Here is a 42,598-nt window from a genome sequence, read left to right as displayed (position 1 = left end):
CCCCCCATCCCCCCGTCTGCTTCAACGCCAAGAAACATTTGGCATAAGGGAGTTGTTCACCAAAAACTCTGAGGAAACATTGCACCCGCTGGTCTTTGTGGGGTGCTAGAGACTGAAGTACTTCCTCAATTACCGCAAAGATTAGTTGAGCGTCAACTATTACATCTGATGCGTGTTGCGTTAAAATCATTAGCTCGTCTTTATTGACGGCACACTTAACATCGAAGACTTCAGCCGTTGAGACTTCTACAAGTAATTGTTCCTGCAAAGTTTTGGCTAAAAGCTGCAAATCTTCCTGCTGGACTGCTACTTTCATAGAGCTTTCCCGCTGAACTTCTATATTGTTTTGATTATCTTTAAGGGGATGAAACGAACTTTCTCGGTTTGTTGAATGCAAATGCACAGTTTAACCAATCACAGCCTGAAAATCTGAACGACCAACTTTCTAACACAAATTCTGACTTTTCACCAAAAATTAAAAAAGCAGTTATTGTTCGCGTCGCTACATTTTCATAATGCTAGATGCAAAAATAAATAATCTATCTTCAGATATAAATTACAAAGAAAAAATGGGAATAATAAGGTTTTTGAGTATTTTCACTGCATTATCTCGCGACAATCAAATTCACAGGAGCTACTGCTCGGCAAAATTCTGGTTGCAGAGCAGTTGTGAGCAAATTATCCAAAGGTTAAGGAAACGATGCTATGTCAGAGGGTTTTGACAGAAATGCTAGTTATCTTCTATGCTGGGAAACTTACTGAGGAGATTAATTACCTGTTGTGGCTCTGACACAAACAGGTTGACTATCAAAATTAATGTGCCTCATTTGCTGAATTCGATAAAATTGATCCGTGAAAAAATAAGTTTTTATAGCTGCCAAAAGCTTAATTCTGCAATAAAGGTGATGCAAAATATTAAGACAGCACTAACTAAAGGTTTGGAAAGTGTCAATACAAGGTGTATCAATGGATTTATTAGAGTACCAAGTTAAAGAATGGTTTGGGAAGATAGGCATTCCTGTGTTGCCCTCCCAACGAATTGACCATCCTACAGATTTGAAACGTTTAAAAATTCGCTTTCCAATTGTACTGAAATCTCAAGTACATGGAGCGGAACGGGCAAAAGCTGGGGGAGTCAGGTTTGCGGAGACGACAATCGATGCGATCGCAGCTGCTCAAAATATCTTTAGTTTACCAATATGGGGCGAATTGCCGGAAGTTGTGCTGGCAGAATCCCAATACGACGCCAACCAGGAATTTTATCTAGCGGTAGTTTTAGACACTGCTGTTTGCCGACCGGTACTTTTAGGTTGCAAAGAAGCAGACATTGATTGGGAATCGGCTGGGGAAAAAATGCACTATGTCGTCGTAGAACAGGAATTCTCACCATTTTATGCCCGAAGATTGGCTTTGAAGATGGGTTTGCAGGGGACGCTGATGCAGTCGGTAAGCAGCGTTGTCCAGAAGATGTACCAGTTATTTGTGCAAAAAGACCTGGATTTAGTCGAAATCAATCCCTTGGCAGTCAGTGCTACTGGTCAAGTTATGGCTCTTAATGGTAAAGTCAGAGTCAACGAACGGGCGATCAAGCGTCATCCCGATCTTGCCGAGATGGCGGCAAAAATTATCAGCCGTCATACCAGTACTGAAATAAACGGTATTTTGGGCGACTGGGATGGTGTAGAAATGCATGGAAAAATCGGTATTTTAGGTAATGGTACTGGCTCCGTAATGGCAACTTTGGATTTAGTCGCTAATGCTGGTGGCAAACCAGGTGTTTGTTTGAATCTACGTCATGCTTTCCTCACAGATACTACACCAACTACATTCCGCGATCGCCTAGCGACAGGTCTGAAAATCCTGGAGGCTGACAAAAGCATTCAAGTAATACTAATTAACTTTATGGGTAGCATTCCTCAAACTGAGGAAGTGGTTGAAGTAATAGCCAGAGTTGTGCAGCAAGACAACAACGAACTTAAATCACAGATTGTACATTCTAATGGTAGTAAAAGTCAGCGAGAACTGAATTTTTCACCCTTAGTTGTCCGTCTTGCTGGTTCTGAATTTAATGCTGCTAGAAAATATTTAGCAACATTAAAAACCCACAGCGACGCGCTCCTGGTGGTAGAAAATTTAGATGAGGCAGTGGCGGCAGCAGTTCGTCTTGCTAAACCAACGGCTAATAAGAAGTAGTGAGTGTCACTTCGTTCCAATTCAAAAATCAAAAATTATTAATTTTTACCGCCGGGCATAAATTTTTGAATTTGATGCTGAAACCAAGTACAGCTTTGCTTTCTGGGACTAAATTATATAGTGCATTCAAACTGAATATTCCTAGCTAGAGGCGGGTTTTCCGACTTTTGGAAAACTCAGCCTCAAGACTAGTTTTTGTAATTTCAGTAAAAATTGAATGAATACGACACTGTAAATGTGTCGTTTTTATGCCCAGTGGGACAAGGCACTGGGTTGTCAAACTTACGGTAATTTTTTATGAACCTAACACCAGACAGCAAAGTATTAATTCAAGGCTTTTGTGAATTTATATCAGGCACTGATGTTGCTCAAATGAAAGCTTATGGCACGAATTTGGTAGCTGGTGTCAATCCTGGATGTGGTGGACAGGAACTGCATGGACTGCCAGTATTTGACTTAGTAGAAGAGGTAATAGAACAATTTGGGGCAATTGACACGACAATTATCTGTGTAGATCCTTACGACGTGCTAGATGCGGCATTAGAAGCGATCGCATCTCATATTGGCCAGATCATTATTATCACTGCTGGCGTGCCGCCTTTAGATATGGTGCAATTACTCCGCAAAGCCGAAGCGTGTGAAACTTTGGTAGTCGGGCCAAATAGTCCGGGGATCATTGTGCCGGGGAAAATTCTCTTAGGTACTCAACCTAGCGAGTTTTATACCCCTGGACCAGTAGGGATCGTGAGTCGTAGCAGCACCCTCACCTACGAAATCGCCTACGAATTAACAAAAGCAGGTTTGGGGCAGTCGATTAGTGTCAGTATTGGTAGTGATGCGATCGTCGGTTCCTCCTTTCTGCAATGGCTGCAAATTCTCGATGAGGATGAAACGACACAAGCGATCGTTTTAGTCGGTCAACCTGGTGGTGGTAGTGAAGAAGCAGCAGCCCGGTACATTGCGGAGGCAATTGATAAACCAGTAATTGCCTACATTGCAGGCAGACAAGCACCACCAGGAAAAAGTTGGCGTCAAACAGGGACTTTAGCAACGGTTATCGGACGCGATCCTAACTTTGGCACAGCCCAAAGTAAATTAGCTGCTTTCAAAGAAGCGGAAGTTTCAGTAGCTGAACGTCCTTCTCAGATTCCAGAATTATTGAGGAAGGAAATTAACTAATGGGACTTAGACAAAAAACACCCAGAAAAAAGCCTTAAATCTATATACAGAGGGACTTTGACATCGTTTTGCTTGGTTTATTGATATATCTGGGTTTGGGCCATTTTTGAGCATTTGGCGTATTTCCCTTACCCTGCATGGGTTTGAGGCTTGTTTCTCCCTCAAAAATGTTTAAGTCCCGTTAAGACAAATACGATTGCAGATATATGTTTGGGCATAACAGTTTCTTAGGCGTAAAAAAATTGACTCTTGTCTAGAGACAATCATCCAACAACAATTCTTTTACCACCTGGAGCCATAGCTTAGAAAGTGATTTAAAGCACAATGCAACAACTATTCATGGCAAAGAATTCAAAAAGGTAAAATTATAAAGAACCGTCAGAACGTAATCATGTCAGCTATCCAAACAACTGTGGTTCTTGCCATGACGGCCGATGGAAAGATTAGCGCCGTAGATCCGAAAGCGCCTCGTGATTCAGATGCAGCTGATCAAGCACACGTAGAGTATCAAGTCTCTCTTGCTGATCTAGTCCTGGTAGGAGCAGGGACGATTCGGGCCGAGGGAGTAACCTTTACAATTCGCAATCCCGAACTGTTGGCAGCACGTAAGGTTCGGGGTCAGCCTCCCCAGCCCATTACCTGCGTTGTCTCAGGTTCCCTTGACCTATCCCTTGACTTGCCTTTTTTAAGCCAGGACATTGAGCGATGGATATTTACGACACGGACTGGTTTGGAGCGCAATTCTGATGCAACAAGCTTGCAAAAACTGGCTGAATTAATTGATTTGGGAGATACAGACCTGGACTGGGATCGAGCCTACACTTTGATGGCAGAGCGGGGTATTCAGAAGGTCGTTGCTTTGGGAGGTGGCTCTTTAACAGCTTCTCTAGTGCAGGCAGGGCGAATTGACGATTGGTGGTTGACAATTTGGCCTGTCATTTATGGAGGAAAGCACGCCCCTAGCCCAGTGGAGGGAGAGGGTTTTGTTCCCAATGCTGCTCCTCATCTCCAACTCGTCGAAACTCGTCAGGTTGGAAGTGAGTTGTTTTTACACTACTGCACACTCAACTGAGAATGCGCTGCCAGAATTAAGCGCTATTATCATAGATACTAAAAAGCGCCCTCCCAATCTGGGAGAGCGCTTTTCTATTTAGCTAAACTTCAGAATTAACCGTTGATAGCAGGAGCGGTTAAAGCTACAGGAGCAAAATCACCAGCAGCCAAATCTAGGGGGAAGTTGTGAGCGTTACGCTCGTGCATTACTTCCATACCCAGGTTAGCCCGGTTGATTACATCTGCCCAAGTTGCAATCACACGACCTTCAGAATCAATGATTGATTGGTTGAAGTTGAAACCGTTCAAGTTGAACGCCATCGTGCTTACACCCAAGGAGGTAAACCAGATGCCGATCACAGGCCACGCTGCTAAGAAGAAGTGCAGTGACCGGCTGTTATTGAAGGAAGCGTATTGGAAGATTAACCGACCGAAGTAGCCGTGGGCTGCAACGATGTTGTAGGTTTCTTCTTCTTGACCGAATTTGTAACCGTAGTTAAGGGACTCGGTTTCGGTGGTTTCACGAACTAAGGAAGAAGTTACCAATGAACCGTGCATTGCAGAGAACAAACTTCCGCCGAATACACCTGCTACACCTAATTGGTGGAAGGGGTGCATTAAGATGTTGTGTTCTGCTTGGAACACGATCATGAAGTTGAATGTTCCAGAGATACCCAAGGGCATACCATCAGAGAAGGAACCTTGTCCGATGGGGTATACCAAGAATACTGCGGATGCTGCTGCTACTGGTGCAGAATATGCGATCGCAATCCAAGGACGCATTCCTAAGCGGTAGGATAGTTCCCATTCACGACCCATGTAGCAGAATATGCCAATCAAGAAGTGGAAGATTACCAATTGGTAAGGGCCGCCGTTGTACAACCACTCATCTAAAGAGGCTGCTTCCCAAATTGGGTAGAAGTGCAAGCCGATAGCGTTGGATGAAGGTACTACTGCACCAGAGATGATGTTGTTTCCGTAAATTAAGGAACCTGCAACTGGTTCACGGATACCATCGATGTCTACTGGAGGGGCGGCGATGAAGGCGATTACGAAGCACGCAGTGGCGGCTAGCAGTGTGGGGATCATGACTACGCCGAACCAACCGATGTAGATACGGTTATTGGTGCTGGTGATCCACTCGCAGAATCGATCCCATACGTTGGCGCTTTCGCGACGTTGTAAGGTTGTTGTCATTGTTTTATAAATGCGATTATTTGTGAATGAATTTAGGTAGGTTTGACTACCTGTTACACATCTTAAATAATTTATTGCGTTTTGTAAAGTACTTTCAGAAAAAATTTCTCTTGGGATTTACGCACCCGCAACAGAAAATCCCCAATCTACTGAAAAAGGGGACTTTGGGTAAATTCTGTCCTAGAAATTTTGTAAAAACCTCTTAACTAAACTAAACACTTTCTATATATAGGACTAGCCCTTTCAAGGTCACTGATAAAATCTCTGCTTTCCTCTCTGCGTTCTCCGTGCCTCTGCGGTTTAAAAGTTATTTATTGAACCACAGAGGCGCAGAGAACACAGAGAAAAGAGGAATTATTATCCAAAAATTTTACCCACCTTGAAAGGGCTTGTCCTAATATATTCTTCTTCAATTCGCTACTGGCTGTTTGGATATTGACTCTACACCCACTTCTTGTAAAGGTGGACGCACAGATAAATAAATCAATGGGCCGAATAGCGGTATCAACGCTATTAACCAGAACAACTGCGGATTTTTCCAACCGCGACGCGCCATATCATCCCCTAGTAATGCGGGAAATAATAGGCAAAGTAGGCAAAAATCTAAACTCATCACATTAATAAAGCGGTTAGTTTGCCACTGTTGCACAAAACTGCCCCAATCTCCTCCTGTTAAACCATAGGCAACTAAAATAACTGTGGCTAGAGTCAAGACAACCCCAGTCACACGAGAATCTAGCAGCTTGAGCAAGGTATTCTTTTTACCGACAAACTTATTATTTGGTTCCCTAAGGGCTAAGTAGGGTAACAAGGCAAATATGCCGACTGCGAAAGAGGCGATCGCAAATAGCCAAGCAGGTATTTTTTGCCCTCTACCATCAATCAACACTACTGCACTGTAGATAAGAGGCCAGATGCCCATGAGGTTGAAAAGTGCTATGACTAACGGGTTAATGCCTTGCCACTGGCCAGTAGAAAGGTTTTTAATTAACTCAAATGTACCAGGTTGCTCAGGAGGAGCGAGGAAAAAAGCATAGGTAATGAATCCCAGCCACAGCAAGCCAAAGGCAATTTTTCTAACCATAGAAGAGTTAAATACTATTAATTATTGATTTTCCCACTCTAAATTAGGCTTATCTGCCTCCGATGGTATTATTCTATTGTTTAAACCTATAGCGGCTTGTCCCTAGACATCACCATAATCCGATTAGTCCCTATTAAGGATTGAAATAACTGAAAGCTTCTGAGAGGTAATCAGCAGCAGATGCGACGACTGCGATCGCACTTTCATAATCTAGACGTGTTGGCCCCAAAACTCCCACGCTTCCTACTGGTATTGAACCTCGGCGATAAGTGGAAGAAATCAAGGTGCAGGTGCGTATCGGTTCTAATGGATTTTCTGCGCCAATGCGAACCGTTACCTTTGGTTTACCCACATCCTCCGGCTCTGGTTCCTCAAATATTAATCGCCATAGTTGGTCTTGTTCTTCTTCCAGCAGGTGGATAATCGTTTGTACTTGCTGTAACTGGGAAAATTCTGGCTGGCGCAAAACTTCTGATACACCCCGAACCATAATTTGGGTTGCAGTCGGGGCAAGAGTGCGACGAGTCAATTCGGCAACTGAATTTTTCAATAATTCCCCGTAGCGTTGGAACTCCTGATCTAGTTCGCTCCAGTCGAGGTAGGCTAATTCCAACAGACTTCGCCCCCGTAAGTGGCTATTCAAAAAGTTAGAAACAATCTGCAACTCGCGATCGATTACCTCTGGATCGCGTTGTATTTCTTCTGGTACTGGCGACAAATCCATCAACTTAGAATGTGTCTCATAACCATCAGTTACCACAATCAGCATGATCCTTCCTGCTTCAATTTGCACTAATTGCAGATGTCGCACTAGGGCTGTAGTGGTTTGCGGCATGGTAATCAAGCTAATACAACCACTCAAGGTTGCTAAAATTTGCGCTGCTCCTTGCAGTAGGGTTTCTAAACTCCAATCTTCCCACTGGAGACGTTTTTGCAGTGCTAGCTCTACTTCTCGCCCTAAAGTTTCCGTACCACTTTGTGGAAGCAAGCTACGTGTAGCGTCTGTCTGCGATACGCTGCGCGAACGCAGAGAAGGTGTAATTAGCTGGTCAACATAAATGCGATAACCAGAGTCGGAAGGTACTCGTCCGGCGGAGGCGTGTGGTTGGTAAAGTAACCCAGACTTTTCTAAAACGCTCATCACATTGCGAATTGTGGCTGAACTTACACCCAGGTCGTACTCATCAACCAAAGCTTTTGAACCAACAGGCTCTGCTGTAGCAATATAGTGACGTACCGTTGCCCAAAGTATATGCTGTTGTCGATTTGTCAACTGGACTTCCATATGGCATGTTTTACTGAAGGCAAATTTTAATCAAACTCTGAAAAAATTTCTGGATTTGATTGCAAACAAAGATTATTAATAATTAATTAAGATAGCAAATTATCTAGTTCTCTAATGATAAGTATTTTTAAAGTTTACGTCCAGCATTTTTTGAGAGTGCGCTTGAAATAGGAGCTAGGCTAGTACTGGAAAAGCTGCCTTTACTTATAACAGTATTTTTGCATAAATTTAAACTTTTAACAGTATTATTGAATACGTATTTTTCTGGAATAGCTGATATACTTGGGTTGAAAAGCTCCGTGAATATATACTCACTAGCAAAAGGTGTAAACTTTCTCCTCAAAATCCTAAGTTGATGCAGTCCTATTTTTACAATAGCAAAAGTCAGCTGGAAGAGTAAATCCCAGCTGAGTAATGCACCTAAACACAAGCTAATACTGGGGAATTGAAGGATCAACTAATAAAGAGTAGGCATCAATACCACCCGAAATATTTTGCACATTTGTAAAACCTTGAGCAATTAACCACTGGCACATTTGGGCAGAGCGGATGCCGTGGTGGCATAGCACAAGGGTTTCAGCTTGGGGATTGAAAAGAGTGGGTACTTGATCTCCCCATTCGGCAAATTGACTTAAAGGTAGGTTGACAAAGCCCTCAATGCTAGCGATCGCCAATTCCTCTGGTTCACGCACATCCACTAGCTGAATACTTGCATCACTAGAAGATAGATGTTGTGCCAGTTGTTCTACACTAATATGGTTCATGGGTTGACTAAAAGTGTTCCCTGTCATGAGGTTTCTGTTAAACAGTCCTAATACTATTTATAGTGACAGAAAATCTCTGCCTTGGCATGAGCATCCATTCTCAAGAGGGCTGATTAATTCTGGTAAGCTTTCTGCTTAAATGGCTGTAAATTGTCTTTTTTAATAGGTTTAATGTGAATAGGCAACGTTCATTTATCGGTTTTATCGTAGCTGGTGCGATCGCACTGCTAGTAATTGCGATCGCTGGCTTTTACTGGTTTTTCGCCAAAAGTCCGGCTAACCTCATTGGTTCTACCTCCCAGCCTGGTGCAGCCATATTCGTGTCGAAACTTTCGCCTGTAATGGTCTCATTGCTGGCGAATCCTGACCGTTTGCAGGCGCTAGAGCGGGAAGAGGAGCTATCTAAACTCAAAACCAGTTTATTCGCCAAGAGTGCCATAGATTACAAACAAGACATTCAACCCTGGTTAGGAGAGGAAATTACATTAGCTATCACCACCTTAGATATTGATCGGGACTTAGAAAACGGACAGCAGCCAGGGTATCTATTGGCACTAGCAACCAAGCAACCAGAGAAAAGCCGCGAGTTTGTCGAATTGTTGTTTTCCAAACGGGCGTTAGCTGGGGCAAACTTAGCTGTTGAACAATACAAAGGCGTAAAGCTGATTTACGACAATTCTCAACTAGAACAAAACTTGCTTGCAGGTGCTGTTGTCGGCGAAGGCTTTGTGTTGTTTGCCAACGATCCGAAGGTGCTGCGAGATGCGATCAATAACGTCCAAGCGCCCGATCTGAATTTGACTAGCTCCCCCGAATACCAAAAAGCTACCAAAGAACTACCCAAAGGGGGTTTAGCTGTAGCTTTCTTGAATCTTCCCATCGTGGCAAAATGGCAAGGGTTAGAGTTACCAGAACAACTTTATAACAGCCAAATCATATCCTTGGCATTGAACCCCAAAGGATTGCTAGCAGAAACCACCTTTCTGACTTCATCGGAAATTGTCCCCCCATCCCCACCACTATCTAAACCTGTGGGAGCATTGCAGTATATTCCAGCATCAGCAGGTTTGGCAATTTCCGGCTCAAATTTGAGTAATTTGGGTAACAGTGATTTAGCCAAACTCTGGAGACAAGCGACAGCAACCATATATGGTTCTGAGGAAGATGTGGTTTCTCGGTTAGCAAAACCCTTAGCGGATATTCAAAAACGCTGGGGCATAAACTTCCCAGATGATATTTTCAGCTGGGTACAAGGAGAATATGCCATAGCATTGTTGCCTCACAAAGAGCAAACAACCCCTCATTGGATTTTTGTAGTAGAAAAATCCCAGAGAGTAGAACAAGGCGTTGCTCGTTTGGATGCGATCGCCTCATCCAACGGACTCAGCATCAATCCCTTAACTATAGACAAGCAAAAAATCTCCGCTTGGACAGAGTTAACCACTGCTACTAAAAAAACCAATGTTAAAGAAGGAGCATCTTTCAGCATTGAAACAAAAGTGCGGGGATTACATACAACTTTAGGAAATTACGAAATTTTTACGTCTGACTTAGAGACTATGGATGAAATCCTCACAACGAAGGATAATTCCATAATTGACAATCCCAATTTTCGAGATAGTATCGCTGCAATTCCGCTACCAAACCAAGGCTATATATATCTTGACTGGACAAAGAGCCAGAATTTGTTAGAGCGTCAAGTACCGATTCTCAAGCTAGTGGAAGTTTTAGGCAAACCATTTTTTAACAACCTGCGATCGCTCACAGTCAGTAGTTATGGAACTGACACGCGATCGCTCAAAGGTGGCATTTTCTTCAAACTCAATAATTCGTGAGATTTTCATAGAAGCTCAAAAAGCATAAGGTAAAAGAATTTTTTACCTTATGCTTTTTTTCATGATACTTACGTATTTCATTGTATTATTTACTACTTATGCTTGTAATTTAGCGTTCACTGGCTAAAATTAGCATATCTTGATTTCAGGTTCTCCTTTGTCTGAACATCCAAATTCCAGGAATTTATAGACTGCTTATTCATATCTTTTTGCCTGTTTTATAAAATTCTTTAAACTGTCAGAAAGTGAAATAGTATAGTTATTCATAGCTTTAAATAGCCTCTTAAACCGTTATTTTGCTTAATAGACCAAACAATTACTAAAATAGTCCGTCGAGGGTTTTGTTTAAAAGAGAAAATCTTGCGTCCAACAGAGGTAATTACATCTAAATCATCAGTTGGGGAATTGTAGCTGCTGTCTATATCAAGAAACAGCCTAACAATTAGCTACCTGCTTTCAAAGCCATTACTTATGGCACATTTTAATGTGGCACAAGCAACTGAAATTTCACTGGAAATTTTTCAGTAGAATATGTATATATCACTACTAATTTAAAAGCCTGTTGGAGGGCTACTATGAAATACTGTCGCCCCCGACTTCAGTTTGGCAACGGCTGGCTATTGGCTATACTTACCGCCATCATAGCTACCCCTGCAATAGCACAGACAGCAAATTTTGGTACTTTCAACTTATCAACAAACTTTGATCCAGTAAAAGGAAGAGTGCAGGGGTTTACAGGTGGTTCTTACTCATTGTCTGCCATAAGTAACCGCGATCGCGATCAAAAAGCCTGTATCGGTTTTGCCGATCCCAATCCAGATCATATTATGGTTTTGGAAAAGGACTTTTCCCAGCTAACAATACAAGTTGATAGCAACAACAACGACACGACTTTACTGATCGAAGGCCCAGATAAAACGACAATTCGTTGCGGCGATGATACTGGCAAAAGTAAAGATGCTAGCGTTAGCGATCGCAACTGGAAAAGTGGCACCTATCGGATTTGGGTGGGTACATTTAATCCTGGGGTGAAGCGCGATTATACTCTGACGGTGGAGCAACAGTGAAGTTAGGAGTTTGGAGTTTGGAGTTAGCGATTAGGTATTGTGTATTGGGAAGAATTCATACCCCATGCCCAATGCCCAATGCCCACCTTTGATGTGTAACACTTGAGAGGATAATATGGGAGAGTAGCTTGTTGTGCTTTCCGAGGGTGCTATCTCGTGCTATCTATACTGCGTGCCGACTTTCGTATCATATTTGAACGTGACCCAGCTGCCCGTAACTGGTTGGAAGTTTTATTTTGTTACCCTGGTTTGCAAGCCCTGCTATTCCATAGGCTGGCTCACTGGCTGTATACTCTTGGTCTTCCCTTTATTCCGCGCCTGATTTCTCACTTGGCTCGGTTTTTGACTGGAATTGAAATCCACCCGGGTGCAGTAATTGGGCAAAGTGTGTTTATTGACCACGGGATGGGCGTAGTAATTGGTGAAACTGCGATCGTGGGAGACTATGCCCTAATTTATCAAGGTGTCACTCTTGGAGGTACTGGTAAAGAATGTGGCAAGCGCCATCCTACCGTGGGTGAAAATGTCGTAGTCGGAGCGGGAGCGAAGGTACTGGGCAATATCCAAATTGGCAATAATGTCCGTATTGGCGCTGGGTCTGTTGTTCTAAGGGATGTCCCTTCAGACTGTACTGTGGTAGGCGTGCCTGGACGGATTATATATCGTTCTGGAGTCCGGGTTGCACCTCTTGAACACAATAACTTACCAGATTCGGAAGCTGAAGTAATTCGTGCTTTAGTAGACCGGATTGAGGCGCTGGAAGAACAAATACAAACTCTTCAGCGCACCAACTCTTCTGCAAAAACTCTTGTCTTGGCAGGTTGTGTAGCTTCTAACCAAGCTGATTTCTCACAAAATGCTCCGGTGTGTAGCCTTAAAGATAAGGCTATACAGCAGTTTCTAGATGGTGCGGGCATTTAAATAAAGTTAGGAGTTAAGAGTGAGGAATAACAATTCAAAATTCAAAATTCAAAATTCAAAATTCAAAATTCAAAATTGAAGAGAGTTTTAGACGGCGATTTAAACCACGACTGAAACTAAATCTACGTGTTGACGTTGCGGCTATTAAGCTGTGATGCATTTAATTTTTCAAGCTGAAAACCTCACAGTAAAGCTTTCAGACTCCAAAAAGTACAATTTAGATGCGCGACAGCTTAAACCCTTTGATTTACCATAAAACTTCAAACTCCAAACTCCAAACTCTTAACTCCTAACTCCTAACTGACAATATTAAGGATTAATCGCTTGGCTAGACCACTCTTGATTTTCATCACGGTGGTAAAGCCATCGATTTTGTGGTTCGCCGCGTAATTCTAAGTGATCTACCTGCACCGGATCGAGTAGCAGTAGACAAAAATTAGGCACTGGCTGCATGGGGTCGGGTGCTGGTGGTACAAAAGCTTCTGGGGTTTGGACTCTGGGTTTACCAGGATGGGGCCAAGCAAACTGTGAACGCGCCGCATCACTCAATTCTTGCCACATGCTGATCCGGGCTGGCTGTAAATCCTGGTGAGAATCATCACCGCTTACCAGGGTCAAACAGCCAGTGATGCGGAATTGTTCTCGTGTATTGGGGAAGTACCAGCAAACTTCTGCCCAAGGTTGTTGCTGTATCTGGTCGGCTTTAGCGCTACGAGTATCAGTAATAAATTTTAGCTGGTTTGTATCTTCCAGAAAGCCGCGAAAGACTAGGGTACGATTAGCGGGGCGACCGTTCGCCTGCACCGTTGCTAGTTGGAGGTAACGGGCATAAACAAGGCTGCGGTTGCGATGGAGCGCATGGGCGATCGCGCTTCGCCAAGGAGCAAGAGACATTGTAAAGTTCCGTACCTAAGTATTTGCTATACTACTGTTAACAAAACACAAAATTTCTAATTATATATAAATGGTTACAATTCCAGTAATAGATTTAACAGCCTTTACCAATGGCAACACAATAATTCGGCAAACTGTTATCAAACAAATTTATCAAGCTTGCCATGAAATTGGCTTCATGTACTTACAAAATTCAGGAATATCAAAAGACCTAATAAGGCAAGTATTCAATCACAGCAAATCTTTTTTCAATTTACCCTTAGAAGTTAAGCAAAAGCAAGCTTGGAGTGATGAGTTTAGTAACACGGGTTATGTTGGTCTTGAGAGAGAACGTGTTGACCCCAATAAACCAGGCGACCTGAAAGAGGCGTTGAATTTAGGCAAACAAGAGGCTGTAGAGATAGATGCTTCTATTCTCGCCTTTTATGATAGTTGCACAGAACTTGCTAACACGGTACTGCAAGCATTTGCTTTGGCGTTGTCATTGCCAGAAAATTTTTTTATCACAAGACACAATCAACAAAATCATACCTTGCGAACGCTGCACTATCCCCCATTGCAGACACCACCCAAACCCGGACAATTGCGTGCTGGTGAGCATTCCGATTATGGCAGTATTACCTTACTTTTCCAAGATGACGTTGGGGGCTTGGAAGTACAGACAGCATCTGGAGAGTGGATTCTCGCGCCTGCAATTCCTGATACTGTAGTAGTCAATACTGGCGATTTAATGCAACGGTGGACAAATGATCTGTTTTGCTCAACTAAGCATCGGGTAATGATTCCCAATGATAACAGGGTGAACCAGTCCCGGTATTCTATCGCTTTTTTCTGTCATCCTAATGATGATACAGAAATTGCTTGTCTGGAAAGTTGCCAGAAAGAACAATCGCCTATTTATCCCCCCATTCTTGCGGGAGAATATCTTTTAAGTCGTTTACAAGCAACTTATGGTAATTCGTAATTCGTAATTCGTAATTCGTAATTCAGAAAGATATTTAAATGAAAACCTACGACTGGATTGTGGTTGGCGGCGGAATTACTGGTGCTACACTCGCCTATGAACTGGCTAAAGCAGGCTTTTCTGTACTTTTGTTGGAGCAATACACCAGACCACAGAATGCAACTCGCTATAGTTATGGTGGGCTTGCCTATTGGTCTGGTAGTACGCTATTAACTCGGCAATTGTGCGAAGATGCGATCGCGCGTTACCATATCCTATCTCAAGAATTAGACGCTGATATCCAATTTCGGGAATTAGATTTATTACTTACTATTTCAGCCGATTGTTACCCAGAAGCAACTGCTGCATCATATAATCATTTTGCCATTCCACCCCGTTTACTGAGTGTTCAAGAAGCTTGTGAGTTGGAACCGCAGCTAAATAGAGAGGCGATATCTGGTGCTTTAACTGTCAAACACGGTCATATTCACCCAGAAAAAACAGCACAAGCCTACATCCAAGCCTTTCTGCGGGCTGGGGGTGAAATGCAGATTACCCAAGTATTGCAAGTACTGCAAAATGGTGTAAAAACCACCACTGCAACTTTCCACAGTGCTAACATTGTCATTTGTGCGGGTGGACTCAGCCGCCAGCTTCTAAAAACTGCTGGTATTCCCATCAAGTTATATTTTACCCACGCAGAAATAATTGAAACCCCACCTCTAGATGTGCAGTTACGCACCTTAGTTATGCCGGCTAATCTGCAACGGTTTCAACTAGAAGCTGAATCTAGTCAAGTTGATGAATTGTGGGATGAACTTGGTAATGAGTTAGTAACACCGATTTTAGATGCGGGTGCAATTCAGTTTCAAGATGGTAGTATCCGCATTGGTCAAATTAGCCGTGCGATCGCAGATCCTCATGCTAAAGTCAACTCAGAGGTAAGTGAAAAATGGTTGCGAAGAAGTATAAAGCAAATTTTGCCAGCTTTGGAGAATTTACCAGGAACTTGGTATCACTGCTTGGTGGCATTCAGTAGCGACAGACTCGCCTTAATTGGTGCTATCCCAGGATTTGAGGGCGTTCATGTTTTTGCTGGGTTTAGTAATCCTTTGGTGATTGTACCACCCTTAGCGGAGCGTTTTGCTAAGTTTGCTGCTGGCAATAAAGATGAAATTATTGCCCAGCTATCTCTTTAACCGTAACAATAACTTTTTATTACACAAACTCCAAAATATGTATAAAGTTAACTTTTTATTAGTAACCTATCGTACTAATATCACATTTTAAAGGTTGATATGGAACAAAAGCAAGAATGAAAAACTCGCTCGCACTTTCTATTCGCCTGGTAATTCTGGTCGGTTTGCGCTCTTAAACACCTGTTCTACTGTTAGCGCACAATTAGTAATTACCACTGATTCCATGCAAGTCGCACCTGTAAATACCTTATCCTCATACTGCCCCTCCACCCACTGGCAAATCGTAATTTGTTGCATCTGTGGGTCAACAATCCAATATTCCAATATTTCCCTAGCGGCATACTCCGTCCGCTTGTAGCGATAATCACGAACGCGGTTCGCTGTTCCCGGAGAAACAATTTCAATCACTAGCGCAGGCGGCGGCATATCACGGGTGAGGGTAGCACGAGTAGCACCGATAAGGGCAGCATAAGATTCTTCTGTGTGAACCATTAAGTCAGGTAAACGACATCTCGCCCGTCGCCCCGCCACCTCAATTTCTGTATCCTTGTGAGCAATTAAATAAAAGGGGAAATGTTTTAGTAGTTCAACGAATAGAAATCTTGCCAGATTGCTATTTTCCTGACTTTCAGGTGGCATCTCGACTAGTTCTCCATCCACCAACTCATAGCGCGTGTCTGTACCATCGTCATAGGTAAGATACTCCTCAAAGGTCAGCAGTTTTTGAGTTTTCGTCGTTTGGGTCATTTGCTTTGTCTTCTTACCCTACACAGACTACAACTGAATCTTATTGTCATTCTAATCCAATACGGTTCAGTTAAGAAAGAATCGTAGGCTAGGCGCAAACCAGTAAAAAAAGCAGAAATTCCAGAGGAAGTTTTTAGCTTATTCCCGGTGTTAAAAACCATGCTTTCGCGGATGGGTGGTGATTTGAGTGGGGGACAGCAGCAACAATTAGCGATCGCACGTGCTTTAATAGGACAGCCTCAATTACTCGTCTTAGATGAATCCCCGTCAAGCTGACTACTATATACGCTATGCAAAAAGGTGGTATTGTCGCTTCCGATTCAACAGCCGAACTCAGCCAAGATGTGATTCAGCGCTTTTTAGCTGTTTAATTTTTGAGATTTCTATATCAATTGTGTCGGTAGCAATCAAGTCTGCTGCTTCTTGTAAAAGCTGATTTTGTTCCTTTTGAATTGCTTCTAAACGATGAGAAATTTCTGCTAATCGTTGTTGTTTATTTGGTTGAAAACTTTCAGGTAATAAAGTAGGCAGATTATCAGTTTTTTTAGCGCCTGTGATTCGTTGAATAGCAAAACTCCCAACTTTAACTAAGGATAGAAAACTAACTTTAATCAAAGCCTGAAGTAATTTTATCGGTACTTGGAGTATTGACCAACTAGCTGTTTCAATCAAGCGGACAATTGCTTTGATGATGCTCCAAAGTAGGGCAAGTGCAAACAGCAAAATCACTATACTAATAATTGGGTGATTAGCTCCCCAACCTAGTATTTGAACTAACCTAAAAAATATCGGGTGTTGTGTCAGCCAATCACTTGCAGAAGATGCCATTACATCTTTAACTGCTCCCGATGTTGTACTCTTAAATTTATCAGCAGTTTGCCAAGTTTGCTCTAAGCTTGTTGTAACCGTATTAATTGCTCTATCAGTTGTTGTATTCAAAGACTCCCCAACTTGTTGTGCTGAGTTACTTAGAGATTTAACGCTTCCGCCCACAAAATCTTTCACATTTTGCAAGCGTTCTAAAACTCCATTAGGCAAATGTATGTCTATTTGAGATGCCATAAAACATTTCACCGAGGTTGAAATCGAACCCGTAACCCATCTTTGGGGCGATTGCTGGGAAAGAACACTGTTTCTAAACTTTGATTGGGTAATATCTCCCAATGATAATTGCGTAGAAGGTGGGCAGCAATAATCTTCATTTCCATTTTGGCAAAGGCTATACCAATACAGATGCGTGGCCCACCACCGAAACCAACTAAACTAAAAGGATACTTTTTGTGTTCTTGGCGTTGGGGACTGAAACGATCTGGATCAAAACGCTCTGGTTCATGATAGATTTCCTTTAGGCTATGAGTTATCACAATTGAATAAAGCAACTGCCAACCAGCAGGAACGTGATAACCTTTAAACTCAGTTTCACCTAATATAGGTATACCAAACCTTCCAGGAGGAATTTGATTACTTTTCATATCTCTCTAACTCGAAGCACTAGTATAAAAGCGCAACGCAAACCGCCAAAACCAAGTGGAAACCAAAAACAACGCTACTGCTAATATTGCCGCACCTATCAACCAGTTAATTTCACTCCGACCCAACAGCGCTTGGGCTGGTATGGTAGTTAAAAAAGCTACTGGCATCACAAAGGTGAAGAAAAAGCGGTAAGCAGTGGGATATGCGGCGATGGGATATCGTCCAGCTTCTAATAAACCACGCAACACTTCGGTAGCGTTGTATATTTTGACGAACCAGATACTCGTCGCTCCCAGCATAAACCACAGGCTGTATAAAATCACCAAGCTAAACAATAACGGCAGCATACCAAGTAGATAGCCGTCTATCCCTACACCGAGGCGTTTACCTGCATAGTCAATAATAATACTACCAAAAACTAGATCAGGCAGTCCCCAAGGTGAAAGGGTATGGGTGGAAAGCCAAAACTGACTGCGGATAGGTTTTAATAATATAAAGTCCAAAGTGCCTTGCTGTACATGGCGGACAATGCGATTCAAGTTCGACGCCAGAAACGTAGCAGAAAATCCTTGGAGTAAGGTAAAAATTCCTAGAACTACTAAAGCAGCTTCCCATGACCAGCCACTAAAAGTGTAGCCAGTTCGGTAAAACAAGAATAGACCAAAAAGGCTGCCGACAAGATTTCCCAAGCTGCTGAGGGTAGCTATGAAAAAGTTAATCCGATATTCTAACTCTGCTGCGATCGCAGCACTCCAAAATAGTCTTAGTACTTTCAAATATCTTCGCATCTTGCACATATAACCCAAAACCTGCCATCTGTGATGACATTTCCCAAAATTACACAATAACTTTACGTAAATTTAATATTACTTTTTATTCAGGAAAATTACTAAACGTTAAGATGTTGTGGATCTATTGTTGAAAGGTAAGAAATTCTATGCATTTAGATTTACCACAGCTGATTAAATCAATTGGCTACTTTGGGGTCTGGGCAATTGTCTTTGCTGAATCTGGCTTGTTAATTGGTTTTTTTCTGCCTGGAGATAGTTTATTGTTCACTGCTGGATTTGTCGCATCTCAGAATTTACTAAACATTTGGGTTCTGATTTTTGGTGCTTTTATTTGTGCAGTCTTAGGTGACAATGTTGGCTATTTTACTGGGCATAAATTTGGCAGAAGACTATTTCAAAAAGAAGATTCATGGTTGTTTCGTAAAAAACATCTAGTTAAAACCCAAAATTTTTATCAACAGCACGGTAAAAAAACGATTGTTTTAGCACGTTTTTTACCCATTGTACGGACTTTCGCGCCGATTGTGGCTGGGATTGGTGCGATGCATTATCGAACATTTATGTCTTACAACTTAATCGGTGGCTTTCTTTGGACATTCGGCATCACCATGTTAGGGTTTTTCTTAGGAAAATCTCTGCCACCGGAACAAGTGGATAAGTATTTGTTACCGATTATTGGATTAATTATAGTTATTTCTTTAGTGCCATCAATTATTCATGTAATACAAGAAAATAGAGCAAACAAAAGTTGAAATATTTTTCGTAGCTCCTTAGTAAATGTTTTATTGTAGAGACTATAGCAGTTTTCGTTTGGATGCAAGAGATGGTAGGGGCACAGCATTGCTCATGCGTGTCAACTTAACGTTAAAAGGGCGGTTATAAACCGCGTCTACACAAGCAAAACCCACCTGCGTGGGTTAAAAACCCTTGATTTTGTATTAGTCCACGGAGGTGGACTTCTCTACGAGACGCTGTTCGCGTTCGTTTGTGTAGCCGCGAATTCTATTCGCCAGGTCTTAAGTTGACTGTGCACCTACGAGTAGTTTGTATTCCATGCAATTGAGAATCGGTATAAGTATATTTATTTACTGAAGCCACAAACATCATAGCTTGATAATACCCTTATGACCGAAAAAGAAAAGGATACAGAGCAACTAAATATATTTATGGGGATTGTTAATTTTGAATTTTGAATTTTGAATTCTGAGTGAAGCGACGTGACTTCTTTAAACATCAACCTCTATCTGTTCCTAGAAAATCTCGTCTTTTTCCTAATTGCCACACTTTTTATTGTGGTTGTCAACTGGGGGTGGAAACACACAAAGCCCTATACCCTACCTCTACCATTTCCCGATTGGTATAAAATCTGGTTTGGCTCAGTGCAACTACTAGCAATAGTGCCGCCATTAGTGGCCATGCTATTGTGGGGTGTATGGTGGGGCGATCGCAGTGTGTTAGCTGTGCTTGGTTGGTATTTTATCGTATTAGGGTTGCAAATCATCTCTGAGATAGTGACGCTTAGGCAGTTGCAAAATGTAGTGTGGGTGATGGTTCCTTATATATACCTGCCTTACCGCTTCTGGCAGTTGTATGAAGGTTTGACACTAATGGAAGCTAAAAGCGAGTTGCAGTGGGTACGATATGTGTTGGTTTTTGAATTGGTGATGTGGATTGTTAACTACGCCATAGATGTGTCTCAATTGCCACGGCTGTTTCACTGGGAAGTAAAATCGAACTCTGACGTTAGCTAGGGATTAATCGCAGAATTAGCCATTTTTACCAAAGAAGTGCGATCGCCTGCTTTTAGCCCAACAACATATTGCACACCCTGTTGCCGCCAAGTCAAGGTAGCATCCGAGCAACCAGCACCACAAGTAAAATCTACAAAATAGCCAGTGATTCCCTTAGTTAAGGATACACGTTTACCACTAAGGCGGGGTGTTTTGTGGGTTACGGCTTCAGCCGAAACAGCGCCCAAACGACAAGCAGAAGCACCATAACAGTCGGGAGTGAAACCCAGTAAAATATCATAGTTTTTTGGCGTAGCAGCTTCTATAGTCGCGTAAATTGGATTTTCCCCATCCGACTCAGGAATAAACTTCGGCAATAAAATCTTAATTTGAGTCTTTTGCTTTAATTTGGGCAAAATAGATTTAAAAACTGGGTGTGGCTGGGTTTTAGTCTGCTGTGCTATCAGTAGAGACTGGTTGTTTATAGTAGCTATGGCTGACTTATGAAAGCTGCTAACGCTGACTAATAAAAATACCGCACACACAGCGCTGATATTTCTGAAGCTTAAAATCATCTTTTAAAACCTATTTCATCTCAAGTACTTATTTGTAATACCCATTTTGAGTATCAAATTACGTATTAAAAAGATGAAAAATTGCTAGGACGGGGGCTGCCGGCGAATTAGCTAAAGGTGGAGAGTTAAAGAGGGGCTGGAGTCAGCTAAACTGAAGAAGAAATTGCTTAATAAGTTTTAATAATTCTGTTATGAGTACTGATTCACCTGTTAATTCTCCAGATAAGTCTGAATCTCCATTCGGGAAGCGTTTGAGAAACTTCTTAATTGTAATGGTAGCGATCGCTCTTAGCGTTGCCCTCGTCTTAGGATTGAGAACTGAAACAACCTCGGCTTCCCTTGCCAAATTAAGCGATTCGTCCACACCGCTAGAAGTAGCCGTCAGCAACGGCAAACCATCTTTAGTAGAATTTTATGCTGATTGGTGTACTGTCTGCCAAAAAATGGCCCCAGATATCACTCAACTTGAAACAGAGTATGCTGACAAGATGAATTTTGTCATGCTAAATGTGGATAATACGAAGTGGCTACCAGAGATGTTGAAATATCGGGTGGATGGGATTCCCCATTTTGTATTTTTGAGTCAGCAAGGGGAAACCATCGCCCAAGCGATCGGTGATCAACCCCGCACGATTATGGCTAGTAACTTAGAGGCTTTGGTTACTGGTTCGTCTCTCCCCTATGCTCAAGCTAGCGGGAAAGTTTCCAAATTTTCAGCCCCAGTCGCACCAATGGTTAGTCAAGATGACCCCCGCAGTCATGGCAGCCAGGTAGTAAATTAGCACTTTTCAGGCATAGGGTAGGAGAAATGCAAAAGAGCGATGTCTACCACAGGCTACGCCTACGCGCACCTTTCTTGTACAGCATCTCCCAATATTTTAGAACTATTCAATATATCCCTGTTTCCCCGTCCCCATCATGCAATAGATTGCCGCTTGAGACGTTTATCAGCATACATTAATTCGTCAGACCTGGCAATTAGTTGTTTTAGTGACATATTACTTTCTGGTGAGTAACACTCTATTCCCATACTCATCGAAAGTTCATAGCTACGGTTTTGCTGTTGATTAAAGTTGGCGATATTTACTTGCAGACACGCTTGGATACTATCAGCATCCTGAAAGTAGCTGGAGATGAAAACAATGAACTCATCTCCACCCAAGCGGGCAACAATATCCGAGTTCCGAAAACTTTGCTTGAGTAATTGAGCAGCATCAACAATCAAGGCATCTCCTATGTCGTGACCAAGAGTGTCGTTAATCTGTTTTAGTCCATCTAAATCAATGAAGATTACCCAGCACAACGCTTTTATGCGGTAAGCAATTTTTAACTGTTGTTCAGCCATCAGGAAGAAGCTACGTCGGTTATGCAAACCTGTTAATTCATCCGTCAGCGATAACTGCCTTCCTTCGATCTCTGATTGTTTGCGGTTGCGAACTTCCTGAATGAGTTCCATCTGAGCGATCGCCTGACGACTTAGGCGGCGCAGTGCATCTAACTGCTGGTCACTTAAAAGACGAGGAATGGTATCGATCACACACAATGTTCCGATGGGAAAACCATTGGGTGTAACTAGTGGGGCACCAGCATAAAAACGAATTTTGGGATTACCTTTGACTAGGGGATTATTATTAAAGCGATCGTCCTTGATGGCGTTGGGAACCACTAATATATCGTCTGGTTGAAGAATGGCATGGGCACAAAAAGCCAACTCTCTGGGTGTTTCCCTAGCTTCTAGTCCAACCTGAGATTTAAACCATTGCCGATCGCCATCAACTAAGCTAATTAAAGCAATTGGAGTCTTACAAATGTAGGCAGCAAGAGCAGTTAAGTCATCAAATGCTTGTTCGGGTAGGGTATCCAGAATATTGTAGTCCGCCAATGCTTTGAGCCTTTCTGCTTCATTTTCAGGTAGAGGAGCAGCTTGTGTCTTCACAGATGAGTTTTTGAGCCTTAGCCAGGAAAGTCTGGTAGGCTGGAAATTTTGCAACAACCGCAGGATTACCTCGACAGCATCAAAGCTGCATGATCTAAACATCTCTGCAACAAAAATCAACATTCGCTTGAATATAGAGAAATATTGTATTGCATGATGTTCTTCATGCCTTTGGTTTGCTCTGTTGTTCATGTCACCCTAGCTTTCACTGTGCAAATTCCCTGGTATGTAAATGCTTACAAGGTCTTTTGCTCAAAGCCAGGTTGAAATCATCAATATCAGCTAAAAATTATCAAAACTTATTATACTGCCAGAGTTCTTCGTCAAAAATTGATATTTTTGATACTACCAATTTGTATAAATGCACGGAAGTTACGAAGGCCGGCTTCCAACCCTCAGAACTTCTACTTCCCGTCTGTTCTCTACCAGATGCTGCTGACGCAAAAATAAAAATGTGCGATCGCTTAACTTTGCAGCACAGTCTTGATCATCTCTGCGCGTCTAGGCGAAGATGATCCGATATAGGGAAACTCAAAGCCTGGAAAATTTCAGCCCTGCCTTAAAAAGGGGGGATCTAAAGAGCCAACTTTTTAAGGGGGTTGGGGGATCTCTTATGCGTAAGTCCTATAAATTCACCAAAGCGCAAGCACAATCTTTGAATATATACCATTTTTACTCAAAGATTTTTTGTGCGATCGCACTCTTGATTCCCTCCACAACAAAAATTTTTGCTGTAATTCATCTGCCCTCCAGCTGACAAAGGTATACCGTGGGTACTCAGCATAGATGAAATCTAGCCTGAAGAAGACTCACCTACTACCTGATAGATACACTGGAAATTATTCCAGGAAAACTGTTACATCAGCAGTATGAATCGTTAAATAAACTTCTCTCTTCTGCTGCACGTAACTTTGCTGCTAAATCTCTGAAAACGCTGGAATATTTTTCTCTACCTGGAGTATTTTACAGTATCACATCAAGCTCAAGTTACTCTTTATACGGCTCCAAAATCCCACTGCGAATAATTAGTTGCGGCCAAAAAAACACAAAAAATCCCATCCACGTTACTACAGGGATAGAGACGAGAACTGTTAGCCAAATAGTTTTAAATAGTAACCAACTACCAGCAATCAGTGTTACACCTGTGAGAATTATAGACCAGGGCTGACACCACCAAGGTTTGTAGTTCCAGGGACTTACGGGCTTTTGTTCAGACATTAATTTTATTTAGTAAAACTCCAAATTTTCCTTTAACAATTTTTAAGGTAAATATAGCGTAATTTAGGAGTCAAGAGTAAAACAGGCTTTATATCTGAACTTGAAGACTTAGTTTTTGTACTGCACCAAGCCGAAATCTGCTGTATAAGACAGGAAAATGCGATCGCTCTCCTTTAAGGATGTTTGAAAAGTCTACGGTTGTATTGATATCCCCCCGATCGAGCCTTCAAAAGCGGGGAATAACTTTCTCAAAGTCCTGCTTTTTAAGGAGGATTTAGGAAAATCTAAAGTTTTTGATACATCAGCCACCACTTTTAAAACACCCTCTTAGGGAAAATAGCTATCTATCCAGTTCTTTTCTAAGATCAGCTTGAATTATAGCTGACTTTTCACGGCATGTGGAAAAGGTCATTTTGAGGGTTTCTCAAGCCCTGATTTTTACGTTAGCTATTTTCATTAACTTATAACTATTGAGAATTAGGCTGTGGAAAAAGCCACGCTGTTTCGTGGTTTGAGGACTTACCGTGAAAAGTCAGCTAGATACTTAAGGGGGTAAACGGGCTACGAACATATTCCGCAACTGTTGCCTACCACTCTGTAGCTTACGAAAGCACTGGTTGTGCTTCCAACTTCTCGGCTTGGTTCTTCAAGATGGTTGGTAATTCGCTGCTGAATGCCTCACCTTCAACCACTTGCGAGCGGAAACCATCGGGCCCGACTGGAACATCACCCGTGATGGTGGTGCGATAGAGGACGCGCTCGACTTCCAGATGATCCAGATCCTGAGGGGCCAAATGCGAGGTGGCGCGGTTGTCCCAGAAGGCAATGTCACCGTTGTTCCAGCGGAAGCGGGTGGTGTAGGCGGGCTTGGTGATCTGGTTGAAGAACAACTCAAGCAACAGGTCGCTCTCTTGTCGTGACACGTCAAGAATGTGCGAGGTGAAGCCAGGATTCACGTACAATGCGCGTTCACCAGTCTCAGGATGAACCCTTACTACTGGGTGGTGAGAAACCAGGGGATTGGCTGCGATGCGCTGGGCGAGCTTGCTGTTGCTGGGTAGATTCAAACGCGCATTGAAGCGATGTTCGGCTTTCAATGTGTCTGCCAGCGCTTTCAGTGGTGCTGACAGACCCTCGTAGGCTGCGACTAGATTAGTCCACTGTGTGTCACCACCGATGCTAGGGACATTAACCGCACGCAAAATCGACGCCGCAGGTGGGTTGACAACTGCTGTCACATCGGTGTGCCAGCGACTCTCGTAGCTGGAACGCCGCAGACCATTCCGCCGCTCGTAACGGCTGCGGTCAATCGGCAGGATTTCTGAGAAGCCTTCAATTGGCTCATCTTCGTGCGGATGCGCGTAGGTAACTTCGCCGAAACGAGCCGTGAATGCAACCTGTGCAGCATGATCGATGTTCTGACCGCGAAAGAAGACGACTTTCCACTTCAATAGTGCTTGACGAATTTCTTTGACTGCATCATCGTGCAAAGGACGCGACAAGTCTACGCCACTGATTTCGGCACCGATGAAACCGGCTACTTGTTTGACTTCAATGTGTTTGTTGCTCATGTGAATTCTCCATAGTTTGATCCATAGGGCGGTGTTCGCACTCGTCCGTTTCCTTTGGTATGTTGCTTGCACTTAATGGCTACATATCAAAGGAAGCGATCGCATCTGGAAATTATTATACGATAAGTCGATAAATTTACAGTAGTATTAAGTGATCATATTTGAACGTGAGTTCGACGAACCTCTCCCTGCCTTGAACTAAAGTTCCAGTCTGTCCCTCTCCGAGTCGGAGAGGGACGCTTTTGCGTAGTAAAACTTTGATTGAGCTAATTAGGTGGACACTCTAATAAATAAGCCATTGAATTCACGTTATTTTAGACTGCTTAATCCTCCGCACCCTGCGAGAAGCAAAACTCTGGGCAGCAGACTGGCTCCCCTTTTTAAGGCTTGCTCTAATTCCCTCCTTAAAAAGGAGGGTTAGGGAGGATCAAGCCTTAACCCAAGCGGATTGGATCTAATACGCCTTTGTAAATTGAAAATTTTGATCGCTAAGGCTGAAAGTTGGCTGGCACAGGGTTATGAAGGTACGTTTATTGCCAATATGCTCAAACTCAAAATGATATTTTCCATAAACATTGATATGAGCGTTATACCAATTCTATGTGAGGTTGCGCTTTATTCACGTAGGGGCAATTCATGAATTGCCCCTATAGCGCGGTTTTGGGTAAGTTCTATAGGCGCATCTTCAAAAAGAAATGGTATTACGGGTTGGCCAGATATAGCAGTTGCCAGGTAGCGGTTGACATCAGCTAATCAGAAAACACTGACACCAAGAGACTTTCAACCCTGTTAAGTAGTTCAACCTAAAAAAAGTAAAACGTTTGTAGTAGCGCTAAAGCGCCAGGACTTACGCAAAAGATAACGACAGTAGCGGTAATTCATGAATTACCGCTACGCAAGAATAAGGTTTTCGGTCACATCTTGCGTAAGTCCTGAGCGCTAAAGCGCTACTACGAGCCTGAAAGCATTTTATGTTTAATTAAGTTGACTTACTTAAGAGTTCCCTGCTATATGTATCAATCTTCAATCATCTCTAACAATTGCGCCTCACTTAACTGCGTAATTCCCAATGAGAGGGCTTTTTCTAATTTAGAACCGGCATCTTCTCCTAACACTAAATAATCTGTTTTTTTACTCACTGAATCAGTCACTTTTCCACCAGCTTTTTGAATCAAAGCCTTAGCCTCATCTCGCTTTAAGGTTAGCAATGTTCCCGTAATTACAAAAGTTTTACCTGCAAACTTTTGATTACCATCATTAAATGTTTTTGTTTCTTCTGTGACAGCTAATTGCAATCCTTCTGCTTGCAAGCGTTCTATTAAAGTTTGGTTGGCATCAATCCGAAACCACTGATAGACAGATTGGGCAATTTCAGCACCAATACCGTAAATTCCTTCAATATCTGATTGCTTTGCTGTAGCTAACTGGTCTACAGTGAAATATTTCTGAGTCAACAATTGGGCATTCACACTGCCAACGTGACGGATGCCTAAACCATATAATACCCTTGACCAAGGTTGATTTTTTGATTGAGCGATCGCATCTATTAATTTCTCTGCCGACTTTTTCCCCATCCTTTCTAATTCACACAATTTGCTTTCGCTTTCTGTCAACTTATACAAATCGGCAACGGAATGCACCAAACCTTTATCAACGAGTTGATGGACGCATTTTTCGCCTAAACCTTTAATATCTAAGGCATCACGACTTACCCAATGTTCAATGGAACCTTTGAGAATCGCTGCACAAGAAGCATTGACGCACCGAGTCACCGCCTCACCTGATTCTCGCACCACAGGTTGGCCGCAGACTGGGCAATGGGTAGGCATAACGAAGGGTACGGTGTCAGCGGGACGGAGTTCTTTGATTACCCTCAGCACTTCTGGGATGATTTCCCCAGCCTTGCGGACAATCACAGTATCGCCAATACGGATGTCTAATTGAGCAATGCGATCGCTATTATGTAAAGTCGCGCGGGAAACTGTTGTTCCCGCCAGTTGTACAGGGCGCATCTCGGCTAACGGCGTTAACGCCCCCGTTCGTCCCACATTTACAGCAATATTTTCCACACGGGTAGGCGCTTCTTCGGCTGCATACTTTAATGCTACTGCCCAGCGGGGGAATTTCTGCGTAAACCCTAGCTGTTCCTGAAGTTTAAAAGAATTCAGCTTCACTACTACCCCATCAGTCATGTAGGGTAAATTCAGCCGTTCCGTATCCCAGTATTCATAATATTTTGCCACTTCTGCGATCGAGGCACACAGTTTGTGGTTGGGGTTCACGCGAAAACCCATCTTTTCTAACAACTCCAATGCTTCCCATTGGGTATTGGCAATACTGGTGTCATCTCTACCAGGAATGTGCAAGGTGTAGCCAAAGAAATCTAACCGCCGTTTAGCGACAATACGGGAGTCTAGTTGCCTGAGTGTACCAGCTGCGGCATTACGGGGATTAGCAAATAATTGCTCACCTGCTTTTTGCCTTTCCTCGTTGATTTGTTTAAATACTTTCAAAGGCAAAAACGCCTCGCCTCGCACTTCCACCCTTTCCAGAATTTCTAACCCTTCAAAATTCAAACGCAAGGGAATTGAGCGAATTGTCCGCACATTTTGGGTGATATCTTCACCCGTCGCCCCATCACCCCTAGTTGCACCCCTGACTAGAATGCCATTCTGGTAGGTAAGAGCCAAAGCAGAACCATCAATTTTGAGTTCAGTGACATATTCCACTGAGTCTATTTTAGATACTTGTCGCCGCCAACGCTGATCCCATGCTTGCAATTCATCAATATTGAATGCATTCTCCAGACTGTACAACGGGATATTATGCCGCACCGAGGTAAACTGCGTATGTTTAAGCTCACCTACGCGCTGAGTCGGACTATCGGGAGTCGCCAATTCTGGATATTGAATTTCCAGTTGTTGCAATTCTCGATATAGCTGGTCATAGACTGCATCCTCCATGATTGGAGCATCTAGGACGTAATAAGCATAGCTGGCTTGTTGCAATAACTGGCGTAATTCTTCTGTGCGCTTTACTTCCGGCTTAATCTGTGTCATTAGAATTATTACAAAATACCTAGCGAATACAATTTAAAGATGATCAAACCTGCCTATGCAGGCTTTCTTTAGATAGCCGCGACTAACCGTCGTCGGGTCAAGGTACTTCATATAAAAATCGGGTTTGGCTAATAAGTTTGCCATTAACAGAGGTACGTTGGGCAAACACTATGACTTTTCTAGGTTAATTAATTTAATACCAATCGTCCCATCCATCGCTAAACCTAACATTTTACCTACAGCGTTTCCTAACAATCAATCATTCCTTGTTCAACCACTCAAAATAATTTTTTATTATATAAGTAATTTTAATATATTAAGTATTATAGACTAAAATCCACATAGCACAATATACCTAAAGTATACAAACATAATAGCAGTATTATAAATTACGGAATCGTCTGTAAATCAAGAGTATCCACAATTGTCAGCACTGCTATCTGGTATTGCATAAAAAAACAAATGCCAACCTATTTAGTAGTGCAGCCCAAAAATCCAATACATTTTTAGAGATTTGTTTTACTAATATGTTGAACCGCTCTTTAACATTTACTGCCTCTAGTGCAGTGTTACTTTCAACTTTAGTCAGTTCCGCTTTTGCCACTCCCAGCAACTTTGCTAGTAGTGTGAGCAATACTGAGACAAACACAAAGGTACTTGCTCAAAATGTCATCCAGTTACAGAAAATTCCTCATGGCACAAGACAAGCAATCGCTAACGGACAAGACCGATACGCCGCTATTTGGGTGAAGTCTGGCGCTGGGGTTTGGGAGGCGCGACATGGATTGACCTCAGCCCAGTATCAAGCGACTTTTGACAAACTGGTTGGTCAAGGATATCGGTTGGTTGATGTCAGTGGTTATGCTGTGAACGGACAAGACCGATACGCCGCTATTTGGGAGAAGTCAGACGGCCCAGCTTGGGAGGCGCGACATGGATTGACCTCAGCCCAGTATCAAGCGACTTTTGACAAACTGGTTGGTCAAGGATATCGGTTGGTTGATGTCAGTGGTTATGCTGTGAACGGACAAGACCGATACGCCGCTATTTGGGAGAAGTCAGACGGCCCAGCTTGGGAGGCGCGACATGGATTGACCTCAGCCCAGTATCAAGCGACTTTTGACAAACTGGTTGGTCAAGGATATCGGTTGGTTGATGTCAGTGGTTATGCTGTGAACGGACAAGACCGATACGCTGCTATTTGGATAAAGTCTGGCGGCCCAGCTTGGCAAGCACGACATGGATTGACCTCAGCCCAGTATCAAGCGACTTTTGACAAACTGGTTGGTGAAGGATATCGATTAGTTCACGTTAGTGGTTATAATGTCAACGGACAAAACCGATACGCCGCTATTTGGGAGAAGTCAGACAGTCCAGCTTGGGAGGCGCGACATGGATTGACTTCAGATGAGTATCAAGCGACTTTTGACAAACTAGTTGGTGAAGGATATCGATTGGTTGACGTAAGTGGCTACAGCGTTAAACCCTAGTAACGCACTGCAACTCTACCAGACGCTACGGATAGCTTGCTTCTCTTGTCGGTGGGTAAAGTAATGACTACGACTTTGCAAGATGCATCTCCAATTATCATTGCCCACCGAGGGGCTAGCGGCTATCGTCCAGAACATACTTTAGCTGCTTATGAGTTAGCGATCGCACTAGGGGCTGATTATATTGAACCTGATTTAGTTTCCACCAAAGACGGTGTTTTAATTGCTCGTCACGAAAACGAGATTTCGGAAACCACCGACGTTGCTAGCCATGCAGAATTTGCTCACCGTCAAACCACCAAAATAATAGATGGCGAATCCAAAACAGGCTGGTTTACTGAAGACTTTACCCTTGTAGAATTGAAAACACTACGAGCTAAAGAGCGAATTCCTCAACTGCGATCGCAAAATATCGCCTATGATGGACTCTTAGAAATTCCCACGCTCCAAGAAATTATCAATTTAGTCAAGGGTAAAAGTGCCGAAATTAATCGGGCGATCGGCATTTACCCAGAAACTAAGCACCCAACTTACTTTAAATCTATCGGGTTAGCCCTAGAAGCACCCCTACTTGCAACTTTGACAGTCAACGGTTATCAGGGAGCTAATGCACCTGTTTTTATTCAGTCTTTTGAAGTGAGTAATTTACAAGATTTATCTACAAAGACTGATTTACCTCTGGTGCAATTGCTAAATAACAGTGGGAAACCTGATGATTTTGCAGTTAGTGGCAATGAACGCACCTATGCAGATTTAGCAACTGCGTCAGGTTTAAGGGAGATTGCTAAATATGCACAGGCGGTTGGCGTTCATAAAAATTTACTGGTTCCTAGAGACAGCAATGGTAAATTGCGATCGCCCACATCTTTAGTCACAGATGCTCATGCGGCTGGTTTGCTGGTTCATGTCTGGACTTTCCGCAATGAAGACTGCTTTTTGCCACTGGACTTTCAAGGAAATCCCCAAGGGGAATATGAACTATTTTTCAGCTTAGGTGTTGATGGCGTATTTAGCGATTACCCAGATACAGCAGGTTATCACTCTACTGTTCAATGGTAATTTGGTAGGGGAATAGAAAATCATGGAAAAGTAATATGCATTTACTTAAGTGGAAATCCTGTATAACAGCAATAGCCTTGACCGCAATCAGTCTTACTGCATCCAAGTCGGCATTGGCGGTATCTCTATACTCACTGACTGACTTAGGCAGTCTTACAGGAGAAGCCAACAGTTATGCTTCAGACATCAATGACTCAGGTGAGGTAGCCATTAATTCTTTAGACGGTTCTGATTCTTTTTTTTACAGCAATGGTTCGCTCAAAAAAATTAGTCCGTTGCCTGGTGATAATCAAGTTGGAGTGACTGGTATCAATAACTTGGGGCAAGTAGTTGGTAATTCGGTTGGTAATAACTCTACTGGAAATAACCCTTTTTTGTACAGCAATGGCATCACCCAACCCCTCCCGATCCAAAATGCTATTCCTTATGCCATTAATGATCGCACCCAAGTAGTAGGTGGAGCGAGCAAACTTGGGCCTTTCTTGTACAGCGATGGTATAGCAACCAGCATAGGAACTCTTGGTACTGTTGCCTACGGTTTAAATAACTTGGGACAAGTAGTGGGCGTTCTCAATTCAAACACAGCTTTTGTGTACAAAAACGGCCAAACTACTAACTTGGGAACTTTGCCAGGTGACAACTACAGTTCAGCATCTGATATTAATAACTCAGGACAAGTAGTTGGTACTTCGGGACTCACTGGAGTAGATGATGGTCGTGCTTTTCTGTACACCTCCAGCACGGGACTCCAAGACCTCGGTAGATTACGTCCTACAGATTTGTTCAGTCTTGCTAACGGGATCAATAATTTGGGTCAAGTAGTCGGGTTTTCTGGCACTAACAATAACTTTTATGCAGCAGATGGCAATGGTTTGCAGGCTTTTCTTTATAGTGATAACACTCTGTACGACCTGAATGACCTAATTGCTCCTGGTTCCGAGTCTGGCTTTACCTTGACAGTAGCATCTGCCATTAATAATAATGGACAAATTGTCGGTCGTGGTGCAGTTAATGGTGAATTACACGCCTTCCTTTTGACGCCAATCTCATCTGTCTCTGTAGCTGAACCAACTTCAAGTGTTCCTATTTTGTCGTTCGGTGCTGTTGTAATTTTATTTGCAGCACTCAAGCGCAAACCTCACTCTAGCTAGAAATGAGTCTTTGAACTCCACTCCCCACTCCCTACGGCACTTCCGTCCGTTGCTCGATCGCAGAACTTGGCGGAATCTCCTCAAGAGGAATCAGTGCTTCAATCACCGATTTCACAATTGGTGCGGCGACAGTAGCACCATAGGCACTTTCTCCTTTTGGCTCATCCACCAGTGCGAACACTACATAGCGAGGAGATTCCACGGGCAAAATAGCCACAAAGCTGGTCATTCTAGCACCCTTGATGTAGCCGCCAGAGGGACTAGCTTTTTGGGCTGTACCAGTTTTACCAGCAATCCGATATCCCGGAATTTGTGCCACCTTGCCCGTGCCTTCAGTAACAACAGTTTCCATCATTTCCACAACCTTTTGGGCTGTTGCGGCGGAGAAAATTTGGCGTGGGATGGCGCGAGTGGGTGAATCATGCATCTGCCCTTTGCTATCAATCAGCCCCCGAACTATATGGGGTGTTACCAACTTACCGCCATTGGCTAAAGCCCCGTGCATTTGCACTAGCTGTAACGGTGTCATGGAAAAGCCTTGCCCAAAGGAAGTAGTAGCTGCTTCAATTGGGGAAGCGATAAATTCTTCTGGACTTTTGAGCTGACCGCCAACTTCAAAAGGTAAATCTGTATCAACTTTTTGTCCTAGCCCCAAACGTTCTAGCCAGTTGTAGTAGATTGAAGGCTTTAAGCGTTGGATAATTTGCACCATGCCAATGTTGCTAGAATGTTGCAGAATTTGAGCGATGTTGATCCGCCCGTAACCATTGTTCTCAGCATTTTTAATGGTGTAATTAGCTACTTGAATAGAGCCGGAGTCATTAAACATATCATCTGCTTTGATGACGCCATTTTCCAGAGCGATCGCCACATTCAAAGGCTTAAAAGTCGATCCCGGTTCATAAAGATCCGCCACCGTCCAGTTTTTAAATAGCGAAATATTAGCTTTAGCGTATTCATTAGGGTTATAGGTAGGTTCAGAAACGAGGGCGAGTAAAGAACCATCCAACGCATCCATGACAATTACCGCTCCACGTTTGGCATCAAACTTCTGCATCTGTTGTTTGAGCGCAGTCCGAGCAATTCGTTGCAGACGGCTATCGATAGTGAGTTGCAGTTGCAAATCATCAAAATGCAAAAAACCTTCAGGGGCATGATCCGGCATCAGGTTCCCATTACCCGACCGACTGAGCCGCACCGTTTGCACAGGACGTTCTAGCAACTTCTCTTGAGAGTATTCCACACCTGCTTGACCACGGCGGTCAACATTCACATAGCCCACTACATCAGCAACCAAATCGTCTGAGGGGTAATATCGGGAGTATTTTTGAATCCACTCCAAGCCATTTAAGCGCAAAGAGATGACGCGATCGATAATTTCTTCCGGTAGGGCTGGGGCAAGTATAATTCCGCTTCTTTTGCCTTGAAAAGTTTTCACCAATTCCGCAGGATCTTTTGCCAATATTGGGGCAAGTCGCTCTGCCATATCTTCATTAGACTTATCAAACAGCTTGGGATGAGCGTACAAAGTATATACAGGACGGTCAATCGCCAATAGATTAGTATTGCGATCTACCACCGGGCGACGGGGCATAAAAGGTCGCAAATTCACCATTTGCTGGTTTCGTGCCTGCTCTGTTAACTTTGGGCCCTTGACAATTTGTAGGTTATACAATTTGACACCCAACCCCAACCCTGCTGCCATTAATACGCCCCATACTATGAACAGTCGAGACTTGGTGTTGGATGTTTGATCTTGGATATTAGAGGCTAATTTTCCCAAAAGCCCTCTTTTATAACCCTTTTGTCGCCTTGTGAATGTTGGATTCCGAAACTTTCTGAATTTTGTTCTGCTTGGTGACTTCTGCACATCTGTTCGCTCTACAGTATGGTTTAATTACCTAAAAATTGCTGTAAATCTGACTTTCTGAATTACGTTAGCGAGTATTCGTACTCCTGCAAAGAAGCAAGCTACGCCTTGGTCTGGTAGAGAGTGTCATTACGAATTACAAATTAGTATCCCAGTGGCGAGAGTGTTTGCTGTTGCGTTTCCGAATTTGGCGTTGTGTTAGTTGTGTTAGACGATGCTGGCTTAGGACTATAAGATGCTGGAGGCAAGAAAATCATTCCTTGAGGAGTCGGCGATACCAGCCCTGTTGTTGGTTGTTCTGCTTCCTGAGCCATTTTATTTGTCAGCGTCGCGTTGGTTGTCATTAGCAGCCGCTCATGACGTTGGAGGCTTTGGAGTCTGCGATATGACTGACTCCAAAGCTCTTGGGAATATACCGTCCAGCCATAAACAGCAAGCGTCGATGCTACTAACAAGAACGCCAAAACTGTTGAATAACGATGAAAGGTGTACAAGCGCAGCAACCACAAAGGTGCCGCTCCCGAATTAGGCATTGTGGGAAGCGAAAGAAAACCTACCCCCGGACTCTTCTGGTTCGCACTCGACTGCTCATTGAGATTTCGCAGTTGTTGTCTACCCAACTCTTTCACCGATTTGGGTATAACTGCCTCATTTGTGAGAGAAACCGCGAGATTTTTCGAGGAACGCTGTTGTCTTCGAGAGGATACTGGGACGGCTTGGGTAGCTAGTGTAGAAGCGCTCCGTGCTGCTGACTCCATACGCGCAGAGCGTCGCCTCCCTAAAGAAAGGATAGAATCTCGCCGGAACCAATTACCCCTTGTAGAAACAGCAGATTTACGAGCAACTACCATAATTTTTTTTAGATGGGAAATACTGTACTTTAGATTGATTGTCTTGATTGTCTGTTTTTGATTAGGTTAAAATCACCTTCTGTGCAACAAGCACACATAACAGACTACACCCTTTTAACTGTTCTGATAGGTAGGTGTACCAATGTTTGCATCCTCCTAGATATTGCAATGTTTGCAATCAGCGATTAGCAACTGGACAGCCTGCCCTTTAGGTATCGCACCTAAAGTATGGCAACGCGGGGCAGCAAGATGCAATACTCCGTGAAAAAAATAAAATTTTTTGCTATGATAACTCGGTTTGCTAAAAAACTTGGTCATTTCCGTTTTGCTCCTGAGTTAAGAGAATCTAATCAGATGGCTGTATGATATGTAATCCCAAAAAGAATACGCCAAAGGATTGTTTTTTTTTAAGTATGTAATCTCGCAGAATTTAAAAAAAGCAATAAATACGGTATCGTATTCAACAGGCGAAAAATTGTTCTAGCCACAATTGGTGAAAGAGGAGTTATGAAAACAAAAATCTTTGGTTTGGCTCTAATGTTAAGTCTGGCTGCAATTCTCGGAGCCTGTGAAGGTGGTGGTGATGGTGCTGGTACCACTACTAGTACTCCCGCTGCTACAGGTGAACCAACTGATGCACCTCCTGCTGCGTCTAGCCCTGCCGCTACTACAGCACCTACTCCCGCAGCTACTACAGCACCTACTCCCGCAGCTACTCCTAAATAAGCTATCTATCAGCTTTAGTTTAAATCATGCCCAAAACAGCTTAGTAACAACGCTCGTCACCGCATAGCTTGAATTAATTAGGTTCACGTAAAAACCTGCACGCTTTCTATTGGTGTATCAGAGCCTAGAGTTTGCTCAAATATTAGCTAAGTAGGGCAGCAAGTAGAGGACACTGGTGATGAGGGTTACGTCCTCAACCAAGTGTCCGCCTGGAATTCTCGCCTGACGGAACCTTGTTCCAAGTCCAAGGGAGTTGAGTTATGTGAATCTAAGCCATTTTGTGGGCAAGGTACTTCCCTCGTTTGGTGTTTGGAATGGCTTAAACTCCTGAGTTTTGAGATGGTAAAACAATTCATCGCGATCGATCGCTGGCAATTGCTCTTGAGCATTCCCTGTAGTCTATTCCGTATCAGGAGAGACCTGGTAATGTCCCTTGATATTGCCAGATTTTTATTGGGAAAATTTGTAACTTTGGGATAGGGAATGGGAAAAACAGATTTTCATCCTGCGTTGTGAACGCAGTTCAGGAGATGGGGAGAGTTAAAGCGAGAAAGGCGATACAATTACTGTACTTAATCGTGATTAGTGCTACGTTGGTTGTGTTAAGTAGCTATTGGGGATCAGCCGTAATAGGATTACCGCCACCAGAAGATACACCAGAAGAAATATTACGGACAAAGATTATCATAGAAGCGCGATCGCCTATTGATGGGAGATTCCTAACAGCTGCCGAATACGCCCAATTGCAAGCGCAGCTGCAAGAAGTCCCGCCACCAAAACTAGACCCCAGAATTCGAGAACAGATTTTCTTGCTTCGCTTACGTAAAACATTATTTCGGTTTTTCCCCTTTTTAAATTTTTGATAGATTACTCAAGGGTCAAAAGTCAAGAGCTTTCTGCAATGCAATGCCCAATGCCCAATGCCCAATGCCCAATGCTCCATGCCCAATGCCCAATTCTGAGGTAGGATAACTGTGGCGACAATAGTGCAAGTAAATGTAAAGAATATACATAGATATTAAAAAAGTAGATTTAGTCAATCACGTTATTTAACTTAGGTAGCTTCATGTCCATAACCACGATCGCCCCTGAACAGGTTAACAGCATCGTTTGGAATCAGCATAACGATCCCTTTGAAATACTAGGTTCTCATCCCATAGAACAAGATGGCAAAACTGTCTGGGCTGTGCGGGCCTACCTACCAAATGCAAGTGCCGCATGGGTTGTTCTTCCCGAACAACGGAAGGAATATCCGATGCAAACAGTGCATCATCCCCACTTTTTTGAATGCACGATTGAAACCGCAGAATTGGCAAACTACCAGTTACGGATTAAAGAGGGGGAACATGAGCGTGTAATTTATGACCCTTACGCTTTCCGTTCTCCTCACTTGACAGACTTTGACTTGCATTTGTTTAGTGAAGGCAACCATCACCGGATATATGAAAAACTGGGAGCGCACCCCACGGAAAGAGACGGGGTTAAGGGCGTTTATTTTGCTGTTTGGGCACCCAATGCTCGTAATGTTTCGTTGTTGGGAGATTTCAACCTCTGGGATGGGCGTAAAAACCAGATGCGTAAAGGCCCCACCGGGGTTTGGGAATTGTTTATTCCTGAAATCGGTGTGGGAGAGCATTACAAATATGAAATCAAAAATTTTGAAGGACACATTTACGAAAAATCTGATCCCTACGGTTTCCAGCAGGAACCCCGCCCGAAAACGGCATCCATTGTCACTGATTTAGATAATTACAGTTGGAGTGATGAAGACTGGATGGCAAAGCGGCGTCGCACTGACCCCCTCACCCAGCCCGTCTCAGTCTACGAAGTGCATTTAGGCTCTTGGTTACACGCTTCGAGTGCCCAACCAGCTCAACTCCCCAATGGTGAAACTGAACCTGTAGTTACCGTTTCAGAATTGAAGCCGGGCGCACGCTTCCTTACCTACCGGGAACTGGCAGACCGACTCATTCCCTATGTCAAAGAATTGGGATACACCCATCTAGAATTGCTACCCATTGCGGAGCATCCCTTTGATGGTTCTTGGGGTTATCAAGTAACTGGGTACTATGCCCCCACCTCGCGTTTTGGCAGCCCCGAAGATTTCATGTATTTTGTTGACAAATGTCACGAAAATGATCTAGGGGTAATTGTAGATTGGGTTCCTGGTCACTTCCCCAAAGATGGACATGGTTTAGCTTTCTTTGATGGTAGCCACCTCTACGAACACTCTGACCCCCGCAAGGGCGAACACAAAGGATGGGGTACTTTAGTGTTCAACTACGGTCGCCATGAAGTTAGTAATTTTTTAGCAGCCAATGCCCTCTTCTGGTTTGACAAGTACCACATTGACGGGATTCGTGTCGATGCTGTGGCCTCGATGCTCTATAACGACTATTGCCGCGAACCTGGAGAATGGCTGCCCAACAAGTACGGCGGCAGAGAAAACCTAGAAGCAGCAGATTTTCTGCGTCAGGTAAATCACATTATCTTTAGCTATTTCCCCGGCATTCTCTCAATTGCTGAAGAATCTACTTCCTGGCCAATGGTATCTTGGCCGACCTATACAGGCGGACTGGGCTTTAATTTGAAGTGGGATATGGGGTGGATGCACGATATGCTGGATTACTTCAGCATGGACCCTTGGTTCCGTCAGTTCCATCAAAACAATATCACCTTTAGTATGTGGTATAACCACAGCGAGAACTTCATGCTGGCTCTGTCCCACGATGAAGTAGTGCATGGTAAGAGCAATATCATCGGTAAAATGCCGGGGGATACATGGCAGAAGTTAGCGAATGTGCGTTGTTTATTTAGCTATATGTTTGCTCACCCAGGCAAGAAAACCATGTTTATGAGCATGGAGTTTGGGCAGTGGAGTGAGTGGAATGCTTGGGCAGATTTGGAGTGGCATTTATTGCAGCATGAAGCCCACCAACGATTAAAAACATTTTTCCACGATTTGAACCATCTCTACCGTTCTGAACCAGTTTTGTACACTCAGGATTTTGCCCAACCGGGGTTTGAGTGGATTGACTGTAGCGATAACCGCCATAGTGTAGTTTCCTTCATCCGTCGCGATCGCGATTCTGATGATTTTGCGATCGTCGTTTGTAATTTTACACCACAACCCCATTCTCACTACCGCATTGGCGTACCACAAAAAGGATTTTATACTGAGTTATTCAATAGTGATGCGCGTCAGTATGGCGGTAGCAATATGGGCAACTTAGGTGGTAAGTGGACGGATGATTGGTCTTTGCACAGTCATCCCTATTCGCTGGATTTGTGTTTGCCACCTTTGGGTGTGTTGATTCTCAAGTTGGATAAGAAGAAGACTGCTGAGGTAATTGGGTAATAATTTGGGGTGGGCGTCTAGCCATTGGTGTCAACCTAAGCCAAAACCCTTTTAAAACCTCGTTTCCAGCCTCTGGCTGGAAATGCACCTCATTGCGGCTCTGCCGCAAGTCTTGAGGCGGCAGCCCCCCATTATGCATTCCCAGTCTCCGACTGGGAACGAGACAATCTCTAAATGCTGCTTCTAGACTAGCTTTTACGTTAAGTTAACACGTATGGCGTCTAGCTCGTCCATAACCAAGGGCGGACAAGATGTCCACCCCACAAGATTAGATAATTTATTTGTTGGTAATCCTCAAATACTCGTTAATGAGTATCAAAGGTGGATGAATGGAGCTAAAAGACTCGTTAATGAGTATCAAAGGTGGATGAATGGAGCTAAAAGACTCGTCCACGAGTATTAAAGGTGGATGAATGGAGCTAAAAGACTCGTTAATGAGTATCAAAGGTGGATGAATGGAGCTAAAAGACTCGTCCACGAGTATTAAAGGTGGATGAATGGAGCTAAAAGACTCGTTAATGAGTATCAAAGGTGGATGAATGGAGCTAAAAGACTCGTTCACGAGTATCAAAGGTGGATGAATGGAGTTCAAAGACTCGTTCACGAGTATTAATTTATCAAGAGTCGGTAGTTTTTGCGGCTCTGCCTTTACTAATAGCTTTAAAGCGATCGCTCAACAGTTCTGCTACAGTTTTTAAGCCTGGAGTCTTTTTCGCTGCTGTCTTGACGTAATCATAAACTGTCAAACTGCCGAGCATCGCTTCGCTACCGACTGCCAACAGGGTATCATCTACTTGTTCGGTGAGTTGCCGGATTAAGATTAAAAGTTCGCTGAGGGTGGTGGCTAGTTGATAATCCCGGATCAATTCTTCAATGTCAAAGCTGGGTGGGAGAATTTCACGGTTAGACTGAGCAGCGTTGACGCTATTGGTAACAAAAGCTAGGCTTTTGTCGCCCATTTTGAATAACTTACGTCGTTCTTGTGCAGTTAAAGCAATGAGAAAGGGCATTTTTTGTTCGATTATTTGTAGCGCTGCTTTAATTTCTTGTATATCTTCTGGAGAAAGAGTGCCTGCAATATTTTGATATGACATCGTATAATTACCTGGGGATAGTAGAGATGAAGTAGCAATATTTGCCAACTATATGATGCCCAGAATAAATGCGATGTCTACGACGGGCGTAGCTGCGGCACATCTTTTTATTTGAGAGCCTGCTGTTGTCGCGGTTTTGACCAAGGCGAACTTGCAAATTGCCTTGAAGTGTATACTAACGTTTGACGATAGTAACGCAAAGCGATAGGATTGTGGTTGTTAGTTTTAAATCTGAAGAGACAAAGCTTATCTTTGAGGGCTTTACATCTTCTCAGTATCCGCCCAATATCCAGAAAACTGCCTTACGAAAACTGCTTATTCTTGACGCTGCAACATCAATTAACGATTTACGCGTTCCACCTGGTAATCGTTTAGAAAAGCTAATTGGCAATCGGAAAGGGCAGTACAGTATTCGTATTAACGATCAATGGCGAATCTGCTTTGTTTGGACGGATGAAAACAATGCTTCGGAAGTTGAAATAGTAGATTACCACTGACGCCTGGAAATAATCATGAACAACAACCGTCTGCCAAATATCTACCCTGGAGAAATCCTCCAACTAGAATTTTTAGAGCCACTAAATATCACCCCTTATCGATTAAGCAAAGATATAGGTGTAGCTCAGACAAGAATTAGTGAAATTTTATCTGGAAAACGTACTATTACAGCAGATACAGCTTTGCGTTTATCTCGCTATTTTGGTAACAGCGCTCAGTTTTGGTTGAATTTACAAACGCAATACGATATACGTCAAGCTATTGAAGAAAATGCAGAAGTTTATAATCAAATACCTACACTTTCGTTTAATGATGTAATCTGAGTTTAAGATTATCTGGATTTATGGCAAGCGATGCCTAGTGCGGTCACTGAGCCTTGCCGTTGGCGTTCGCGGAGCGTGTCGCAGACAAGCCTCTCGTAGAGAAGTGCGGTAAACTACGCACTTTAAAGTTATGCTACTTTTAACGACTTTTCTAGCGTTTTTGGCTCTGGTAGAGGTTGAGCGTCAGCCAAAGATGATTCAATCAGCATTTCTAAAACTTCTTGAGCATTTTTGAAAGCTTCTTCGTAAGTATCTCCGTGAGTATGACAAAATTCTCCCCATTCAGGAAGACTCACAACAAAACACTCATCTTCATCAGACTACTGAATAATTATTGTATATTTCATTCTTCTGAAACATAATTACGAATTACGAATTTTTAACTTCCAGTCTTTTACCCCACCCTCAGCAACATCTTTTTTACTCCTCTCGAAGGATTCAATAAATCCAGGAATATTAACTAACTATTCGGTAGCGTCTTCACTTTCTTTATCTGCTGATAAGCTAAGAAGTCAGCTACCAGTTCTAGGCATTCTGAAGACAATCCATCTAGATATTGGTTGATTTGTTGACGAACTTCTGTGTTGTTCATATTTTTGAAACTCTTTTACTTCTCTAATTCTGCCAACTTCTGTTGAGCAAACTTTCGCACTTCTTCATCTGTGTCATTCTCTGCTTTGTCGCGCAACAGTGGCAAAGTCTGGGGATGTTGAGGAAATTGCTTGATAATTATCTCCAGTGCAACCCGCCGAGGGTTGGTTTCATAGTCTTGCTTACGCTCAAAGGGGTCATTGACAGCGCAGTTGTAGTAAATTTCAAACAACTCAGACTAATTTCTGAAGTGTTTCGCTAATGCTTCGATGGCTGCACCTCGCACATCCCCTTGATTATCAGTAGTGGCGCGTTCTTTGAGAATCGAGCGGGTGTCTGGGTCATCTGGGAAATTACTGGCTAATGCTTGGATGGCTGCATCTCGCACATGCCATATATTATCAGTAGTGGCGCGTTCTTTGAGAATTGAGTGGGTGTCCGGGTCATCTGGGAAATTGCTGGCTAAGGCTTCGATGACTGCATATCGCACATTTGCTTCGATGGCTGCATATCGCACATTCCATACATTATCAGCAGTGGCACAGTGTTTGAGAATCGAGCGGGTGTCCGGGTCATCTGGGAAATTGCTGGCTAATGCTTTGATGGCTGCACATCGCACATTCCATGCATTATCAGCAGTGGCGCTGTTTTTGAGAATCGAGTGGGTATCCGGGTCATCTTTGAAATTGCTGGCTAATGCTTTGATGGCTGCACCTCGCACATACTGATCAGATTTATCAGCAGTGGCACAGTGTTTGAGAAACGAGTGGATGTCAGGGTCATCTGGGAAATTGCTGGCTAATGCTTCGATGGCTGTACGCACATTCCATACATTATCAGCAGTGGCACAGTGTTTGAGAATCGAGCGGGTGT

General features: G+C 43.2%; 42 protein-coding genes and 2 pseudogenes. 21 read left to right on the top strand and 23 right to left on the bottom strand.

Annotation, left to right across the window (positions count from 1 at the left end; all coding sequences use genetic code 11):
• Positions 1-316 (bottom strand): annotated as a pseudogene (locus tag HWQ41_RS08160) (hypothetical protein); the annotation flags it as partial.
• 650 nt (positions 317-966) lie between these two features.
• Here HWQ41_RS08160 and HWQ41_RS08155 point away from each other — a divergent pair.
• The 3 genes from HWQ41_RS08155 to HWQ41_RS08145 all read left to right on the top strand — a co-directional run bounded on the left by HWQ41_RS08155 (position 967) and on the right by HWQ41_RS08145 (position 4,444).
• A complete protein-coding gene (locus HWQ41_RS08155; protein WP_292761361.1) occupies positions 967-2,193 on the top strand; it encodes a succinate--CoA ligase subunit beta in 1,227 nt (408 codons plus the stop codon).
• 297 nt (positions 2,194-2,490) lie between these two features.
• The gene (locus HWQ41_RS08150; RefSeq protein WP_292761359.1) at positions 2,491-3,372 is read left to right on the top strand and encodes a CoA-binding protein; all 882 of its coding nucleotides are present in this window, start codon (positions 2,491-2,493) and stop codon (positions 3,370-3,372) included.
• A gap of 391 nt (positions 3,373-3,763) precedes the next feature.
• Positions 3,764-4,444, top strand: coding sequence for a RibD family protein (locus tag HWQ41_RS08145; protein WP_292761358.1), 681 nt, complete (start codon positions 3,764-3,766; stop codon positions 4,442-4,444).
• Between the two features lie 95 nt (positions 4,445-4,539).
• On the opposite strand, the gene psbA is transcribed toward HWQ41_RS08145, so the two are convergent.
• The 4 genes from psbA to HWQ41_RS08125 form a co-directional block, all read right to left on the bottom strand.
• Positions 4,540-5,622 carry a photosystem II q(b) protein gene (gene psbA, locus HWQ41_RS08140; RefSeq protein WP_292761357.1) on the bottom strand — a complete coding sequence of 361 codons (1,083 nt, stop codon included), beginning with the start codon at positions 5,620-5,622 and terminating at the stop codon, positions 4,540-4,542.
• A gap of 409 nt (positions 5,623-6,031) precedes the next feature.
• Positions 6,032-6,706, bottom strand: coding sequence for a DUF2834 domain-containing protein (locus tag HWQ41_RS08135; RefSeq protein WP_292761356.1), 675 nt, complete (start codon positions 6,704-6,706; stop codon positions 6,032-6,034).
• A 133-nt stretch (positions 6,707-6,839) separates the two neighbouring features.
• On the bottom strand, positions 6,840-7,991 hold the full coding sequence (gene hrcA / locus HWQ41_RS08130) for a heat-inducible transcriptional repressor HrcA (RefSeq protein ID WP_292761355.1): 1,152 nt from the start codon (positions 7,989-7,991) through the stop codon (positions 6,840-6,842).
• Positions 7,992-8,422: 431 nt separating this feature from the next.
• Positions 8,423-8,782 carry a rhodanese-like domain-containing protein gene (locus tag HWQ41_RS08125; protein ID WP_292761353.1) on the bottom strand — a complete coding sequence of 120 codons (360 nt, stop codon included), beginning with the start codon at positions 8,780-8,782 and terminating at the stop codon, positions 8,423-8,425.
• Between the two features lie 146 nt (positions 8,783-8,928).
• Here HWQ41_RS08125 and HWQ41_RS08120 point away from each other — a divergent pair, with 146 nt between their 5' ends.
• The 3 genes from HWQ41_RS08120 to cysE all read left to right on the top strand — a co-directional run bounded on the left by HWQ41_RS08120 (position 8,929) and on the right by cysE (position 12,578).
• Positions 8,929-10,590 (top strand): DUF3352 domain-containing protein, encoded by a 1,662-nt coding sequence (locus HWQ41_RS08120; RefSeq protein WP_292761350.1) that lies wholly within the window; start codon positions 8,929-8,931, stop codon positions 10,588-10,590.
• Positions 10,591-11,165: 575 nt separating this feature from the next.
• Positions 11,166-11,657, top strand: coding sequence for a hypothetical protein (locus HWQ41_RS08115; RefSeq protein WP_292761347.1), 492 nt, complete (start codon positions 11,166-11,168; stop codon positions 11,655-11,657).
• A gap of 156 nt (positions 11,658-11,813) precedes the next feature.
• Positions 11,814-12,578, top strand: a complete 765-nt coding sequence (gene cysE / locus HWQ41_RS08110; protein WP_292761345.1) for a serine O-acetyltransferase — start codon at positions 11,814-11,816, stop codon at positions 12,576-12,578.
• Positions 12,579-12,887: 309 nt separating this feature from the next.
• Here the strand turns inward: cysE and HWQ41_RS08105 are convergent, their stop codons facing one another.
• Positions 12,888-13,472, bottom strand: coding sequence for an Npun_F5749 family FMN-dependent PPOX-type flavoprotein (locus HWQ41_RS08105; protein WP_292761342.1), 585 nt, complete (start codon positions 13,470-13,472; stop codon positions 12,888-12,890).
• Positions 13,473-13,542: 70 nt separating this feature from the next.
• On the opposite strand from HWQ41_RS08105, the gene HWQ41_RS08100 reads away from it, so the two are divergent.
• Positions 13,543-14,436, top strand: coding sequence for a 2-oxoglutarate and iron-dependent oxygenase domain-containing protein (locus tag HWQ41_RS08100; RefSeq protein WP_292761339.1), 894 nt, complete (start codon positions 13,543-13,545; stop codon positions 14,434-14,436).
• Positions 14,437-14,474: 38 nt separating this feature from the next.
• Positions 14,475-15,614, top strand: a complete 1,140-nt coding sequence (locus HWQ41_RS08095) for an FAD-binding oxidoreductase (protein ID WP_292761337.1) — start codon at positions 14,475-14,477, stop codon at positions 15,612-15,614.
• A gap of 138 nt (positions 15,615-15,752) precedes the next feature.
• On the opposite strand, the gene HWQ41_RS08090 is transcribed toward HWQ41_RS08095, so the two are convergent.
• Positions 15,753-16,361: a Uma2 family endonuclease gene (locus tag HWQ41_RS08090; protein ID WP_292761335.1), complete on the bottom strand. Its 609-nt coding sequence runs from the start codon at positions 16,359-16,361 to the stop codon at positions 15,753-15,755.
• 159 nt (positions 16,362-16,520) lie between these two features.
• Here HWQ41_RS08090 and HWQ41_RS08085 point away from each other — a divergent pair, with 159 nt between their 5' ends.
• The gene (locus tag HWQ41_RS08085; protein WP_292761333.1) at positions 16,521-16,637 is read left to right on the top strand and encodes an ATP-binding cassette domain-containing protein; all 117 of its coding nucleotides are present in this window, start codon (positions 16,521-16,523) and stop codon (positions 16,635-16,637) included.
• 57 nt (positions 16,638-16,694) lie between these two features.
• On the opposite strand, the gene HWQ41_RS08080 is transcribed toward HWQ41_RS08085, so the two are convergent.
• Genes HWQ41_RS08080 through HWQ41_RS08070 form a run of 3 tightly spaced genes read right to left on the bottom strand, consistent with a single transcriptional unit; the run spans position 16,695 to position 18,622 of the window.
• Positions 16,695-17,423 carry a hypothetical protein gene (locus HWQ41_RS08080; RefSeq protein WP_292761330.1) on the bottom strand — a complete coding sequence of 243 codons (729 nt, stop codon included), beginning with the start codon at positions 17,421-17,423 and terminating at the stop codon, positions 16,695-16,697.
• An 8-nt stretch (positions 17,424-17,431) separates the two neighbouring features.
• Positions 17,432-17,833, bottom strand: coding sequence for a cytochrome P450 (locus HWQ41_RS08075; protein ID WP_292761327.1), 402 nt, complete (start codon positions 17,831-17,833; stop codon positions 17,432-17,434).
• Positions 17,834-17,839: 6 nt separating this feature from the next.
• Positions 17,840-18,622 carry an ABC transporter permease gene (locus HWQ41_RS08070; protein WP_292761326.1) on the bottom strand — a complete coding sequence of 261 codons (783 nt, stop codon included), beginning with the start codon at positions 18,620-18,622 and terminating at the stop codon, positions 17,840-17,842.
• A gap of 149 nt (positions 18,623-18,771) precedes the next feature.
• Here HWQ41_RS08070 and HWQ41_RS08065 point away from each other — a divergent pair, with 149 nt between their 5' ends.
• Both HWQ41_RS08065 and HWQ41_RS08060 read left to right on the top strand, forming a co-directional pair.
• Positions 18,772-19,377 (top strand): VTT domain-containing protein, encoded by a 606-nt coding sequence (locus tag HWQ41_RS08065; protein WP_292761324.1) that lies wholly within the window; start codon positions 18,772-18,774, stop codon positions 19,375-19,377.
• Between the two features lie 465 nt (positions 19,378-19,842).
• Entirely contained in the window at positions 19,843-20,376 is a 534-nt protein-coding gene (locus tag HWQ41_RS08060) for a hypothetical protein (protein ID WP_292761321.1), read from the top strand.
• On the opposite strand, the gene HWQ41_RS08055 is transcribed toward HWQ41_RS08060, so the two are convergent.
• Positions 20,373-20,930, bottom strand: a complete 558-nt coding sequence (locus HWQ41_RS08055; protein ID WP_292761318.1) for a hypothetical protein — start codon at positions 20,928-20,930, stop codon at positions 20,373-20,375. The two genes, HWQ41_RS08060 and HWQ41_RS08055, sit on opposite strands and share 4 nt — an antisense overlap.
• 191 nt (positions 20,931-21,121) lie before the next feature.
• Here HWQ41_RS08055 and HWQ41_RS08050 point away from each other — a divergent pair, with 191 nt between their 5' ends.
• Positions 21,122-21,712, top strand: a complete 591-nt coding sequence (locus tag HWQ41_RS08050) for a thioredoxin family protein (protein ID WP_292761316.1) — start codon at positions 21,122-21,124, stop codon at positions 21,710-21,712.
• 134 nt (positions 21,713-21,846) lie between these two features.
• Here the strand turns inward: HWQ41_RS08050 and HWQ41_RS08045 are convergent, their stop codons facing one another.
• The 4 genes from HWQ41_RS08045 to ligA all read right to left on the bottom strand — a co-directional run bounded on the left by HWQ41_RS08045 (position 21,847) and on the right by ligA (position 28,714).
• The gene (locus HWQ41_RS08045; RefSeq protein ID WP_292761313.1) at positions 21,847-23,058 is read right to left on the bottom strand and encodes a sensor domain-containing diguanylate cyclase; all 1,212 of its coding nucleotides are present in this window, start codon (positions 23,056-23,058) and stop codon (positions 21,847-21,849) included.
• 795 nt (positions 23,059-23,853) lie between these two features.
• A complete protein-coding gene (locus HWQ41_RS08040) occupies positions 23,854-24,084 on the bottom strand; it encodes a DUF6737 family protein (RefSeq protein WP_292761311.1) in 231 nt (76 codons plus the stop codon).
• 602 nt (positions 24,085-24,686) lie between these two features.
• Positions 24,687-25,655, bottom strand: a complete 969-nt coding sequence (locus HWQ41_RS08035) for a TauD/TfdA family dioxygenase (RefSeq protein ID WP_292761308.1) — start codon at positions 25,653-25,655, stop codon at positions 24,687-24,689.
• A 1,016-nt stretch (positions 25,656-26,671) separates the two neighbouring features.
• Complete coding sequence (ligA, locus tag HWQ41_RS08030) at positions 26,672-28,714, bottom strand: NAD-dependent DNA ligase LigA (RefSeq protein WP_292761306.1); 2,043 nt, start codon at positions 28,712-28,714, stop codon at positions 26,672-26,674.
• Positions 28,715-29,241: 527 nt separating this feature from the next.
• Between ligA and HWQ41_RS08025 the strand changes: the two genes are divergently transcribed.
• From HWQ41_RS08025 to HWQ41_RS08015, 3 genes are all read left to right on the top strand, one after another.
• Positions 29,242-30,204, top strand: coding sequence for a hypothetical protein (locus HWQ41_RS08025; RefSeq protein WP_292761305.1), 963 nt, complete (start codon positions 29,242-29,244; stop codon positions 30,202-30,204).
• A 63-nt stretch (positions 30,205-30,267) separates the two neighbouring features.
• Positions 30,268-31,263, top strand: a complete 996-nt coding sequence (locus tag HWQ41_RS08020; protein WP_292761303.1) for a glycerophosphodiester phosphodiesterase — start codon at positions 30,268-30,270, stop codon at positions 31,261-31,263.
• A 35-nt stretch (positions 31,264-31,298) separates the two neighbouring features.
• Entirely contained in the window at positions 31,299-32,414 is a 1,116-nt protein-coding gene (locus HWQ41_RS08015; RefSeq protein WP_292761301.1) for a DUF3466 family protein, read from the top strand.
• Positions 32,415-32,445: 31 nt separating this feature from the next.
• Here HWQ41_RS08015 and HWQ41_RS08010 read toward each other — a convergent pair whose 3' ends face one another.
• The gene (locus tag HWQ41_RS08010) at positions 32,446-34,284 is read right to left on the bottom strand and encodes a penicillin-binding protein 2 (protein WP_292761298.1); all 1,839 of its coding nucleotides are present in this window, start codon (positions 34,282-34,284) and stop codon (positions 32,446-32,448) included.
• Positions 34,285-34,427: 143 nt separating this feature from the next.
• On the bottom strand, positions 34,428-35,135 hold the full coding sequence (locus tag HWQ41_RS08005) for a hypothetical protein (RefSeq protein WP_292761296.1): 708 nt from the start codon (positions 35,133-35,135) through the stop codon (positions 34,428-34,430).
• A gap of 507 nt (positions 35,136-35,642) precedes the next feature.
• Here HWQ41_RS08005 and HWQ41_RS08000 point away from each other — a divergent pair.
• The 3 genes from HWQ41_RS08000 (at position 35,643) to HWQ41_RS07990 (ending at position 36,724) form a co-directional block, all read left to right on the top strand.
• The gene (locus HWQ41_RS08000) at positions 35,643-35,861 is read left to right on the top strand and encodes a hypothetical protein (protein WP_292761295.1); all 219 of its coding nucleotides are present in this window, start codon (positions 35,643-35,645) and stop codon (positions 35,859-35,861) included.
• Between the two features lie 201 nt (positions 35,862-36,062).
• Positions 36,063-36,341, top strand: a complete 279-nt coding sequence (locus HWQ41_RS07995; RefSeq protein ID WP_292761293.1) for a hypothetical protein — start codon at positions 36,063-36,065, stop codon at positions 36,339-36,341.
• 50 nt (positions 36,342-36,391) lie between these two features.
• Positions 36,392-36,724: a hypothetical protein gene (locus HWQ41_RS07990; protein WP_292761362.1), complete on the top strand. Its 333-nt coding sequence runs from the start codon at positions 36,392-36,394 to the stop codon at positions 36,722-36,724.
• A 15-nt stretch (positions 36,725-36,739) separates the two neighbouring features.
• Here the strand turns inward: HWQ41_RS07990 and HWQ41_RS07985 are convergent, their stop codons facing one another.
• Positions 36,740-36,874 (bottom strand): hypothetical protein, encoded by a 135-nt coding sequence (locus HWQ41_RS07985; protein WP_292761291.1) that lies wholly within the window; start codon positions 36,872-36,874, stop codon positions 36,740-36,742.
• Positions 36,875-36,927: 53 nt separating this feature from the next.
• Between HWQ41_RS07985 and glgB the strand changes: the two genes are divergently transcribed.
• Entirely contained in the window at positions 36,928-39,219 is a 2,292-nt protein-coding gene (gene glgB / locus HWQ41_RS07980) for a 1,4-alpha-glucan branching enzyme (protein ID WP_292761289.1), read from the top strand.
• Between the two features lie 617 nt (positions 39,220-39,836).
• Here the strand turns inward: glgB and HWQ41_RS07975 are convergent.
• Positions 39,837-40,313: a hypothetical protein gene (locus HWQ41_RS07975; protein WP_292761287.1), complete on the bottom strand. Its 477-nt coding sequence runs from the start codon at positions 40,311-40,313 to the stop codon at positions 39,837-39,839.
• Positions 40,314-40,525: 212 nt separating this feature from the next.
• Between HWQ41_RS07975 and HWQ41_RS07970 the strand changes: the two genes are divergently transcribed.
• Both HWQ41_RS07970 and HWQ41_RS07965 read left to right on the top strand, forming a co-directional pair.
• Positions 40,526-40,810 carry a type II toxin-antitoxin system RelE/ParE family toxin gene (locus HWQ41_RS07970; protein ID WP_292761285.1) on the top strand — a complete coding sequence of 95 codons (285 nt, stop codon included), beginning with the start codon at positions 40,526-40,528 and terminating at the stop codon, positions 40,808-40,810.
• 15 nt (positions 40,811-40,825) lie between these two features.
• Complete coding sequence (locus tag HWQ41_RS07965) at positions 40,826-41,134, top strand: HigA family addiction module antitoxin (RefSeq protein ID WP_292761283.1); 309 nt, start codon at positions 40,826-40,828, stop codon at positions 41,132-41,134.
• Positions 41,135-41,262: 128 nt separating this feature from the next.
• Here HWQ41_RS07965 and HWQ41_RS07960 read toward each other — a convergent pair.
• The 4 genes and pseudogenes from HWQ41_RS07960 to HWQ41_RS07945 form a co-directional block, all read right to left on the bottom strand.
• Positions 41,263-41,481, bottom strand: a pseudogene (locus tag HWQ41_RS07960) (type II toxin-antitoxin system HicB family antitoxin).
• Between the two features lie 113 nt (positions 41,482-41,594).
• Positions 41,595-41,726, bottom strand: a complete 132-nt coding sequence (locus tag HWQ41_RS07955) for a hypothetical protein (protein WP_292761282.1) — start codon at positions 41,724-41,726, stop codon at positions 41,595-41,597.
• Positions 41,727-41,741: 15 nt separating this feature from the next.
• The gene (locus HWQ41_RS07950) at positions 41,742-41,957 is read right to left on the bottom strand and encodes a hypothetical protein (RefSeq protein WP_292761280.1); all 216 of its coding nucleotides are present in this window, start codon (positions 41,955-41,957) and stop codon (positions 41,742-41,744) included.
• A gap of 6 nt (positions 41,958-41,963) precedes the next feature.
• On the bottom strand, positions 41,964-42,598 hold a 635-nt coding region (locus HWQ41_RS07945), incomplete at its 5' end, for a HEAT repeat domain-containing protein (RefSeq protein ID WP_292761278.1).

The organism is Nostoc sp. NOS(2021) (assembly GCF_017115025.1).
In the GTDB taxonomy this organism is placed as follows: domain Bacteria; phylum Cyanobacteriota; class Cyanobacteriia; order Cyanobacteriales; family Nostocaceae; genus Nostoc.
The sequence above is the reverse complement of the archived record's forward strand: the minus strand, read 5'-3'. Positions and strand labels throughout refer to the sequence as shown.

Coding starts and splice junctions, on each gene's coding strand:
- HWQ41_RS08155 (WP_292761361.1), top strand. CDS start 967: ATGGATTTATTAGAGTACCAAGTTAAAGAATGGTTTGGGAAGATAGGC.
- HWQ41_RS08150 (WP_292761359.1), top strand. CDS start 2,491: ATGAACCTAACACCAGACAGCAAAGTATTAATTCAAGGCTTTTGTGAA.
- HWQ41_RS08145 (WP_292761358.1), top strand. CDS start 3,764: ATGTCAGCTATCCAAACAACTGTGGTTCTTGCCATGACGGCCGATGGA.
- psbA (WP_292761357.1), bottom strand. CDS start 5,622: ATGACAACAACCTTACAACGTCGCGAAAGCGCCAACGTATGGGATCGA.
- HWQ41_RS08135 (WP_292761356.1), bottom strand. CDS start 6,706: ATGGTTAGAAAAATTGCCTTTGGCTTGCTGTGGCTGGGATTCATTACC.
- hrcA (WP_292761355.1), bottom strand. CDS start 7,991: ATGGAAGTCCAGTTGACAAATCGACAACAGCATATACTTTGGGCAACG.
- HWQ41_RS08125 (WP_292761353.1), bottom strand. CDS start 8,782: ATGACAGGGAACACTTTTAGTCAACCCATGAACCATATTAGTGTAGAA.
- HWQ41_RS08115 (WP_292761347.1), top strand. CDS start 11,166: ATGAAATACTGTCGCCCCCGACTTCAGTTTGGCAACGGCTGGCTATTG.
- HWQ41_RS08105 (WP_292761342.1), bottom strand. CDS start 13,472: ATGTCTCTTGCTCCTTGGCGAAGCGCGATCGCCCATGCGCTCCATCGC.
- HWQ41_RS08100 (WP_292761339.1), top strand. CDS start 13,543: ATGGTTACAATTCCAGTAATAGATTTAACAGCCTTTACCAATGGCAAC.
- HWQ41_RS08095 (WP_292761337.1), top strand. CDS start 14,475: ATGAAAACCTACGACTGGATTGTGGTTGGCGGCGGAATTACTGGTGCT.
- HWQ41_RS08090 (WP_292761335.1), bottom strand. CDS start 16,361: ATGACCCAAACGACGAAAACTCAAAAACTGCTGACCTTTGAGGAGTAT.
- HWQ41_RS08085 (WP_292761333.1), top strand. CDS start 16,521: ATGCTTTCGCGGATGGGTGGTGATTTGAGTGGGGGACAGCAGCAACAA.
- HWQ41_RS08080 (WP_292761330.1), bottom strand. CDS start 17,423: ATGGCATCTCAAATAGACATACATTTGCCTAATGGAGTTTTAGAACGC.
- HWQ41_RS08075 (WP_292761327.1), bottom strand. CDS start 17,833: ATGAAAAGTAATCAAATTCCTCCTGGAAGGTTTGGTATACCTATATTA.
- HWQ41_RS08070 (WP_292761326.1), bottom strand. CDS start 18,622: ATGCGAAGATATTTGAAAGTACTAAGACTATTTTGGAGTGCTGCGATC.
- HWQ41_RS08065 (WP_292761324.1), top strand. CDS start 18,772: ATGCATTTAGATTTACCACAGCTGATTAAATCAATTGGCTACTTTGGG.
- HWQ41_RS08055 (WP_292761318.1), bottom strand. CDS start 20,930: ATGATTTTAAGCTTCAGAAATATCAGCGCTGTGTGTGCGGTATTTTTA.
- HWQ41_RS08050 (WP_292761316.1), top strand. CDS start 21,122: ATGAGTACTGATTCACCTGTTAATTCTCCAGATAAGTCTGAATCTCCA.
- HWQ41_RS08045 (WP_292761313.1), bottom strand. CDS start 23,058: ATGAACAACAGAGCAAACCAAAGGCATGAAGAACATCATGCAATACAA.
- HWQ41_RS08040 (WP_292761311.1), bottom strand. CDS start 24,084: ATGTCTGAACAAAAGCCCGTAAGTCCCTGGAACTACAAACCTTGGTGG.
- HWQ41_RS08035 (WP_292761308.1), bottom strand. CDS start 25,655: ATGAGCAACAAACACATTGAAGTCAAACAAGTAGCCGGTTTCATCGGT.
- ligA (WP_292761306.1), bottom strand. CDS start 28,714: ATGACACAGATTAAGCCGGAAGTAAAGCGCACAGAAGAATTACGCCAG.
- HWQ41_RS08025 (WP_292761305.1), top strand. CDS start 29,242: ATGTTGAACCGCTCTTTAACATTTACTGCCTCTAGTGCAGTGTTACTT.
- HWQ41_RS08020 (WP_292761303.1), top strand. CDS start 30,268: ATGACTACGACTTTGCAAGATGCATCTCCAATTATCATTGCCCACCGA.
- HWQ41_RS08015 (WP_292761301.1), top strand. CDS start 31,299: ATGCATTTACTTAAGTGGAAATCCTGTATAACAGCAATAGCCTTGACC.
- HWQ41_RS08005 (WP_292761296.1), bottom strand. CDS start 35,135: ATGGTAGTTGCTCGTAAATCTGCTGTTTCTACAAGGGGTAATTGGTTC.
- HWQ41_RS08000 (WP_292761295.1), top strand. CDS start 35,643: ATGAAAACAAAAATCTTTGGTTTGGCTCTAATGTTAAGTCTGGCTGCA.
- HWQ41_RS07990 (WP_292761362.1), top strand. CDS start 36,392: ATGGGGAGAGTTAAAGCGAGAAAGGCGATACAATTACTGTACTTAATC.
- HWQ41_RS07985 (WP_292761291.1), bottom strand. CDS start 36,874: ATGTATATTCTTTACATTTACTTGCACTATTGTCGCCACAGTTATCCT.
- glgB (WP_292761289.1), top strand. CDS start 36,928: ATGTCCATAACCACGATCGCCCCTGAACAGGTTAACAGCATCGTTTGG.
- HWQ41_RS07975 (WP_292761287.1), bottom strand. CDS start 40,313: ATGTCATATCAAAATATTGCAGGCACTCTTTCTCCAGAAGATATACAA.
- HWQ41_RS07965 (WP_292761283.1), top strand. CDS start 40,826: ATGAACAACAACCGTCTGCCAAATATCTACCCTGGAGAAATCCTCCAA.
- HWQ41_RS07955 (WP_292761282.1), bottom strand. CDS start 41,726: ATGAACAACACAGAAGTTCGTCAACAAATCAACCAATATCTAGATGGA.